Source organism: Rubrilithobacter danxiaensis (assembly GCF_047272945.1).
Classification (GTDB): domain Bacteria; phylum Bacteroidota; class Bacteroidia; order Sphingobacteriales; family Sphingobacteriaceae; genus Rubrolithibacter; species Rubrolithibacter danxiaensis.
In genome coordinates this window covers 115,344-173,014 of record NZ_JBKOPS010000003.1, presented here as the reverse complement: position 1 = coordinate 173,014, position 57,671 = coordinate 115,344, and the positions used below count along the sequence as shown (strand labels likewise).

The 57,671-nt window shown below is 38.4% G+C and carries 41 protein-coding genes and 1 other RNA gene (2 of these 42 cut by a window edge); 24 read left to right on the top strand and 18 right to left on the bottom strand.

Annotated elements, in window-relative coordinates:
• The 6 genes from sufB to ACLCDL_RS04790 all read left to right on the top strand — a co-directional run.
• Nucleotides 1-1,041, top strand: the 3' portion of a protein-coding gene (sufB, locus tag ACLCDL_RS04815) for a Fe-S cluster assembly protein SufB (protein WP_423147140.1). The gene continues 402 nt to the left of window position 1, outside the view; only the last 1,041 of its 1,443 coding nucleotides appear in the window; its start codon lies off the left edge, out of view; it ends in the stop codon at nt 1,039-1,041.
• Nucleotides 1,042-1,066: 25 nt separating this feature from the next.
• Nucleotides 1,067-1,822 (top strand): Fe-S cluster assembly ATPase SufC, encoded by a 756-nt coding sequence (gene sufC / locus ACLCDL_RS04810; RefSeq protein ID WP_423147139.1) that lies wholly within the window; start codon nt 1,067-1,069, stop codon nt 1,820-1,822.
• A 69-nt stretch (nt 1,823-1,891) separates the two neighbouring features.
• Entirely contained in the window at nt 1,892-3,214 is a 1,323-nt protein-coding gene (gene sufD / locus ACLCDL_RS04805; protein WP_423147138.1) for a Fe-S cluster assembly protein SufD, read from the top strand.
• 25 nt (nt 3,215-3,239) lie between these two features.
• Nucleotides 3,240-4,493, top strand: a complete 1,254-nt coding sequence (locus ACLCDL_RS04800; RefSeq protein WP_423147137.1) for an aminotransferase class V-fold PLP-dependent enzyme — start codon at nt 3,240-3,242, stop codon at nt 4,491-4,493.
• A 10-nt stretch (nt 4,494-4,503) separates the two neighbouring features.
• A complete protein-coding gene (locus ACLCDL_RS04795) occupies nt 4,504-4,935 on the top strand; it encodes a SufE family protein (protein WP_423147136.1) in 432 nt (143 codons plus the stop codon).
• The gene (locus ACLCDL_RS04790) at nt 4,932-5,252 is read left to right on the top strand and encodes a metal-sulfur cluster assembly factor (RefSeq protein ID WP_423147135.1); all 321 of its coding nucleotides are present in this window, start codon (nt 4,932-4,934) and stop codon (nt 5,250-5,252) included. Before ACLCDL_RS04795 ends, ACLCDL_RS04790 begins: the two co-directional genes overlap by 4 nt.
• A gap of 99 nt (nt 5,253-5,351) precedes the next feature.
• Here the strand turns inward: ACLCDL_RS04790 and ACLCDL_RS04785 are convergent, their stop codons facing one another.
• The 6 genes from ACLCDL_RS04785 to ACLCDL_RS04760 form a co-directional block, all read right to left on the bottom strand.
• On the bottom strand, nt 5,352-10,544 hold the full coding sequence (locus ACLCDL_RS04785; protein WP_423147134.1) for a PAS domain S-box protein: 5,193 nt from the start codon (nt 10,542-10,544) through the stop codon (nt 5,352-5,354).
• A 5-nt stretch (nt 10,545-10,549) separates the two neighbouring features.
• Entirely contained in the window at nt 10,550-12,076 is a 1,527-nt protein-coding gene (locus ACLCDL_RS04780; RefSeq protein ID WP_423147133.1) for a GAF domain-containing protein, read from the bottom strand.
• Nucleotides 12,054-12,632, bottom strand: a complete 579-nt coding sequence (locus tag ACLCDL_RS04775; protein ID WP_423147132.1) for a biliverdin-producing heme oxygenase — start codon at nt 12,630-12,632, stop codon at nt 12,054-12,056. The genes ACLCDL_RS04780 and ACLCDL_RS04775 overlap by 23 nt, the downstream gene beginning before the upstream one ends.
• A 261-nt stretch (nt 12,633-12,893) precedes the next feature.
• Nucleotides 12,894-13,260, bottom strand: a transfer-messenger RNA (tmRNA) gene (gene ssrA / locus ACLCDL_RS04770).
• Between the two features lie 24 nt (nt 13,261-13,284).
• The gene (locus tag ACLCDL_RS04765; RefSeq protein ID WP_423147131.1) at nt 13,285-14,511 is read right to left on the bottom strand and encodes a pyridoxal phosphate-dependent aminotransferase; all 1,227 of its coding nucleotides are present in this window, start codon (nt 14,509-14,511) and stop codon (nt 13,285-13,287) included.
• A gap of 68 nt (nt 14,512-14,579) precedes the next feature.
• Nucleotides 14,580-14,972 carry a DUF1573 domain-containing protein gene (locus tag ACLCDL_RS04760; protein WP_423147130.1) on the bottom strand — a complete coding sequence of 131 codons (393 nt, stop codon included), beginning with the start codon at nt 14,970-14,972 and terminating at the stop codon, nt 14,580-14,582.
• Nucleotides 14,973-15,101: 129 nt separating this feature from the next.
• Here ACLCDL_RS04760 and ACLCDL_RS04755 point away from each other — a divergent pair, with 129 nt between their 5' ends.
• Together ACLCDL_RS04755 and ACLCDL_RS04750 are read left to right on the top strand one after the other, a co-directional pair.
• Nucleotides 15,102-17,510 carry an alpha-ketoacid dehydrogenase subunit alpha/beta gene (locus tag ACLCDL_RS04755; protein WP_423147129.1) on the top strand — a complete coding sequence of 803 codons (2,409 nt, stop codon included), beginning with the start codon at nt 15,102-15,104 and terminating at the stop codon, nt 17,508-17,510.
• A 97-nt stretch (nt 17,511-17,607) separates the two neighbouring features.
• Nucleotides 17,608-20,286 (top strand): valine--tRNA ligase, encoded by a 2,679-nt coding sequence (locus ACLCDL_RS04750; RefSeq protein WP_423147128.1) that lies wholly within the window; start codon nt 17,608-17,610, stop codon nt 20,284-20,286.
• A gap of 6 nt (nt 20,287-20,292) precedes the next feature.
• Here ACLCDL_RS04750 and ACLCDL_RS04745 read toward each other — a convergent pair whose 3' ends face one another.
• Nucleotides 20,293-20,547 (bottom strand): hypothetical protein, encoded by a 255-nt coding sequence (locus ACLCDL_RS04745; protein WP_423147127.1) that lies wholly within the window; start codon nt 20,545-20,547, stop codon nt 20,293-20,295.
• Between the two features lie 275 nt (nt 20,548-20,822).
• The gene (locus tag ACLCDL_RS04740; protein WP_423147126.1) at nt 20,823-21,281 is read right to left on the bottom strand and encodes a type I restriction enzyme HsdR N-terminal domain-containing protein; all 459 of its coding nucleotides are present in this window, start codon (nt 21,279-21,281) and stop codon (nt 20,823-20,825) included.
• Nucleotides 21,282-21,347: 66 nt separating this feature from the next.
• Between ACLCDL_RS04740 and holA the strand changes: the two genes are divergently transcribed.
• A complete protein-coding gene (holA, locus tag ACLCDL_RS04735; RefSeq protein ID WP_423147125.1) occupies nt 21,348-22,379 on the top strand; it encodes a DNA polymerase III subunit delta in 1,032 nt (343 codons plus the stop codon).
• 64 nt (nt 22,380-22,443) lie between these two features.
• Here the strand turns inward: holA and ACLCDL_RS04730 are convergent, their stop codons facing one another.
• The 6 genes from ACLCDL_RS04730 to ACLCDL_RS04705 form a co-directional block, all read right to left on the bottom strand.
• A complete protein-coding gene (locus ACLCDL_RS04730; protein WP_423147124.1) occupies nt 22,444-24,513 on the bottom strand; it encodes an LruC domain-containing protein in 2,070 nt (689 codons plus the stop codon).
• Between the two features lie 126 nt (nt 24,514-24,639).
• The gene (locus ACLCDL_RS04725; protein WP_423147123.1) at nt 24,640-25,296 is read right to left on the bottom strand and encodes a J domain-containing protein; all 657 of its coding nucleotides are present in this window, start codon (nt 25,294-25,296) and stop codon (nt 24,640-24,642) included.
• A gap of 82 nt (nt 25,297-25,378) precedes the next feature.
• The gene (locus ACLCDL_RS04720) at nt 25,379-25,930 is read right to left on the bottom strand and encodes a J domain-containing protein (RefSeq protein WP_423147122.1); all 552 of its coding nucleotides are present in this window, start codon (nt 25,928-25,930) and stop codon (nt 25,379-25,381) included.
• A gap of 628 nt (nt 25,931-26,558) precedes the next feature.
• Entirely contained in the window at nt 26,559-27,218 is a 660-nt protein-coding gene (locus ACLCDL_RS04715) for a 3-oxoacid CoA-transferase subunit B (protein ID WP_423147121.1), read from the bottom strand.
• A 2-nt stretch (nt 27,219-27,220) separates the two neighbouring features.
• Nucleotides 27,221-27,916 carry a CoA transferase subunit A gene (locus tag ACLCDL_RS04710; protein WP_423147120.1) on the bottom strand — a complete coding sequence of 232 codons (696 nt, stop codon included), beginning with the start codon at nt 27,914-27,916 and terminating at the stop codon, nt 27,221-27,223.
• Nucleotides 27,917-27,933: 17 nt separating this feature from the next.
• A complete protein-coding gene (locus ACLCDL_RS04705; protein ID WP_423147119.1) occupies nt 27,934-29,538 on the bottom strand; it encodes an acyl-CoA carboxylase subunit beta in 1,605 nt (534 codons plus the stop codon).
• 120 nt (nt 29,539-29,658) lie between these two features.
• Here ACLCDL_RS04705 and ACLCDL_RS04700 point away from each other — a divergent pair, with 120 nt between their 5' ends.
• The 3 genes from ACLCDL_RS04700 to ACLCDL_RS04690 are packed head-to-tail and all read left to right on the top strand — an operon-like array spanning nt 29,659 to nt 32,485.
• Nucleotides 29,659-30,807, top strand: a complete 1,149-nt coding sequence (locus ACLCDL_RS04700; RefSeq protein ID WP_423147118.1) for an acyl-CoA dehydrogenase family protein — start codon at nt 29,659-29,661, stop codon at nt 30,805-30,807.
• Entirely contained in the window at nt 30,808-31,653 is an 846-nt protein-coding gene (locus tag ACLCDL_RS04695; RefSeq protein ID WP_423147117.1) for a hydroxymethylglutaryl-CoA lyase, read from the top strand.
• Nucleotides 31,654-31,660: 7 nt separating this feature from the next.
• Nucleotides 31,661-32,485 (top strand): enoyl-CoA hydratase/isomerase family protein, encoded by an 825-nt coding sequence (locus tag ACLCDL_RS04690; RefSeq protein WP_423147116.1) that lies wholly within the window; start codon nt 31,661-31,663, stop codon nt 32,483-32,485.
• Nucleotides 32,486-32,489: 4 nt separating this feature from the next.
• Here the strand turns inward: ACLCDL_RS04690 and ACLCDL_RS04685 are convergent, their stop codons facing one another.
• From ACLCDL_RS04685 to ACLCDL_RS04675, 3 genes are read right to left on the bottom strand one after another with little or no spacing between them, the layout of a single operon-like run.
• Nucleotides 32,490-33,464: a 2-dehydro-3-deoxygalactonokinase gene (locus ACLCDL_RS04685; RefSeq protein WP_423147115.1), complete on the bottom strand. Its 975-nt coding sequence runs from the start codon at nt 33,462-33,464 to the stop codon at nt 32,490-32,492.
• A gap of 12 nt (nt 33,465-33,476) precedes the next feature.
• A complete protein-coding gene (dgoD, locus tag ACLCDL_RS04680) occupies nt 33,477-34,625 on the bottom strand; it encodes a galactonate dehydratase (RefSeq protein ID WP_423147114.1) in 1,149 nt (382 codons plus the stop codon).
• 9 nt (nt 34,626-34,634) lie between these two features.
• Complete coding sequence (locus tag ACLCDL_RS04675; RefSeq protein WP_423147113.1) at nt 34,635-35,267, bottom strand: bifunctional 4-hydroxy-2-oxoglutarate aldolase/2-dehydro-3-deoxy-phosphogluconate aldolase; 633 nt, start codon at nt 35,265-35,267, stop codon at nt 34,635-34,637.
• 548 nt (nt 35,268-35,815) lie between these two features.
• On the opposite strand from ACLCDL_RS04675, the gene ACLCDL_RS04670 reads away from it, so the two are divergent.
• The 5 genes from ACLCDL_RS04670 to ACLCDL_RS04650 all read left to right on the top strand — a co-directional run bounded on the left by ACLCDL_RS04670 (nt 35,816) and on the right by ACLCDL_RS04650 (nt 42,807).
• Complete coding sequence (locus ACLCDL_RS04670) at nt 35,816-36,625, top strand: hypothetical protein (protein ID WP_423147112.1); 810 nt, start codon at nt 35,816-35,818, stop codon at nt 36,623-36,625.
• Between the two features lie 25 nt (nt 36,626-36,650).
• Nucleotides 36,651-38,948 carry an Rv1355c family protein gene (locus tag ACLCDL_RS04665; RefSeq protein WP_423147111.1) on the top strand — a complete coding sequence of 766 codons (2,298 nt, stop codon included), beginning with the start codon at nt 36,651-36,653 and terminating at the stop codon, nt 38,946-38,948.
• A gap of 29 nt (nt 38,949-38,977) precedes the next feature.
• A complete protein-coding gene (locus ACLCDL_RS04660) occupies nt 38,978-41,140 on the top strand; it encodes a sensor histidine kinase (protein ID WP_423147110.1) in 2,163 nt (720 codons plus the stop codon).
• A gap of 123 nt (nt 41,141-41,263) precedes the next feature.
• Nucleotides 41,264-42,349 carry a hybrid sensor histidine kinase/response regulator gene (locus tag ACLCDL_RS04655; RefSeq protein WP_423147109.1) on the top strand — a complete coding sequence of 362 codons (1,086 nt, stop codon included), beginning with the start codon at nt 41,264-41,266 and terminating at the stop codon, nt 42,347-42,349.
• Between the two features lie 29 nt (nt 42,350-42,378).
• Entirely contained in the window at nt 42,379-42,807 is a 429-nt protein-coding gene (locus ACLCDL_RS04650; protein WP_423147108.1) for a response regulator, read from the top strand.
• Nucleotides 42,808-42,830: 23 nt separating this feature from the next.
• Here ACLCDL_RS04650 and ACLCDL_RS04645 read toward each other — a convergent pair whose 3' ends face one another.
• A complete protein-coding gene (locus ACLCDL_RS04645; protein WP_423147107.1) occupies nt 42,831-43,295 on the bottom strand; it encodes a response regulator in 465 nt (154 codons plus the stop codon).
• Between the two features lie 411 nt (nt 43,296-43,706).
• Between ACLCDL_RS04645 and ACLCDL_RS04640 the strand changes: the two genes are divergently transcribed.
• The 7 genes from ACLCDL_RS04640 to ACLCDL_RS04610 all read left to right on the top strand — a co-directional run.
• Nucleotides 43,707-47,849, top strand: coding sequence for a hybrid sensor histidine kinase/response regulator transcription factor (locus ACLCDL_RS04640; RefSeq protein WP_423147106.1), 4,143 nt, complete (start codon nt 43,707-43,709; stop codon nt 47,847-47,849).
• Between the two features lie 148 nt (nt 47,850-47,997).
• On the top strand, nt 47,998-49,791 hold the full coding sequence (locus ACLCDL_RS04635; RefSeq protein ID WP_423147105.1) for a glycoside hydrolase family 9 protein: 1,794 nt from the start codon (nt 47,998-48,000) through the stop codon (nt 49,789-49,791).
• Nucleotides 49,792-49,934: 143 nt separating this feature from the next.
• Nucleotides 49,935-53,081: a SusC/RagA family TonB-linked outer membrane protein gene (locus ACLCDL_RS04630; RefSeq protein WP_423147104.1), complete on the top strand. Its 3,147-nt coding sequence runs from the start codon at nt 49,935-49,937 to the stop codon at nt 53,079-53,081.
• 20 nt (nt 53,082-53,101) lie between these two features.
• A complete protein-coding gene (locus ACLCDL_RS04625; RefSeq protein WP_423147103.1) occupies nt 53,102-54,700 on the top strand; it encodes a RagB/SusD family nutrient uptake outer membrane protein in 1,599 nt (532 codons plus the stop codon).
• A gap of 35 nt (nt 54,701-54,735) precedes the next feature.
• Entirely contained in the window at nt 54,736-55,800 is a 1,065-nt protein-coding gene (locus tag ACLCDL_RS04620; RefSeq protein WP_423147102.1) for an IPT/TIG domain-containing protein, read from the top strand.
• A 119-nt stretch (nt 55,801-55,919) separates the two neighbouring features.
• A complete protein-coding gene (locus tag ACLCDL_RS04615) occupies nt 55,920-57,164 on the top strand; it encodes a glycoside hydrolase family 26 protein (RefSeq protein ID WP_423147101.1) in 1,245 nt (414 codons plus the stop codon).
• Nucleotides 57,165-57,292: 128 nt separating this feature from the next.
• Nucleotides 57,293-57,671 carry the start of a type I phosphomannose isomerase catalytic subunit gene (locus tag ACLCDL_RS04610; protein ID WP_423147100.1) on the top strand. It continues 602 nt past the right edge of the window, so the window shows 379 of its 981 coding nt (coding positions 1-379); its start codon is at nt 57,293-57,295; its stop codon lies beyond the right edge, outside the window.

The window sequence follows — 57,671 nt, the reverse complement described above, 5'->3', positions numbered from 1 at the left end:
GTGGCTACCACTTTTAAAGAGAAGCTTGCAGAAGTTGGAATAATCTTTGGTTCTTTCGGTGAAGCTGTTCAAAATCATCCGGATCTGGTAAGAAAGTACCTGGGTTCGGTTGTGCCTTCGAGCGATAATGTTTTTGCAGCCTTAAATGCCGCTGTTTTTTCCGATGGATCGTTTGCCTACATTCCGCCAGGTGTAAAATGTCCTATGGAACTTTCTACTTACTTTCGTATCAATGCTAAAAACAGCGGCCAATTTGAGCGTACTTTGATTGTTGCGGATAAGGGAAGTTATGTAAGCTACCTGGAAGGCTGTACCGCTCCCATGCGAGACGAAAATCAGTTGCACGCAGCAGTAGTAGAGCTTGTGGCCCTGGATGATGCGGAAATAAAATATTCGACTGTTCAGAACTGGTACCCCGGTGATAAGGAAGGCAAAGGCGGAGTTTATAATTTTGTAACCAAACGCGGAATCTGTAAAGGAGATAATTCTAAAATTTCCTGGACACAAGTAGAAACAGGGTCAGCAATTACCTGGAAATATCCGAGTGTAATACTTAAAGGTGATAATTCCACCGGCGAGTTTTATTCCGTTGCATTAACCCGCAATAAACAACTTGCAGACACCGGTACTAAAATGCACCATATCGGTAAGAATACCAAAAGCAGGATTATTTCAAAAGGTATTTCGGCCGGGCAAAGTCAGAACAGCTACCGCGGTTTGGTTGAGATCCACGGAAATGCGGCTAATTCTCGCAATTTTACCCAGTGTGATTCACTCCTTATCGGCGACAAATGCGGCGCTCATACATTTCCTTATATTGAAGGGAAAAACAGCACTTCAATTATTGAACACGAAGCAACTACTTCAAAAATAGCCGAAGACCAGATCTTTTACCTGAATCAACGGGGGATAGATTCTGAAAAAGCAGTTGCCTTAATTGTAAACGGTTATGCACGGGAAGTTTTAAATAAACTTCCGATGGAGTTTGCAGTTGAAGCACAAAAATTGCTGGCAATTTCATTGGATGGCAGCGTAGGCTAATTTTAACAACAAGAAAGAAATACACATGCTGAATATACATAATCTTCAAACTGCTATAGAGGGCAAAGAGATACTGAAGGGGATTAACCTGGAAATAAAGGCTGGCGAGATACATGCTATTATGGGACCAAATGGTTCTGGAAAAAGTACATTGGCATCGGTTCTGGCCGGAAACGAAGCGTACGAAGTTACAGGCGGAAAAGTTGAATTTGATGGAAAAGACCTGCTTGAAATGTCGCCCGAAGATCGTGCAAGGGAAGGCCTTTTTCTTGCTTTTCAATATCCGGTAGAAATTCCGGGAGTTTCAAATATTACTTTTTTAAAAACAGCGCTCGAAGAGATCCATGCTTACCGCGGCCTGCCTCCTTTGTCTTCTAAAGACTTTTTGAAGTTGCTGAAGGAAAAGCAGGCGCTGGTAGAATTAAACGCGTCGCTTGTAAACCGCTCTGTGAACGAGGGTTTTTCTGGCGGCGAAAAGAAACGAAATGAAATTTTGCAGCTCGCTATGCTTGAACCTAAGTTAGCGATCCTGGATGAAACCGATTCCGGCCTGGATATTGATGCGCTAAGGATAGTGGCGTCAGGTGTAAACAAGCTCCGGTCGGAAAATAACGCGTTTCTTGTTATCACGCACTATCAACGATTGCTGGATTATATCGTGCCGGATTTTGTTCATATTCTGTACAATGGACGGATTATAAAATCAGGAACTAAAGAGCTTGCTTTAGAGCTTGAAGAAAAAGGCTATGACTGGCTGAAAGAAGAGCTTAGCGGCGTGTAAAGGGGGTGAAAATAAAAAATAAAAGTCAGGATTTGATTTCAAGTGTTGACTTTTTAATGGATTAATTGAATGCGAAAAGGAATTTTTAATAATTTTTATCAATACCTGTCAGAAAACTTTGAGAAGGAACACTTACCTGAAAGGCAGTTTGAATCAGCAGAATTACTCAGCAAAAGAGTTTCCGCTTTTCAGCAATTCAGTTTAAACGGATTTCCTTCAATAAATACCGAGGACTGGAAATTTACAAACCTGAACAGGCTTTTAAAAGAAGATTTTAAGTTTCAGGCTGGCGATAAAATTTTTGAGAAATGTACAACTGCGATAACAGGTCTAGATGCCTGCAAGGTTGTATTTATCAATGGAAAACTTGCTCCCGAACTTTCCGATACCTTACCTGAAGGTGTTACTTTTCTGGATGGCGGCGCTGCCTTATCCAAACCTCAATATACAGAGAAGATCGGCACGATTGCTTTTGACGAAGAAAATTCGATGCTGGCATTGAACACTGCGTTTTTTAAAGAGTTCAGCGTGCTTCACGTTGCTGCAAAAAAGCTTATTGAAAAGCCCATACATATCTCCCATATTTTTACAGGAAACAGTTCAGCAGCTTTTATTCCTTACCGCATGCTGGTTTTAGCAGAAGAATTGAGTGAGGCGACACTGATAGAAACATTCCGTTCTTCTACCACTGAGCCGGTGTTTATCAGTTATGTAAATGAGCAGAAACTGAACCAATCCGCCGTATTGCATTCTCATACCATCAACTCGCTGGGCGAGAATATGTATTTGGTTCATCATCGTGAAGTGCAGCAATGCAGAAACAGTATTTTTAATAACACCAATATTTCACTGGGTAAAGCTTCGCTGGTTAGAAACGATTTGAATTTCAGGCTTAAAGAAACAGGTACGGAAACCAATTTGCTCGGAACCTACATCACGTCCGATCGACAGCACGTAGATAATCACACTCTGGTAGACCATCAGTCACCTAACTGCAACAGTTCAGAGCTCTATAAGGGAATCATGATGGACAGGTCGCACGCGGTATTTAACGGAAAAATATTTGTTCGTCCTGATGCCCAGAAAACAAATGCGTTTCAGCAAAATAATAATGTATTGTTAAGTGACCAGGCTACGATTGATAGTAAACCGCAGCTCGAAATATTTGCCGACGATGTGAAATGTTCGCACGGTTCTACTGTGGGGCAAATGAATGAAGAAGCACTTTTCTATCTTAAAACTCGCGGAATTGGTGAAGAAACTGCAAAACGGATATTGGTAGAAGCCTTTGTATCTGATGTTCATTCAAAGATCACTATCCCTGCCTTAAAGGAATACGTGCTTGATTTATTAAAGCTGAAACTGCAGAACGAAAGCTTAATAACTGCTTAGTAAGGCTGTTAAGAAAGAAGGATTGATGGAAATTAAAACAGAAAGCATACAAAAATACCTCGAATACCAGGGAGAGCCGGTAAATGCACAATTTCCTGCCCTCCACCAAACTGTATTTGGAAAACCGCTTATCTATTTTGACAACGCTGCTACAACACAGAAGCCCTGGGCTGTTATTAACGCCATAAGCGATTATTATACAAGTATTAACAGCAATATCCATCGTGGTGTGCATTATCTTAGTCAGAAAGCAACAGATGCATATGAAATAAGCCGTAATACAATTGCTGAATTTATAAATGCCCGAAGTTCCAGAGAAGTTATTTTTACCAAAGGGACAACAGACGGCATTAACTTAATAGCAGATACTTATGGAAGATATGCTGTTAATAAAGGAGATTCTGTAATTATCTCGGCCCTCGAACATCATTCTAATATTGTTCCCTGGCAGATGCTGTGTGAAAAGAGAGGAGCAGTTCTTAAGGTCATCCCGATAGATGAAAATGGCGGACTTATTATGGATGAGTACCGGAATTTGCTGGATGAAACAGTAAAAATAGTTGCTGTCAGTTATGTGTCCAATACGTTGGGAACTATCAACCCGGTAAAGGAAATTATTGAACTTGCGCATCAGAATGGTACACCTGTTTTAATTGACGCAGCCCAGGCAATTCAGCATATTCCCATAGATGTTCAGCAGCTTGACTGCGATTTTATTGCATTCTCCGGCCACAAAATGTACGGCCCTACAGGTATTGGTGTACTGTATGGTAAGGAAGAATGGCTGGATAAGCTGCCTCCGTACCAGGGTGGGGGAGACATGATAAAAACCGTTACTTTCCCTAAAACAGAATATAACGAGCTGCCATTTAAATTTGAAGCGGGTACGCCTCATATAGAAGGTGCCATTAACCTGAAAGCGGCTGTCGATTTTATTAAAGAAATTGGTATTAAAGAAATTGCAGAGTTTGAAACGGGTTTGCTGCAGTATGCAACATCGGCGGTAGCAGACTTGCCGAACGTTAGCATTATAGGCAGGACAAAAGAGAAAACCGGTTCTTTGTCGCTTTCTGTTACCGGTGCACATCCGTATGATGTAGGCGTTTTGCTCGATAAAATGGGAATAGCTGTACGTACTGGCCATCATTGTACACAACCGGTTATGGACTTCTTCTGCATTCCCGGAACTGTGAGGGCATCTTTTGCACTTTACAATACAACAGACGAAATTGACCGTTTTGTTGAAAGCCTTAAAAAGGTTATTAACATGCTGGTATAAAAAGAAAAGAATGACCATTAATGAGAAACAGGACGAATTAATCGGGGAATTTGAATTCCTTACCGACTGGATGGATAAGTACGAATACATCATCCAGGAGGCGAAGGAACTTCCTGTAATAGATCCTGCTTACAAACAGGATCAGTACCTGATTAAAGGCTGCCAGTCTAAAGTATGGCTATATCCTGAGTATAAAGATGGAAAGCTCTATTTTACGGCTGATAGTGATGCCATTATCTCAAAGGGGCTGGTGAGCCTGATAGTGCGGGTTTTGTCAGGATATACTCCAAGGGAAATCCGCGAAGCTGAACTTTACTTTATTGACCGCATAGGACTAAAGGAACATCTTTCGCCCACCCGTTCCAACGGATTACTGTCAATGGTAAAGCAGATAAAATTATACGCAGTTGCACTCGACTCCGTTAAAAAATCACAGGTATGATTATTAATGATCCGGTAGGAATAAAAGACCAGGTAATTGAAAAACTGAAAGAGGTTTTCGATCCCGAAATACCTGTAGATATTTATGAGCTCGGCCTGGTATACGAGCTGATAACCAATACAAATGGCATTGTAAAAGTTATTATGACCCTGACCGCTCCGGCATGTCCGGCTGCAGATATAATCCTCAGAGATGTGCAGGAAAAGCTTTCACAAATAGAAGGAGTTAAAGAAGCCCGGGTAGAAATCACTTTTGATCCCCCCTGGGATCGGGAAATGATGAGTGAAGAAGCGAAACTGGAACTCGGGTTTATGTAAAAGATCTCCGAAACCAGCGGAATTACCTGAGATTAAATAAGACCGCCGAATTAAATACATCTGCAACTTCTACGCTGGCTCAATCTACTACACGTATTTTTAGTTAAGAGGGAGTGTAAACCAAAATTCTGAACCATTACCATCCTTGCTGACTACACCTACTTCTCCTCCGTGCCTTCTGATAATTTCGGCAGAGATGTATAATCCCAACCCAAGGCCCGAGAATTTTTGGGAAGACTCCTGTACACGAAAGAAACGGTCAAAGACATAATTTACTTTATCTTCAGGTATTCCAATTCCAAAATCTTTTACCTCAACCCGTACATGGTCTGCTCCTGGTTTTATGGTTAAAATTACTTTATCACTTTGTGGAGAATACTTGATAGCATTAGAGAGGAAATTAATTATTACTTGCTCAATACGATGTTTGTCTGCAAAAATAACAGTGTCGGTTTTCCCTTTTATTTCTATACGATGCGAATCCTCGGTTATCTGTATTTGGTCAGCACAATCTTGTATAGCCTGTCCAATTGTAAAGCTTGTCTTATTTAGTAGCATTTTTCCTGCCTGTATTTTAGTAACATTAAGCAGGTCGTTTACAAGGTCGCTGAGTTTGTTTATCTGGCGTGTAGCTCTTTCCAGAAATGGTTGAACAGGTTTTATTTCCTCGTTTTGATCAGCAATTCGTTCCACAAACTGTAAGGATGCCTTCATACTGGTTATAGGCGTTTTCAATTCATGGCTGGCAATGCTCATAAATTCATCTTTCTTCTGCATTAAAAGCTTCAGGGTTTGTTGAGCCATTTCCTGATCATGAATGTCAGTCAAACTACCTATATATCCTTCAAAATAATCATTAATTACAGGATTACTTTGTCCTAATACCCAGCGGTATTCGCCGTCTTTTCTTTTTAACCTGAATTTAGACTGGTAACTTTCCCGTTTATGGAAGCAATCCATAAATTTAGTATATTCCCGTTCCTTGTCTTCAGGATGAAATGCTTTGTTCCAGCCCAATTTCATACTATTCTCAAAAGAAAGTCCGGTAAAGGTTATCCAGGGGATGTTTACATAATTACATTGCCCGTTTTCATCCACTTTCCATATCATGAAAGGAGTTTTGTCTGCCAGTTGCCGGAAATAAATCTCACTCGATTTTATTTCCTCTGTAAGGGTTTTTTGCTCATGAATGTCGGTACTCGAACCTATCCATATCGTAATATTTCCAGCAGAGTCGTGTTGGGCAATACTTCGGGTTAAATGCCATCGGTATTCTCCCTCTGCATTTAACAGGCGTCGCTCTATTTCAAAATCATGTCCTGATACAATTGCTTTTGACCATTCTGTGATATAACGTTCCCAATCCTCAGGATGCACAATGTCTTTCCAGCCTTTGGTGCGGAATTCCTCCAAACTCTTACCTGTATAATCCAGCATTACTTTATTGAAATAATCAATATTGCCATCTGGTAATGCTGTCCAGATTTTTTGAGGAACAGCGTCTGCAAGGAAACGTAATTTATCCTCATTCTTTTTAACGGCACTTTGCAACTCTTTTTCTTTTGCTTCTGCTTCCTTTTTCTCAGTAAGGTCAATTACATAGGTTACAGCATCAATCGCGTCATCTTCTTCTATAGCGGCCGAACCAACAAGGGCAGGCACTCTGCTGCCGTCTTTTCTGTAATATTCATTCTCAAAAGCGGGGCATAAACCTTCATGTTTTAACTGGTCAATTGCCTTGTTGTTTAATTTGGCGTATTCGGGAGGAGTAAGGTTATCCCATCGTAATTTGCCTTCTTCAATATCCTTCCTGCTAAAGCCAAGCATATTTAATACATAATCATTGGCACTGATAATTTCGCCTTTGTAATTGGAGAAAAACATCCCGATCATGTTTGATTCAAAGATCCTTCTAAATTTTCCTTCAGAAGCAAGCGCTTTTCTTTCCGCTTCTCGAAGTTTGGTTACATCCAGCTTAGAACCCAACATCCGGTAAGGGGTATTAAATTCATCATGTAAAACATAGCCACGGTCAAAAATATAGGCATAAGAACCGTCAGCCTTCATAAACCGATATTCCTCAAACCAGATCTTTTTACCGGAATTTATCACTTCGTAAACATTACTTTCTACTCTCTGGCGGTCAGCAGGATGAATATGTTCTAACCAGAATACACCCGATTGACTGGCTTCAACCTGCTCGTAGCCAAACTGAGCATAAAAACTTTCATTCCACCAGATGTGATTATTAACTAGATTCCAATCCCAAATTGCATCATTGGTGGCTTTAGCTACCAGCCGGAAACGTTCTTCACTCTCAGATAATTCTTTGGTGCGTTTGTTTACTGTATCTTCGAGTTGTGAATTAAGGCTCTTTAGATTCTCCCGTGCAACAATAAGTTCATTGTAATTCTTTTTGAGCTTAATGTCTGAAGCTTTTTTATCAGTTATATTAGTAAATGTTATTACAAGTCCATCGAGCATTTTTACTGCAACAACATGGTACCACTCATCCTTTTCCTCCTGCTTATTATGAAATTCGGCCTGTAGTGGTTTTCCTGTTTTAACTACCTGGCTGTACTTTTCTAAAAAGCCATCTTTTAAAAGAACAGGCGCATTTTTGCGCAGCGACTTAACATTAGGGCCAGTTAATTGTAAAGATGCATAGTTGGCGGTTATGCACTCAAAATCAATAATTTGATTCTCTGGGTTTCTTATCGCTTTTAGGGCCATAATGGCACTTAAGCTGGAGTTAAAAACACCTTTTATAATGTTATTTAAATGGGTAATGGCAGAGATGTCAACGAAAGTAATAACGACACCGTCGTATTGTTTATCCTGCCTTATATAAGGATAAAGCCGAACCAAACTGTTATGGCCATTTGCCAGAACAACTTCTTGCTCAATAATCTGACCGTGTTCTTTTACATATTTTACATCTGATAGCAGATTGTCATATTTGAAGTTTGTTGAGATATGATTCAGAGGCCTTCCAATGTCTGTTTCTATTAGGTTAATGAGGCTGGTGGCTGCCGGATTAAATTTCCGGATATTCAGGTCGGAATCTAGAAATATCTGCCCTATATTGGTGCTGCTAAAATAATTGTTTAAGTCGTCATTTAATTCTACCAGCTCTTTGATTTTGATTTGATGCTCCGTATTCAGGGTGTGGAGTTCCTCGTTTAAAGATTGAAGTTCTTCATTGCTTGATTGTAACTCTTCATTGGCTGATAATAATTCTTCGTTGCTTGATTGCAGTTCCTCATTTGTTGTTTCCATCCCTTCTACAGCCATCTGCAGATTTGTCCTGGTTTCACTTAGTTCAGCTTCCAATTCAAGTACATATTCATTCGGTTCAGCTGCTGAATAAGCTGTAAATGCAGGCTCTGGAGAAACTTCTTTCTGTATATTTTCTCCAATAACAATCAGAGTATTTGCAGCTCCGATACCAATATTTGCCGGTTTAACCAAAATATTAACAAAGACATCCCTGTCGTTTTCTTTATATCTTACACTTTTTAGTAATACTTTTTTTAAATCTTTTGATGATTTTCTTACTGCCGTGTTTATCGCTACAGATAGTTCTTTCGGAACCATTTTTAACAGATTAAGGGCAAGCTGTTTTTCGGGAAGAGACAAGTATTTTCTGTAATTTCCTATCGTTTCTTTTATTGCATAGTTGTGGTCAATATAAAATCCTACATAGCCCAGGTCTTCACAAATCAATTCACTGAAATCTAAGAGAATATCTCTCTGAGTATCTCCTCTTTTTCGGATACCCGGAACGGTTCTTTCGCGGGGTTTTACAGAATCATCAATTCCAAAAAGGTTCGTGGTGTTAATTTTCACGTTTCCGTTTTTTTTATAAATCTTCCATTTCGAGTCTACTTCTTTTAAACCATCTTTTATCGAAGATGCCGTTTCGCTGGAACCCAAAAACAGGTATCCCGAGGAATTTAATGAAAAGTGAAGCTTCGTCTGGACTTTCTGCTGCAGAACAGGATCCATGTAAATGAGCATATTCCTACAGGATATCAAGTCATTATTAATAAAAGTAGGATCCTTAATAATATTATGCTTCGCAAATACTATCTGTTTTCTTATTCGTGGAACTACGGAATAAGATTTAGCCGTTTGAATAAAGTATTTTTTTAAAACCGTAGGTTCAATATCTTTTGAAATCGAAAGCGGGTAAGCATTTTTAGATGCAAAATGGACACTGCTCTCATTAATATCAGTAGCAAAAATTTTTACATCCAGGTTTCGCTTCTTTTTCTGCAAATACTGGTCAATTGAAATCGCTATAGAATAAGCTTCTTCACCTGTACTGCAAGCTGTAACCCATACTTTTAGTACATCTCCATCCTGTTTTGAATCTACTATTGCTGGTATAATATAAGCGTCTAAAAGCTGAAAAGCAGGCTTATCCCTGAAAAACTTAGTTACCCCGATCAGGAATTCCTTACCTAGCTGTCTGGCTTCTTCCGGATGTTTGTCAAGATGAGCCAGATAATCTTCAAGCTTATCAAAATCGGCTTGTAACATCCTTTTGCTTAATCGGCGAGTAATAGTGGGAGCCTTATAGTTATTAAAATCATAACCTGTATGATTAAGAACATGCTCCAGGATTTTTTCCAGCAGGTTGTCATCAACTTTGCCTTTATTAAGCACTCTTGCTGGATTTTCCTGGATAAAATTATAAATCTCTTCAGGCATCATTTCTGGAGGAAGAATAAAATCCGCGTGACCGGAGTTTATCGCACTATGTGGCATCCCATCAAATTTAGCAGTCAGAGGATCTTGTACGATCACCATCCCTCCGCATTCTTTTATGGCAGCGATACCACGTGTTCCGTCTGTTCCTGTACCAGAAAGAATAGCTGCAATAGCCTTTCCTTTTCGCTCTTCAGCAAGTGTATATAAAAAGGTATCTATTGCTGTGTTGGGGCCTTTTCCAACTGACTTTTCTGCAAGAACTAATTTCCCGTTCCTGATCGTCATCAGTTTGTTATTGGGGATTACATATACGCATTTTTTTTGCACTGGCATGTTGTTTTGTGCCTCAAAAACCTGCATATGAGTATGTTTGGAAATCAACTCGACCAGTAAACTTTTATAGTCGGGAGAGAGGTGCTGTATAATAATGAAAGACAGCTGGGTGCTTTCCGGTACATTATCAAAAAAATCATGAATAGCCTCAAGTCCACCTGCAGATGCGCCGATAGCGACGATGTAATGTTCGGACTTTTTAAGCATATTATTTTTCTGCGTATTTACAGCACTCGTCTCCATGTTAATCAATTCGCCAGATATCTTGTTGAAAACTCATAAATAAAGCTTCTAAGCCTTTCTGCAATATCAAGTTCCTCCCTCGTCCATGAAACTGAGGTTTTTTGTACAACTTGTTTCCAGATATTGAATGAGTTTCGAGGATGGTAATTCTTTTTATCGCTATCAAAATTAATAGCTTCATTCGGATTACCGCCCCAGCTTACCGTTTGTATCACTTCTGGCCGGAAAAGAACAATATAATAACCTTTTTGTGTGTTTATAGGAATTGCTAAAATGCTACTGGCAATTTTATAGTAATTATCCGCGTCATCATAAACCTTCGGCAATTTCGACTCGTTATATACGGTATCAGTGTTTCTGGTTTGAAGCCATAGTAATAAATTTTCAATTTCTTCAACAGATGGAGTACTCCCTATTGTAGTAATATTATCCATAAAGTTTATTGCTGCACCTGTGGATTCAATAAGGTCCATTATATTCACTTGTTCGTCAAATAATCCCTCGACCAGATTCTTTTTTGAATAGACCTGCTCAATTATTCTGGCCTGTTTTTCCTGCAGGCTCCGTGAACGTTCAGCGTGTTCTTTATGAATAATAGAAGATATTTTAGCGGATATAAAATTTGAAAGCAGTTCAAAAGCAGAACACATTTCATAGCTTAAATGCTTCTCCTGCCGGTGGTGGCATGATATCAGTCCCCATAATAGCTCATTAATCAGTACCCGCGTAGACATAGAAGCCATTACATTCATATTGCCGAGATATTCCAGATGCACTGCAGCTACACTTCTTAAATTACAGTCAGAAAGATCAATAAATGCATGAGTAAGCGGGTTAATTACCGGGTATAACCTTACAGGAGTATATTCCCTGTTGGGTATAAGTCTGTATGGATTTGTAAGATATAATTGCCTAGCCTGTTTTGGAATGTCAGAGGCAGGAAATTTAAGTCCATAATACGCATCCATTCCTTCTTCCATTGCTTCGGCAATTACGGTACCATTCCACTCCTCATCAAAGGTGTACATCATTACTTTATCAAATCCTGAAAGTTTTTTTAACTCCCGGATGGCGATACTACAAGCCTCCCGTACGGTTGTGGCAAGGTCAATTTCTGCCATTATGTATTTTAGTCGCTGAAATACGTCAATAAAAGAGTTCTTTTCGTTCGGATAGACCTCCTCCAATTCGATAATTATATAATCTGCTTTAGCATGAAGCAAAGCGAGAAATTCTTTTTTTTCAGTAGATTCAGAAAAAGAAAAAGTTAGTGGAATTTTATCTTTTATATCATTCTGAAATTTTTCGGTAATGCTGTGGATTTCAGAAGGGTGCAGATATTCATTTAAAAAGGTATTAACAACCTGATTTGCCGGTTTTGCCAATAGCTGAACAATATTTTCACTTGCCTGAATAATTTTAAGATCTTTTTTATCGATAACTATCAGGTATCCGTAGGGTTGAATCATATTTACCTGATGCAGGGGGAGGCTGCCGCAGAATTCCGAGTCATAATTTTTTTCTTGAGTCATTCTTTTCTATCCAGTTTTCAAATTTGATAAATGTATCTTTTGCTGATATTAATACCTCTTTACGTTGAGGTTCAGTTAAATCAAGGTTGTTTAAAACAGACTTGAATATGTTCCACATGCTCATTGTATCATTTCCATAACTCTTGAAAAATGTAAGAGAATTACTAATACCTATAGTACTTTCAATCATCTTTGCAATTGTTTTACCTCCTAGAGTAGATCCTTCAAGAACATATAACGCCCCCAATGCCTGAAAGCTATTATCAATCTGAGGAAGTTCTTCATTTATAGCTGCATCATTTGAAATATCAATGTTCAGGGTTTTAAGATCGTATAGAATAGCTGCTGATTTTCGCCTTAATAAATAATCAGGTAAAATTTCTTTATCTAAATATTCATCAATCTTTTTTTCCAGAGGACCGAAATAACCATAAAAGATTTGCAGAATGTTTGAATAATCTTTAGCAGAACGAATTAATTTTATTTTTGAAATAAGTTTTTTTTCAAGATTTAAATGTACTTCTGTGGTAAATTGTTTTAATAATGAAGAAACCATTTATATCAATATTAGCTTTGGCTTTAGGAAGATCAAATATAAAAGGACTAATATAAATTGAACCATTTATATATAAATATTGACAGCATAATTGTAAAGGATTATTTACTCGGATATTCCCAATTGTTAAGTTGAGAAATTATGATTGTATGCAGCTGAAGTTTTTAAATAATTATCGGAACTGCAAGTATCGATTTGTTTTTTAAAAAGATGTATGAAAAAGCCATCCAATAATATTATGATGGCTTTTTCATATTTGCTTGGTGGAGTCGGAGGGATTCGAACCCTCGTCCAAACATGGGATGAATTACGCTTTCTACATGCTTAGCAACTATTTAATTGTCGGGAAGGGGAAGGCCAGTTGCTTGCCTGTACCGTCTTCCGTAGGTGCTTGTTCTCGCCCGGTTATCGCACCTTAACCAGGCCAGTTCTGTAAATCGATGCCCCGTATGCCAAGCTAACAGAACAACTGCTTAGCGGGACAAAAGCTTACTTAATTCTAAATTAAGCAGCTAAGGCGTAGTTATTTTCGCCAATTATAGTTTGAGAGTTGAGATTAAAGCGCTTTACTCACAATGCGCTGCATGCTTACATAGTCATCTCCATCCTGTCAATTCCGGTCGACCCCTATGTTATACTGTCAGATTGTTTTTTAGCTGTTCATCAAAACCTGTTCTTTTTTAGCTGTTCTGCCCGGATATTCCTGCAGGGCTTTTTCTAAACAGATCATCGCTTCAGCCAGATCTTTCTTGTTCAAAACGTATGCCAATCTTACTTCATCCCTGCCTTTCCCTGGCGTGCTGTAAAATCCTGAAGCGGGAGCCAGCATAACCGTTTGATTATTATAAGTAAATTTTTCCAGTATCCATTGGCAAAACTTCTCCGCATCATCTACCGGAAAACGGGCTACTACATAAAAAGCGCCTCCGGGATTTGGACAGAATACACCTTCCATTTTATTCAGGGAATCCACTAATATTTTTCTTCTTTCTGAATATTCTTTTCTAACATTTTCAAAATAGGAAGGAGGAGTGTCAATAGCAGCTTCCCCTGCAATCTGCTCAACCATTCCGGCGCTTAAGCGGGCCTGTGCGAATTTTAACGCTGTAGCAAGCACTTTTTTGTTTTTAGTAATCAGAAATCCCAGTCTTGCTCCGCAGGCGCTGTATCTTTTTGATAAGGTATCTATCACAATTACATTATCATCAATTCCGCTAAGGTGCATGGGCGATACAAAACTTTGTCCGTCATAGCAAAAATCGCTGTATGCCTCATCGGCAAACAAATACAGGTCATATTTCAGGCAAAGGATCTTGATGTTTTCCAGCTCTTCCCTTGAATACAAGTACCCGGTTGGATTATTCGGACTGCAAATAAAGATAGCCTTTGTCTTATCTGTAATAAGCTTTTCAAACTCACTGATGGGTGGCAAAGCGAAACCGTTATCAATACTGGATAGTACCGGTTTTATAACAGCATCGCTCATGCAGGCAAATCCGCTGTAATTGGCATAAAAAGGCTCTGGTACTATAATTTCATCACCGGGATCCAGACAAGACTGTGTTGCAATAATAAAACCTTCCGATCCTCCATTTGTAACGATAATATTATCAGGACTGATATTATAGCCTCGTTTGTTGTAATATTCCGCTAATTTCTGACGATAAGAAAAAAAACCTTCAGACGGGGTATAAGCCCAAACCTTGAAGTCAATATTTTTTATTGCATCCAGCATGATCTGAGGCGTTTCTATATCAGGCTGGCCTATATTTAAATGATAAACCTTTTTCCCCTCCTGTTTTGCTTTATCAGCATACGGTGTAAGTTTTCTGATAGGAGAAGCCGGCATCCGGACTCCCTTGTTTGAAATTTTAGGCATATAATGACAAAAATAAAAAAACCCCTCCGTTTAAGGAGAGGTTTCTGAGAATATTTACTAAATCTGTTTTACTTAGAATTACTACTTACTACCTCTCCTTTTATATACAGGACTTTTACCGGTGTTTTGGCGTTTGATTTTACAGTTACCGCCTTAGTGAAAGAGGAGGCTACTGCCGCATTAAATGTTAATTTAATATTTCCAGCTTCGCCTTTTTTAACAGGAGTTTTAGTATAATCTGCAACAGTACAACCGCATGTTGGTTCAACAGCGCTGATTATAAGAGGCTGATCTCCAACGTTAGTAAACTTAAATTCGTAACTTACAGGTTTTCCCTGAGGGATTTTACCAAAGTCGTGAGTTTCAGTTTCAAACTTAAATTCAGGTTGGTTATCGGCTTTTAAAGCAGTCATCAGGGTAAAAGACAAGATAACTGAGAATAACATTAAAATCTTTTTCATTTTCGAACTGTTTAATACAAATATAATAATTTACTTTGATTCAAAAAATTTCCCCTTTGTACGTGAGGGATTGAGCGTAAGTTTCAGGACGACTAATAAATTATTATTTTTGGCCTTGTTTGTATAGATATGTCAGCAACCGAAACCAACCGATTTGATATTACCGAACTTACGTTTGACGATTTTAAAAGGATTGTTATCAATGATTATAAGATAGCGTTTGAAAGCAGACAGGTAAGTTTAATAGGACGGAAGGAAGTGCTTACCGGCAAGGCAAAGTTTGGCATTTTTGGTGATGGAAAGGAAGTAGCTCAGATTGCGATGGCCAAGGCTTTTCGTGAGGGCGATTGGCGTTCCGGTTACTACCGTGATCAAACATTCATGTTTGCCGCCGGCATGGTTACCATAAAGGAATTTTTTGCGCAATTATATGCCAATCCGGATGTGAATGCTGAACCGGCTTCCGCAGGGAGACAGATGAATGCACATTTTGCAAGCAGAAGCATTAATGAAGATGGCAGCTGGAAAGATCATACAGCGATAAAAAACTCTTCTTCAGATATTTCAACAACAGGCGGACAAATGGCAAGGCTCGTAGGTCTTGCACAGGCTTCCAAATTATATCGTGATAATCCTGAACTTTCCTATCTGCGCAATTTTTCTGTTAACGGAAACGAAGTAGCTTTCGGTACTATCGGCAATGCCTCAACATCTGAAGGCGTTTTTTTCGAAGCGATCAATGCAGCGGGCGTATTACAAATACCACTGGCAATATCAATATGGGACGATGATTATGGTATTTCTGTTCCAAACCGTTATCAAACAACCAAGGAGGATATCTCGGAGGTTTTAAAAGGCTTTCAGCGGGATGCAAACGGAGAGGGCTTTGAAATTTTTAAGGTAAAAGGCTGGGATTATCCCGGGCTTTGTGAAACGTATGAAAAAGCAATTCAAATATGCCGTGAACAGCATGTTCCGGTAATGATTCATGTTACGGAAGTTACACAGCCGCAGGGCCACTCAACTTCCGGATCGCACGAAAGATATAAATCAAAAGAACGGTTGCAATGGGAGGCTGAATACGATTGTCTTGTTCAAATGCGAAAATGGGTGCTCGAATCAGCAATTGCTACAGAAGAGGAGCTTAGTCAGTTGGAGCAGGATGCCCGTCAATACGTGCGCCAATGCCAGAAGGAAGCCTGGAATGAATGCAATGCTCCAATTACAGAAGAACTGAACGAGTTGCAGCAGATACTGAAGGAAAGCAACGACGAGCGCTTAACCGGACTTTCTCAACAGCTTAAAGCAGTTGCCATGCCTACCCGGAGAGATTTGCTTGAAACTGTAAGGAAGGCAATAAGATTATTGCGTTTTGAAAGCTCCGAAAGCAGAACTCAATTGCTTGCATGGCACAAAAAACATATGGAACTGAATGCCGAGCGCTATAATTCCAAATTGTTTACAGAAACTATTGATTCTCCGGCAAACGTTCCGATAATTCCGGCTGCATATTCCTCTGATTCTAAAATGATAGATGGCAGAGAGGTTCTCAATGCGTGTTTTGATGAAAATTTCGCCCGTGATGCCCGTTTAATTGCTTTTGGTGAAGATGTGGGGAGTATCGGGGATGTAAACCAGGGGTTTTCGGGCCTGCAAAATAAATATGGGTTGATGCGTGTTTCTGATACAGGAATCAGAGAAAGTACAATAATAGGACAGGGAATTGGCCTTTCCATGCGGGGATTAAAGCCCATTGCGGAAATTCAGTATCTGGATTACCTGCTTTATGCTCTTTATGTAATTTCTGATGATCTTGCCTCGTTGAGTTACCGTACCAAGGCTGGGCAAAAAGCTCCGCTAGTAATCAGGACGCGTGGCCACCGATTGGAAGGCATCTGGCATTCAGGATCTCCTATATCTATGATCCTTGGTTCTATGAGAGGAATACATATTTGTGTTCCAAGAAATATGACACAGGCGGCAGGCATGTATAATACTTTGTTGCGTGCAGATGAACCAGCATTAGTAATCGAATGTCTTAACGGATATCGTTTAAAAGAAAAACTTCCCGTAAACGTGGGAGAATTTACAGTGCCACTCGGGAAAGCCGAAATTGTGCGTGAAGGAGCAGATATTACCGTAATTTCTTACGGATCAACGCTTCGGGTGGTTGAGGAAGCAGCAGAAGAACTGGAAAAATTAGGAATTTCTATTGAAATAGTAGATCCTCAGACTTTGCATCCCTTTGATTACGATCGCTTGTGTGCCCGTTCGCTGAAAAAAACAAACAAACTTTTGGTGGTAGATGAAGATGTTCCGGGAGGTGCATCTGCCTTTATTCTGCAACAGGTTCTGGAAGAGCAAAAAGGATATTATTATTTAGATGGGGCTCCACGAACGCTCACAGCTAAATCTCACAGAACCCCTTACGGTACAGACGGCGATTATTTCTCGAAACCTTCCGCAGATGACGTAATAGAAATTGCCTATTCAATAATGAATGAAAGCAATCCTGAAAAGTATCCTTCATTATTTTAACCGGTCTGCATTTAAACCATATTAAAATATTTTAGCTTTTGATTATTCTCACAAGTTTAGTCAAAAGCTTATTTTTGCCCATTCTTTCGCTTTATAAATGAATATTTCAAAAACATATAATCCACAGGAAACTGAAAATAAATGGTACAAGTACTGGCTTGATAAGAAATTCTTTCGTTCTGTGCCGGATGAACGCGAACCTTACACGATTGTAATTCCTCCTCCTAACGTTACAGGCGTGCTGCACATGGGGCATATGCTTAATAATACCATTCAGGATGTGCTTATCCGGAGGGCACGTATGCAGGGAAAGAATGCCTGTTGGGTACCCGGAACCGACCATGCATCCATTGCAACAGAAGCAAAAGTTGTGGCAATGTTAAAAGAAAGAGGGATTGAAAAGAAGAATATCACCCGGGACGAGTTTTTGCAATATGCTTATGAATGGAAAGACAAGTATGGTGGGATAATATTAAAGCAACTCGAACGCCTGGGAGCTTCCTGCGACTGGGACAGAACACGTTTCACAATGGAAGAAGATCTTTCCAATGCGGTAATTGATACGTTTATTCATTTATATAAAAAAGGACTGATTTATCGTGGTGTAAGGATGGTGAACTGGGATCCGCAGGGCAAAACCGCCCTTTCGGACGAGGAAGTTATCAGAAAGGAAGTAAATCAGAAGTTATACTATATCCGTTATACTATTTCCGGTACTTCAGAATACCTGGTAATTGCTACCACACGGCCTGAAACGATTATGGCTGATACGGCTGTTTGTATCAACCCTAATGATACAAGATATAGCCATTTAAAAGGTAAAACGGTACTTGTTCCACTTATTAACCGTGGAATTCCGCTCATTGAAGATGAGTATGTGGAAATGGATTTTGGAACAGGATGTTTAAAGGTTACACCTGCACATGATCTGAATGATTATGAATTGGGTATTAAGCACCATCTTCCGGTAATTGATATTTTAAATGATGATGGAACATTAAATGAACAGGCTGAGATTCTGGTAGGAGAGGACCGGTTTGCAGCCCGCAAAAAAATTGCAGTTCTGCTGGGAGAAGCAGGCCACCTTGAAAAAGTAGAAGATTATAAATCACAGATAGGTTTTTCAGAACGTACGGATGCGGTTATTGAGCCTAAGCTATCCATGCAATGGTTTTGCAAAATGCCCGAAATGGCAAAACCAGCCTTGCAATATGTATTAGATGGTGAGATCCGTCTGATTCCTGACAAATTTACGAATACATACCGGTATTGGATGGAAAATGTACGCGATTGGTGTATAAGCCGCCAGTTGTGGTGGGGGCAGCAAATTCCGGCATGGTATTATAAAAATGAAGCACCTGTTGTAGCCAAAACAAAGGAAGAAGCAATTGAGCAACTGATTACAGGCTCTGAAGAAAGAAGCGGAATGTCTGAAGAGGAAAAATCAGCATTCAGATCGCTGGCAGAAGAAATAATCAGGCAGGATGATGACGTAGTTGACACCTGGTTCTCTTCCTGGCTCTGGCCGATGTCTGTTTTTGATCCCTCTGTGTGCGGACATCCTGAGGAAAAAGGAAATGCCGATATAAACTATTACTATCCCACAAACGACCTGGTAACAGCACCGGAAATTCTATTTTTCTGGGTTGCCAGGATGATGATGGCAGGGCAGGAGTTCAGGGGAGAAGCTCCTTTTCGTAATGTATATCTTACCGGTATTGTCCGCGATAAGATAGGAAGGAAGATGAGCAAGTCACTTGGAAATTCTCCCGATCCGATTGGTTTGATAGAAAAGTATGGTGCGGATGGCGTAAGAGTTGGTATGCTGCTTTGTTCGCCCGCTGGTAATGACCTCATGTTCGATGAGTCCTATTGCGAACAGGGAAGGAATTTTGCTAATAAAATCTGGAATGCGTTTCGTTTGGTTAAAGGCTGGGAAGTTGATATTAAGCTGGAGAACATGAATACCAAAGCTATTAACTGGTTTGAAAGCCGGTTTAATGCAGCTTTGGCAGAGATAGAAGAAAACTTTACTCAATACCGCCTATCAGAAGCCCTAATGGGTATTTATAAACTGGTGTGGGATGATTTCTGCTCCTGGTATCTGGAAATGGTAAAACCTGCATATCAGCAACCGCTTGATAAGGTTACTTTTGAAGCTACCCTCACTTTTTTTGATACAATTTTAAAGCTTGTTCATCCTTTTATGCCCTTTATTACAGAGGAGCTTTATCATGATGAATTATTTGGAGAGCGGGCACAACTTGATTGTTGTATTGTAGCTCCTTATCCCGCAGCCGGTGAAGTGAATAAACCTTTATTGCAGGAAATTGAGATTGTTAAACAAGTGGTTTCAGAAATACGTAACATTCGTAATTCTAAACAAATTTCTCCGAAAGAAGCTTTGCCACTTGCCATAAAGGTAAACTCCGGTGTTCAGTATCAGGAATACTTACCTGTTATTTCGAAGCTTGCCAACGTGTCTGATGTAGAGTTCACAGAAAATAAAATTACAGGCGCTGCCACTTTTCTTGCCGGTCGTGATGAATTTTTTGTAAGCATTTCAGGTAATATAGATGCTGAAGCAGAACGTGAACGCATTCAAAAGGAGATTGAATACCTGCATGGATTTCTTAAATCGGTTAGTGCAAAGCTTTCTAATGAACGTTTTGTTCAAAATGCAAAACCGGAAATAGTTGAGAACGAACGAAAGAAAAAAGCCGATGCAGAAGCTAAGATCAGCCTGCTTGAGGAAAGCTTAAAAAGTCTAAGCTAATAAAGTTCAGCTTGCAACAGAAAAAGATTGTCTGGCAAGCTGTTTTACCATTTCTTTAACTTCCCAGCGGGTTTGCTCTTTTTTTATCGGCGCCATATTGATCTTGTGGATCAAATTATCACGGGTATGGACTTTCAGTTCGCAAAATCCTGTAGTTATTTTGCTTATTTCTTCTGCCTGAATACGAATGACTTTGTCTTCCTCGAAAGAAAAATAGTCAAATCCTTCATTGTCAATTTTAAGCAGCAGTTCCTCGTTCACAGAATTTTTTAGTTTTACACAGGTTCCAATTAAAAAAATGCAAAAAAAAGTGTTAAGAATACTGAATCCGGTAGGGAGGAACTGAAGGATTATAGCTGCAGTGCTTATACTTATGAACGCTAATAGAAGGCGCAGAGCTATGAATAGGTTTTTCTCATAACTTCTTAAATATCCTTCGCGATAAATCTGGTAATGCATAAGGGCTGTATTTAGAATTATGTATAATTCTATTTACTACGTTTTGACTATGAGAAAGTTACAATTAATGAGTAGTATTATGTTTTAGTGTAGGGAGGAATGTCCGGAAGAAATTCATAAGAGCCTTGTTCAAAATTTATCGTACAGGTATAATGATGGATACCGTTACTCACCAGCAACAGCGGAATTTTATGTACTATATTGTAGCGGGCAATCTGATCAAAGGTTTTCTGGGAAATTTTAACAGAAGGAGCCTTGCATTCAACCAGTAAAATTTTTTCCCCTATCGAATTGTAAATAACTAGGTCGGTTCTTTTTTGCAGCGAATTTAGTTTCAGGCCACCTTCTATATTAAATAAGGAAGTAGGATATTTTTTATGTATGATTAGAAATTGAGCCAGGTGTTGCCTAACCCATTCCTCCGGAGTGAGAATAATGTATTTTTTTCGTATAGGGTCAAAAATATAGGTGTTACCGGAATCTTCCTTTATTTTAAAAGGGAAGGGTGGAAGATTCAGGGGAACGGGTTTAAACATGAAGCAATATTAGCCATAGTTTTGCACATGCACTATGCAGGAAAAATAATTTTGTAATTTGGCATTATGAATGCTCCGGCCCTTTTTAGCGATTTGAAGAAACGGAATTTTAAACCGGTTTATTTGTTGCATGGTGAAGAATCATATTATATAGATCTTTTTGCTGAGTACCTTGAAAAAAATGTTCTTTCTGAAGCCGAGCGGGGATTTAATCAAAGCGTTTTTTACGGCCGCGATGTCGATTTTACTACCATACTCAATGCGGCAAAACGATTCCCGATGATGAGCGATTACCAGGTTGTACTGGTTAAAGAGGCGCAGGATCTTAAATGGAGCAAGGATAGCGAAGACGATAAAAAAGCGGCCGACCCACTATTAAGTTACCTCGAAAAGCCCCTTAATAGTACCATACTGATTTTTTGCTATAAAAACGGAAAGTTTGATAAGAGGAAGAAAACATATAAAGCCATTGAAAAGAACGGGATTGTTTTTGAGTCTGTAGTGGTTTATGACAATAAAATACCTGTCTGGATAGAGGACTTTGTAAAAGAAAAGGGATATAAGATACATGCAAAAGCTGCAGCATTAATCGCTGAATATTTAGGTAATGATCTTTCTAAAGTTGCTAATGAGTTGGAGAAACTCATGCTCAACGTGCCTAAAGATAAAGAAATAACTGCAGAAGATGTGCATAACAATATCGGCATCAGTAAAGAGTTTAATGTATTTGAACTACAGTCTGCCCTTGCCCGAAAGGACGCTTATAAGGCTAACCAGATCATAAATTATTTTGCTGCAAATCCCAAAACAAATCCTATCCAGTTAACCCTCGGAACTTTAAATACCTATTTTGTTAAGGTTCTTAAGTACCATTATCTTTCAGATCATTCAGCGCCAAGCGTTGCACGCGAACTTGGAGTTAACCCCTTTTTTGTTAAAGATTACGAACAGGCGGCAAAAAGTTACCCGATGCCTAAAATATTTAACATTATCAGTTATTTACGGGACTGCGATTTAAAGTCGAAAGGAGTTGAGGCTACAGGTAATACGGAGGACAGTGAACTCATTAAAGAACTTGTCTTTAAGATTATTCATTAAATTATTTTTCAAATAGTGAAATAATGATCTCGAATCATAAGTTGCCCTGATTCCAGGTACTATGCTATTTGTTAAAAATATTTTCAGAATTCCTGTATCCGCTTCCCAAATTCATATACCAGTCGGTAAATAATGTTCCTCCTGATTTTGTCCAATCCAAAAAGTGCAGGAATGTTTTGTCTATAGCACTTTCTTCCGTCGGATAAGAAAAAGATTCAAGAAAATTTATAGCATAGGGCCAGTTTTCTTTAGTAAGATAATAACGGCCTGTTGCCGGATTTGAATTGTCGTTTAAAGTATTGAATAGCGATTTATCTACTTTATCTGTAGGTGGATGGCCGGGAAGATGAATTTCGTAACCTCTTCTCATATTGCTTATAAGAAACGGATTGAACGGAGCACTCCCAATAGTTTCCTGAGAAACCGGAGAATAAAATTTTATATTAATATGAGCTGTATCTCCCTCAACTTTTGGCATAGAGGGTTTAGTGTTCACAAAATATGCACCGGCATAATTTGATATCAGGGCATCGGTGTTGTCGAATGGTATTACCACTACCTTGCTTTGTCCTTCTTCTATCCCTTTAGCGTTTAACTGGATATAAGAATTTACAAGTTTTTGCCCTGTTACTTTACTCACGAGTGAAGGATCAAATGGAAATTGCACACCGAATCCATTTCTATAAGATGCGCCCACTGCCTTTACAGTATAATTCGCATTTATTTCAACAACTTTATTGGCTGAGTTCGTTATAAATGCATAACGGTAATTCACAACCAGGTCGTTCAGGTCATAATCTCCGGTAGCGGGCCAGTTATCTTCAAATGACAATGTTGCAAAAGCATTTTTAGACGGATAGTAATTAGTATAGGCACGGGAAGCATCGTTGGGAAATTCGTCATCTTCATCATTAATTCCATCTCCATCAGCATCTGCCGCTTGCTCAAGTGGTTGAACTCCCAATGTGGATATAGAAGTGCTTGGATTAGCGCTTGCGAAAAGCATTACATCGTTAAAATCATGATCGCATTCTTCCTGGTCCCGTGGTGAATCTTCAAAACCTATTATAAAGCGGTTTTCTTTTGCATAGTTTAACAATACACTATGTTTCTTCAATGAAGAACTGCTTTCTGGATTCAGCGCAGAATTTGAATAGTATTTTACAGCATTGCTGTTTACTTTTTTAGTGCTATTGTTCCAGCCATTTGAAAACAGAACAAAACCTATGGATACACCGGCAGGAAACGTTCCCAATTTAATTTTATCACCTGATCTCATACTGCCGCCGCGGCCGTATAAGGAAGCATTTGGAAGAACATAGTAAACTTTTTCAATATCAGAAGGATCTGTCGGCGGATCGAGAGTAGGATAGGTATAATAACCTATCGAATTGGAATAAGTAGCTCCTTCAGAAATAAAGGTAACATATACATCCGATTCCTTTGTCAGGTTAATTGAGGAAGCTGCATTTGCTGATACAATATTAGGGTGTAATGTTCGCTGGTCTTTTTGTTCAGGAAGTGTTGAATTTATTAAACTCAGCATTTCAGCATTTATATTATCCGGGAAAAGTTCTCTGTATAATGGCCTGCCCTGTAAATCATACAAACCCATATAAATATAACTTGCGGGCTTTGTGGCACTTACTGTGTTTAAAGATGCTTTTTTTGCTAAAGAAAGCTTGTTAGACGGATTAATTGCAGATTCCGAAATATCTCCACTAAATCCTTCTTTTCCGCCAATCGTACATTTAATTTTATTATTAACAATTACAGCTTTCGCATTTCTAAGAAGCCCTACATAATTCGGGTCTATAATTAAGGTGTCAAGATAGGAAGCAACACTGATTGTTGACTTAATATTTCCGTTTTCATCTGTAATTGCTTTGAATATGGCATCTTCTTGTGATGGCTTATCAGGCAGGTTAACAGTTAAAGGTATTCCTTTTAACGGTTCACCTGTATTTGTCAATAAGGTTATATCAAGATCTACCTTTTGAGATGTAGTATATGAAAAACCATCAGGAGCAATTTTATTAATTCCTTCTTCTCCTTTTCCTCCCGGATCTTTTTTACATGAAACTGCCATTGCAATTAGGGTAGTAAAAAAGATGTAGCGTAAAAACTGCTTCATTTTATTCTTTTAAACGAGAATAATACAGGGGTATCCCGTAAATTATTCAGTGTTAGTTTTTACGACTATGAAACTGTGGAAGTTTCAGAAAAAAATAAAAAAGGGTTAACTTAAAGAATATGCAAACTATTTGCTTTTGAGTATAATAGCAGAATCTTTTAGAGCAGAAGATTTTGAAATTCTTTTTATTTCAACTGCGTTGATGATTAATTCTTCATCAAGTTTCGTTTCAGTCTTTTCAGATTTTATTGTCTTTATAGGATTTGGGAAGCCCTGTTTTGTCGATTCAATTACTTTTTTGGGTTTAACCGCGGTTTCTTCCTCTGATGTGGAGATAAGATTTAAGACCGGAGTAGTATCTGTGCGGTTGTAATACTCCATATTGAACGAGTTGGAGCTTTGTTCGTAATTTTTTTCAATATCTAAAATTATAAAACCTATTAAAACCAAAATAAAACCCGAACATAGCAATGCATAGAGTGGATGGTAAGACCTGTAAAATGAGGGTTTGAAAGGATTGCCCTGCAGCCTTTTGGTAATTTTATATTTTATTGAATTTCTTTTTCTTTTAGCGTTTTCAAACGCCTTGTTATATTCTTCCCTTTTTGCTTTGTTTTTTAATGTAAAATAAGCTTCCTGGATTTCCTGGAAACGTTGCTCTGAATATTTACTGCCATTATTTAAATCCGGATGATGTTCTTTTGAGAGCTTTCTGAACGCTTCTTTGATCTCCTGAAAGGTAGCAGAATGATTAATGGCCAGTATTTTGTAATAATCTTTCATAAGCAAAGCAAGAGTGAGAATTAACTATTAAATAAAAAATTTACCAGCCATTTTGTTTTATCAAATTTAATCAATCATACGGTTATTTTGTGGCATCTTCTCCTTTTTGTAAAGGATTCAAAAAAATTGAATCGCCTTTATACCCTTCAATTAAATCTAACGTGTCTATTACAGTTTCTTTTTCGTAGTTGAAATCAGAATGATCTTCTACAGGAGCCATGCTGTTTTCCAGGCGGCTTATTATAATGGCTGTCACAATGAATAGGAAAACTCCAGCGGCTATAATATACCGATTGATAAGATTGTCTTTTGATTTTCTTGATTTTTTTGATCCTTTTCTGTGCGTCTGCGAATGTGTATGTATTTTCTGATAGGGAACAGTAAAATTTCCCGCGGTTTTATAGCTTGTTTTTTGTTGATTATGACGCCCTAACCGGTCATCAAACTCTCTTCTTTTTAGAGGGCTTTTTAAGGTGTAATAAGCTTCCTGTATATTTTTGAAATGCTCTTCAGCCTGCAGGTTGTCCTGGTTTAGGTCAGGATGGTATTTTTTTGATAATTTTCTAAATGCGGCTTTTATTTCTTCTGCTGTTGCCGAAGAATCAATCCCTAATATCGAATAATAGTTCCTCATTTAGTAAGCTAAATTTTACAATTCAATTTCTTCCCCTGCCATTGAATTGGCTTGTTTTTTGTTTTATCAGAGATAAATCCCATTATCTATGATTATTAAATTACCACATCCCATCACTGTTTCCAGTAAGCGGAGAGACCATAGCGTTTTCTTCAGAAGAAGCCCCGCAATGCCTTATGATGAAAGAATCAAAAGCGACAGATGGGCTACTGTATTGTTTGCTTTTATTAGTTTTATTGCAATTATGCTTGTATATTTTTTAGTATATATGAATTGAAATTTACTACAGCACCTATTTATACTTCTTGTTTATCAGGTAAATATAAGGCATCTTAACTAATTAATGTTACAACTTGTTTTTGTTTAGGTTAAAAAAATGTATTGTTTTAAATGCAGATGCTTTCGCATTTTATCGTAAATCCTTACTTCGCAGTTCCCGGGGAATAAAAAAGAAGAACGGCTGAAAGCCGTCCTCCCAAAAAAAAATTATGAAGTTAATACTTCATGGAGACGCTGCTCCACAACCATAAACGAATATTCTTCAATACAGTTTGTTTTGAGCGTAAAAAAAATTAATTGAGAATGATTAGTTTTTTAACAGAAATAGAGGAATTTAAAAAAAGCGTTGTTAATCTATTTTCATTACAGGGATAGCTCCTTCTATAATAAGGGTTCCTTCAGTTGCTTTCTTTACATCTTCAATTGTTACATCGGGCGCTAATTCAAGTAATTTGAATCCTCCCTGTGGAAGAACATCGAGTACAGCCAATTCAGTAACTATTTTTTTTACACACCTTAATCCCGTAATTGGCAGTGAACATTTTTTAAGGAGCTTTGACTGACCTTCTTTATTTACATGCTGCATTGCTACAATAATATATTTTGCCGAAGAAACAAGATCCATAGCGCCACCCATTCCTTTTACCATTTTACCCGGAATTTTCCAGTTAGCTATGTCGCCGTTTTCTGAAACTTCCATTGCGCCTAAAACAGTTAAATCTATATGTCCGCCCCGGATCATTCCAAAACTCTCTGCTGAATTGAACAGGGAAGAGCCGGGCAGCATGGTAACTGTTTGTTTTCCGGCGTTAATCAAATCCGCATTCACTTCTTCCTCTGTAGGAAAAGGGCCAATGCCTAAAAGTCCGTTTTCCGATTGTAGCACTACGTTTATAGTATCGGGAATATAATTGGCGACCAGCGTGGGTATTCCAATTCCAAGGTTTACATAATAACCATCCAGTAATTCCTGCGCAATCCTTTTGGCAATTTGGTTCTTATTTAACATGGTTAGGTTTTTAAAGTGATATGCTCAATGCGTTTTTCATATTTTTCTCCCTGAAAAATCCTGTTTACAAATATCCCCGGAGTGTGTATTTCATTCGGATCAAGGCTCCCGGCCGGTACAAGTTCTTCTACTTCGGCAATTGTTATTTTCCCTGCTGCAGCCATTATCGGGTTAAAATTGCGGGCGGTTCCTTTGAAAATTAAATTACCCGCAGTATCACCTTTCCAGGCTTTGATAAGCGAATAATCCGCTTTAAGCCATGATTCAAGCAGGTATTGTTTTCCGTTAAATTCTCTCATCTCTTTGCCTTCCGCTATTTCTGTACCTACACCTGCAGGAGTGAAAAATGCCGGAATGCCCGCACCACCGGCACGGATACGTTCTGCCAGCGTTCCCTGAGGATTTAGCTCTACCTCCAATTCGCCGGAAAGCAGTTGCCGTTCAAATTCAGCATTCTCACCCACATAAGAAGAAATCATCTTTTTTACCTGCCTTGCTTTCAGCAAAAGCCCTATTCCGAAATCATCAATACCTGCATTATTTGAAATACAGGTAAGGTTTTTTATGCCTTTTTTGAGTATGGCAGAAATGCAGTTTTCAGGAATGCCGCATAATCCAAATCCTCCCAGCATTAATACGGCCCCGTCAGGAATATCAAATGTAGCTGCTTCTGCATTTTTAACAACTTTGTTTATCATAACTTATGATTCAATTATCAGGTCTGAATTACGCCCACATTGTACCGACTTGTAATTGGGGCATGATTGGCCGCTTCAATACCCATAGAGATAATGTGTCGTGTTTCCAGCGGATCAATCACTCCATCTACCCAGAGGCGTGCAGACGCGTAATACGGGCTGAGTTGCGAGTCGTATTTCTCACTGATCTTGTCTAATAAAATCTTCTCTTCATCTTCCGTTATTTCTACGCCACGAGCCTTTAATGCTGCTTCCTGTATCTGTAATAATGTTTTTCCCGCAGAAGCTCCGCTCATTACTGCAATCTGACCGGTAACCCATGAAAATATCAGCCGGGGGTCGTAAGCTTTACCGCACATGGCATAGTTTCCGGCGCCATACGAGTTGCCGATGATGAATGTAAACTTGGGAACTACTGAATTCGCCATTGCCGAAACCATTTTTGCCCCATCTTTAATAATTCCTCCATGTTCAGACCGGCTTCCAACCATAAAGCCTGAAACATCCTGGAAGAAAATCAGGGGAATTTTTTGCTGATTACAGTTCATTATAAAGCGAGCTGCTTTATCTGCAGAATCGGAGTAAATTACGCCGCCCATTTGCATCTCGCCTTTTTTTGATTTTACCACTTTCCGCTGGTTGGCTATAATACCTACCGCCCAGCCGTCAACACGTGCAAAACCACAGAGAAGGGTTTGGCCATACAGTTCTTTGTACTGTTCAAACTCGGAATTATCTACAAGCCGTTCTATGATATCGAGCATATCGTATGGTTTTGTACGGTCAGCCGGTAAGATGTGGTAAATCTCTTCCGGTTGTTTTTTAGGTTTAACCGAATCTATCCGGTCGAAGCCGGCTTTAGTACTATGACCTGTTTTGTCGAGAATCCTTTTTATAGCATCCAGACAGGATTCGTCGGTTGGATATTTATTATCGGTTACTCCGGATATTTCGCAATGAGTAGCAGCACCTCCCAGGGTTTCATTATCGATATCTTCGCCAATGGATGATTTTACAAGGTACGATCCTGCCAGGAAAACAGAGCCGGTTCCTTCTACAATTAATGCGTGATCCGACATAATGGGTAAATAGGCCCCACCGGCAACACAACTTCCCATGATGGCAGAAATTTGTATAATTCCCATTGAAGACATTTTTGCATTGTTCCTGAAAATCCTTCCAAAATGTTCTTTATCCGGGAAAACTTCATCCTGCATAGGCAGATAAACTCCTGCACTGTCTACCAGGTAAACAACAGGAAGATTATTTTCCATTGCAATTTCCTGTGCACGAAGAATTTTCTTTGCGGTAATCGGAAACCAGGCGCCGGCTTTAACAGTTGCATCATTCGATACAATTACGCACATTCTTTGTGAAACATAGCCCATAACCACAACCACTCCGCCAGAGGGGCAACCTCCTTCATCTTCATACATTCCTTCCCCGCAAAATCCGCCGATTTCTAAAACTTCGGTTCCTGTATCCAGTAAGTAATCTATTCTTTCACGAGCGGTAAGCTTTCCTTTTTTTTTATGAGCCTCCATTTTTTTTACCCCTCCCCCAAGCTTCACTTTTTCAAACCGCCTGTTTAATTCATTAAGTAATTCATGGATTTCCGGCATAGCAGGTTATAGGTTAATTGCTTTTCTGAATAATTTCTCAACAGATAATTACTACTACTAAAACCAACTAAACAGAAAATTGATTGTTTTTACATCAACCAATTATAAAGGATAGCTTGTATGGGATTTTTTGAAGATGAGATTGATGAACAATCAGAGTTGATTAAACAAAGTGCAAAGGAATTCGCAGACGCTTACATCAAGCCTTATGTGATGGAGTGGGATGAAGCGCAGGTATTTCCAGAAGATGTTTTCCATAAAATGGGCGAGCAGGGTTTTATGGGAGCAATTGTGCCGGAAGCATATGGCGGATCAGGACTCGATTATCAGGCTTATATTACTATTATAGATGAGATTTCGCAGGTGTGCGGTTCTGTTGGCTTGTCGCTTGCTGCTCATAATTCGCTTTGTACCAATCATATTCTTCAATTTGGGAATGAAGAACAAAAAAATAAATATCTGCCGCTGCTTGCCAGTGGGAAATGGATAGGCGCCTGGGGTTTAACAGAAACAGGTACCGGCTCGGACGCGGCAAATATGAAAACAGTTGCAAAGCCGGATGGAGACGGATGGGTAATAAATGGTTCAAAAAATTTCATTACCAATGCTATCCACGGAGATGTAGCGGTAGTGATTGCCCGTACAGGCGAAAAAGGCGATTCACATGGTATGACCGCTTTTATTGTGGAAAAAGGTATACCGGGCTTTACTGCAGGGAAAAAAGAAAATAAACTTGGGATGAGAGCTTCTGAAACTGCCTGCTTGTTTTTTGATAATTGCCGGATTTCCAATGAAAACATACTTGGACAAGTGGGCGAGGGCTTTCTGCAATCTTTAAAAATACTGGATGGAGGGCGAATTTCTATAGCAGCATTATCTCTAGGGATAGCCAAAGGAGCATATAACGCAGCTATAAGCTACTCAAAACAGCGGGAACAGTTTGGACAGCCTATCTCTCACTTTCAGGCCATTTCGTTTAAACTTGCGGATATGGCTACAAAAATAGAGGCAGCGGAATTATTGATTCGTAAAGCCGGAAGTTTAAAAGACAGGGGAGAGAAAGTAACCAAATTATCAGCCATGGCAAAATATTATGCCTCAGAAGTGGCAGTGGAAGTAGCAAATGAAAGTGTGCAGATTCATGGAGGTTATGGTTTTACGAAAGATTACCCGGCCGAGAAGTACTACCGTGATGCAAAGCTTTGTACAATTGGTGAAGGAACTTCTGAGATACAAAAGATTGTAATCTCCAGAGAAATTTTAAAATAAATGAAGCTGGTTGAATGTCCGAGAGATGCTATTCAGGGTATAACGTCTTTTATCCCGACAGAAAAAAAGGTGTTGTACCTGAATGAATTACTCCAGGTTGGATTTGATACAATTGATTTCGGAAGTTTTGTTTCACCAAAAGCTGTTCCGCAAATGGCAGATACCGGAGAAGTACTGAAACAACTTGACCTTAGTTCAGCAAAAGCGAAACTGCTGGCTATTACAGCCAATAAAAGAGGAGCAGAAGAAGCAGTTAAATTTCCCGAAATAAGTTATCTGGGGTATCCTTTTTCCATTTCAGAAACATTTCAGTTAAGGAATACTGGGAAAACAATTAGCCAATCAGTAGAGGAAGTAAAGAGCATTGCAGAACTTTGCGAAAAATATGAGAAAGAGCTGGTAATTTATATTTCTATGGGATTCGGAAATCCTTATGGTGAAGAGTGGGAGCCGGAAATTGCAGAGAAATGGGTTGAGCAGTTAAGCAGACTGAATATCAGCATTTTTTCTCTTTCAGATACGGTTGGAATTGCGGAACCGGCACTTATTGGTAATTTGTTTGGCAAACTTACTTTAGCTTTTCCCAATTTGGAATTTGGGGCTCATTTTCATACAAATCCCGGCACCTGGGTTGAAAAGATTGAAGCTGCATGGACAGCAGGATGCCGCCGGTTTGACGGAGCAATAGCGGGTTACGGCGGTTGTCCAATGGCAGCTGACAAGCTTGTCGGGAATATGCCTACAGAGAATCTTGTAGAATTTTTGCGGGGCAAGGGTGTAGAAAATTTGCCCTCTGAAACAGAAATAAGTCAATTGAAATTAAGTTTTCATGATCTGATAAATTAGAACTGCCATGTTTTACGCAAAAGAAGCTATTCTGCATTTTTCTGCTGTTAATTTCCGGTTTATTCAAACCCTTGTGGCTGACAGAGTTTTTACTATAAAACTGAACCGGCCTGAAAAGAGAAATGCCTTTACCCCCTTAATGGTTAAGGAAATAGCTTATGCACTGGAGTATGCACAAAGCAACCCGTATATCTGGTGCGTACTTATTGAAGCAGCCGGACCAGTTTTTTGTTCAGGAATGGATTTGAATGTTTTCCAAAATGAAGAACTTGATGAGAAGAATGAAACGCTGCCCGCTGCTCAAAAGGAAGTAAATTTTGGCGATGCTTTTAAAAATTTGACCAAGCCATCTGTTTGCCTTGTTAACGGCCCGGTTTTAGGTGGCGGTTTTCTGATTATTGGTGGTTGTACCTTTGTTATAGCAACTGAAAATTCCCGCTTCGAACTGCCTGAGGTTAAGCGTGGGATTTTCCCGATGCAGGTGATGGCTACGTTGCTGAAAATCATTCCGCCCAGAAAAGTCTTGGAGATGTGTATTCTGGCAAAAAGTTACTCCTGTAATGAAGCCCTGGAATTGGGATTGGTTACCCATTTTGCTACTGCCGAAACGCTCATCCAAAAGAAAAACGACCTGATTCAGTCGATTATTGAAAATTCGCCGTTTGCTATTCAAAAAGGGATAGAAGCATTTTATTCGCTTTCGGATGTTGTTGAAAATGAACGATACGCTTTCCTGCTTGAGAAATTGAAACTTATAAAAGATTCGGAAGATGCACGGGAAGGCTTGGCTGCTTTTAAAGATAAGCGTGAGCCGCTATGGAAGAACCGATGAGGTATTAAACGGCATTCTTTAAAACCTCGAATTGTCCTTTTATGGTTACTTCATCGGCATTTTTTACCGTAACAGAAGTTTTATCTGTTATTCCTAATATAGTAAGCGCTGCAAGATAGTTGTCTAAGAGTACCTCTTCGCCAGCCAAAGTAATGGTTTCAATAGGGGAATTCACTAGATCCTTTAATTCAGATCCTGTTAATAAACCGCTTAAATAATAGTAGTTTTCACGGTTACTGCATTTCTGAAAAAGCATATTTGTACGAACCATGAAACTGGTATGCAAAAGGTTTAGACGGAGACTTTCTTTTACGCCTTTTTCAAAAAAACGCATTGTATCGGGTTCTTTAAGATTTCCCCCTTTTTCAACAGAGGATGATAAAATACTTTTACCGGATAGTAAAGAAAAGAACTCGCCGGTCATATATGTTTTAAATTTTAACACTTTCCCATTCTTTATATAAATGTGTTTGGTATGTGTGCCAGGGTGAATAAACAACTGTCCTTTTGGAGAATTATCGAAGCAACAGCCTACCAGTTGAGTTTCCTCACCTCTCATTACATCATCTTCACTTTTTACTCCCGATATAAGGATTATTTTATGCCTGAAATTATCTTGTGGCCGAATTATTTGGGTTGCTAAATCAGAACCATCCGTTAAAAAGGGTATATTTTTATAAGGAAGTTCGAGCATGCCAATGGTGGAAGATGCCATACCGGAGATTACCAGGGGCACATCATTTAAATTAATCCGCTGCTGTTGCTCTAGTTGATGAATATGATTTTGAATGATTGAAAGATAAAAGGCAAAACGTTTCTCTTCGGGCTGTTTCGTTTCGGTCCATAAATTGAAAGTATTCGTATTTCCTTCATCAGAGCTTTCTTCAGCAAGTATGGCAAGCGTCTCCGTTTCCACCAGACGTAGCCTGAAAGAAGAGGTTCCCCAATCGCAGCTTAAAAATTTTTCAGGTATCTGCATGTTTTAAATAATTTACCACTCAGCTACACTTCCGTCTGTATTTCTCCAAACCGGGTTTCTCCAGTTATGGCCTATTTTTTCGCGTTCAATTACAAGTTCTTCATTTATTTCAATTCCCAGTCCGGGTCCTTCAGGTATTTTTACAAATCCCTTATCGTATTCAAAAACTGTACGGTCGGTAATGTAATCGAGCAGGTCATTATCTACATTGTAATGTATGCCTAAGCTTTGTTCCTGTATAAAGGCGTTATGGCAAGTGGCGTCTACCTGCAAACATGCTGCCAGTGCAATGGGCCCCAGCGGACAATGAGGTGCTGCGGCAACATCAAAAGCTTCGGCCATGGAAATGATCTTTTTACATTCCGTTATTCCGCCCGCGTGAGATAAGTCCGGCTGGATAATATCTGCGTAGCCGTCAATAAGGAGATTTTTAAACTGCCACCTTGAAAACATTCTTTCGCCTGTAGCTATTGGAATTGAAACATGTTTTGCAATTTCACGCAATGCTTCATTGTTTTCGGGCAGAACAGGCTCTTCTATAAACATGGGATTATAAGGTTCCAGTGCTTTGGCCAGGATTTTAGCCATTGGCTTGTGTACCCGTCCATGAAAGTCAACGCCAATTCCTGTATCTGGTCCGGCTGCTTCTCTAACCGCTGCAATACGTGCTACCGCTTCATCAATTTTTTTATATGAATCAACATACGACATTTCTTCCGTTGCATTCATTTTTACAGCGGTAAAACCTTTTTCTATCATGCTTTTGGCAGCCTGCCCGACATGTGCAGGACGATCTCCCCCAATCCAGGAATACACTCGCATGCTGTCTTTTGCCTTGCCACCCAATAACTGATGAACAGGAGCATTGAAGTACTTTCCTTTAATATCCCACAAAGCCTGGTCGATACCGGCAATCGCACTCATCAGAATTGGACCTCCGCGGTAAAATCCACCCCGGTACATTACGTTCCAATGGTCTTCAATATTTAATGGATTTTTCCCGGTGAGATTTTCCATTAATTCTTCGACTGCAGTTTTAACTGTTGCTGCCCTGCCTTCTATAACCGGTTCGCCCCAGCCCGAAATACCCTCATCGGTTTCAATTTTTAAAAACAGCCAGCGTGGCGGTACCTGGAATAATCTGAAGTTGGTAATTTTCATAATTGTCTGTTAAGCAATATCAGAAACCGCTTCTTTAAATTTTCTTGCTCTTTCTGTAAGATTTTGCAGGTAAAGTTCATTCACTTCTTCTTTTGTATTAACAAGTGCGCTCCCCAGTCCGAAAGCTACGGCACCTGCTTTTTTAAATTCTGCAATGTTATTTATATTGACCCCTCCTGTTGGCATCAAAGGAATATGAGGAAGAGGGCCGCTTAGGTCACTGAAATAAGCAGCTCCAACTGAGGCCGGAAAAACTTTAATAATATCGCCGCCATTTGTATAGGCTTTTAATATTTCTGTAGGAGTAAAAGCGCCTGGAATGCTTATTGCACCGTAACGTTTAGTCATTTTTATCGTTTTTGTATTCAACGTAGGTGAAATAATGAATTTTGCTCCCGCTAAAAGTGCAGTTCTTGCAGTTTCCGGATCAAGTACTGTGCCGGCGCCAATAAGCATTTCGTTGCTCATTTCATTTGCAAGGGTTTCAATAACATGCATTGCTTTGGGAGAGTTTATAGTTATCTCCATTGTTTTTATCCCTGCCATGTTAAGGGCATTTGCAATTTGAAGGATATCTTTTGGCTTGGCTCCCCGAATAATTGCTATGATTTTGTGCTGCAGGATGTGTGATAGAGTTTCCATTTAAATCATTAGAAAAAGAAAAAAGGAAATAATAAAGATAACTGAAATTAATAATCAAAGTTTTGTATAAAAGAGGTAAGTAAACAAATAACCTGAGCGGGGGAGCGTCGGATTACACGCATTTATTAAAGAAAAAAAAAGATTTCTGGTAGTTTTTTCGTCGCGAAAGGGACGTTGAAAAATGTCAGGTGAAGAAGGTTAATATAACCAGGTGATAACACGTCAACTAAAATTAAAGCAAATCAGGCATTTTCTGGTTTTAATTAAATTTAATCTTCATAATAAATAGTGTTCATTTTAAAACATTTAACTATGCCCCTGTGAAAAAAAGAATAATTTTAGAAACTCTCATAAGCTTTTATCGTATAAAGGAATCGTTTGTTATCGTCTACTTTATTTAGCTATGCCCGAAATTTGTATGCTGACGGTTCTGTTTTTTCCGACTATCTTATTTTTATATCAGCAAACAGCAATGAAGATATTCTTTTTACGGGTTTTAAAAAACAGCTCATTTACCTCCGGTACCTTAATCTATTATCAAAAAATCCATGGAAACTAGTCTGAATAAAGAAAATCCCGAAGTTCGATTAAGAGCTTTCCGGGCTATAGATGATCCTGCGGCCTGTGAATTATTTATAAAAGGGCATGAGCATGTTTTAACAAGTATAGGTGTAACCAAGGTAACATCATCAAAAGAAGAGTGGACAACAAATCCAGGCGCATTTGTTTTAATTGTTGAATCTCTGGACGGGGAAAAAGTATATGGTGGAGCTCGTGTACATGTTGCCGGTGGTTCACAACCTTTACCGATTGAAGAAGCAACCGGAGCATTAGATCCAAAGATTTTTGATCTTGTTTGGGATTATGCACAGGAAGGTACAGGCGAGTTGTGCGGCTTATGGAATTCAAGGGAAATAGCAGGATACGGAGTAGGAAGTATCTTTTTATCTCGTGCTTGTCTTGCTATTTCGACACAAATAGGCCTTAAATCACTTTTTTCCTTATGCGCTCCCTATACAGTAAAGATGGGCGAAAATGCAGGGTATGAAATTGAAACACATATCGGGAATAACGGAACTTTTTTTTATCCTAAGCGGGATCTTCTTGCAACTGTTATGATTTTACAAGATGTGGAAACGATGAGCAAGGCAAACGATGAAGAACGGAATGCCGTATTCGCGTTAAGAGAAAAATTAAATGCAACCAGAGTTGAAGAACTGAGGAAAAAGGAAATTACTATTCATTATCAAATTGAAATTCCAAATCTTAGTCAATGGGATTTAAAGCAGATGATCGCTAATGCCAAAAAGAATTTTATTAAAGGCCACATAGACGAAGATAATTTGAATATTTTCTAAAGTTATTGGTAATAAAAAAGATATTATGGAAGCAACTGTAAACGGATTAACTGACTTAGAAGATATAAATCTTTATAAACCGCTAATACTAAAAATTGATAACCCCTTAGATAAGAGTACATATGATACATTAATAAGGGAGGGGAAAGTTTTTATACATGATGAAATATACGGGCAGTTAGTGGAGCTGATTAAAAGTAAAAAACCTTCTTTGCGAATAGCTTCTGAAGATTATCCCCATCTTGTTGAAACTCATTTAGGAGGGAAAAATATAAAGGAATATGGCGTTTGGGTATATTATCCCTGGAATCGACGTTTAGTGCACTTATTGGATGAAGATGAGTTTTTGGAAGTAAGAACAAACAGGAACCAGTATAAGATTACCCGGGCTGAACGGGATATTTTAAGCAGGAAAAAAATAGGGATTGTCGGGCTGTCTGTAGGTCAGTCTATTGCGCTTACATTGGCGATGGAGCGGGGATTTGGGGAGCTTCGGTTGGCTGATTTTGATACGCTTGAATTAAGTAACCTTAACCGGATACGCACTGCTGTGTATAACCTTGGTGTTCCCAAAGTTGTAATAGCAGCAAGAGAGATTGCAGAAATAGACCCATTTCTAAAAGTTACCTGTTTTTTTGAGGGACTTATGGAACACAATATCGACACATTTTTTACTGGAGACGGAAAACTCGATTTGCTTGTTGACGAGTGCGATGGCCTGGATATGAAAATTATTTGCAGGTATAAGGCACGTGAATTAAGAATACCAGTGCTGATGGATACAAGTGACCGTGGAATGCTGGATGTGGAACGGTTCGATTTAGATCCCAAACGTCCGATTCTTCATGGAACAGTCGAAGACGTAAATGCCGACAATATCAAAGGTCTTTCTAATGAGGATAAAATTCCGATCATGTTACAAATGCTGGGAGTGGAAAATATTTCAATTCGTGGAAAGGTTTCTATGGTCGAAGTGCAACAAACTATAAACACCTGGCCCCAGCTTGCCAGTTCGGTTGCATTAGGTGGGGCGGTAGGTGCAGATGTATGCAGACGCGTTTTATTGGATCAGTTTCATGAATCGGGCAGGTATTATATAGATCTGGAAGAGCTTATTTCAGATAAGAAGGATGTTGCGGCTCCGGTGCATAAAGCAAATCCGTTTTCTCCCCTCGGTGTAGAAGAAATGAAGAGTCTTGTAAAAGATATTAAAAGCAGGGAGGGATATATCACTCCGGATCCGGCTACAATTAAAGAACTGGTTGAGGCCGCTTGCGCTGCTCCTTCTACAGGAAATGACCAACCATGGAAATGGTTGTATCAGGAAGGAACACTTCATTTGTTCCACGATCAGTTCAGGTCATTTTCTTTCGGCGATTTTCAAAAAATAGCCTCTTATATTACTCTTGGAGCCGCTTATGAGAACCTTTCTATCCATGCTTTAAAAAAAGGAATAGAAGTTACACATGAATTTCAGCCGAATAATTCACGCCAGGAACTGGTAGCATCTATTCGTTTTAAACCTGTTTCAGATCAAAATCTTTCGCAATTTCTTATCCCTTTGGATAATGCAATATATAAACGGCATACAAATCGGAATTTAGCGCCTAAATCTGATATATCACCTGCTTCTTTAGATGTTTTATTGAAGTATGCAGAGTCTATTTCAGGAGCTAAATTAAAGTATTTTACGTCAGAGGAGGATTTAAAATTATTAGCTGAAATTATTGGAGCATGCGATAGAATTAGAATTTTAAATCCTGATGGTCATTTTGATTTTGTACATCGGGAAATGAGGTGGACACAGGAAGAAACAGAGCGTACAAAAGACGGTATATATGTAAAAACGCTGGGTTTAACTAATTCGCAATTAGCCGCATTGGATGTCATTAAGAATGAAAAAGTAATTTCTGCACTTAATGATTTGGATGGAGGATATGCCCTGGATATGCTTGCAAAAAGAACAGTTTCTTCTGCATCTGCTTTATGTATGATTATCTTACCAGAATATAATCTTAAAAATTTTTTTGAAGGAGGTCGTTCCATGGAACGTTTCTGGCTCGCTGCAACAAATCTTGATATTGCGGTTCACCCTCTTATTTCACCCTTGTACCTTTTTCCTCGTGCACTGCATGGAAATGGGGAAGGATTAGGCTCTAAAAGTATAAAGGAGTTAAATAGGCTAAGGAAGAAATTTGTAGATCTTATAAATGTGAAGGATAATTTCGCTGAAGTATTTCTTGCTAAAATAGCGATAAGTGATGAACCAGAGTTAAAAAGCTATCGCTTGCCTTTAAACCAAGTGCTGATTATAGACAAATAAAAAGATAGCAAGTTTAATAGTAACCGCCTATGAGATATAATTTAAACAAAGTATTTTTGGTTCTTATACTGCTGCAAATAGTATTTATAGCCACTACTTTTGCTCAAGAACCTGTAATCTTTAAGGGAAAAAATATAATTATAGGTAAAAACATTTCTATTCTTGAAGATACTACTAATAAGCTAGATTTTCAATCAGTTCGTTTCTCATCAAACTTTAAAGAATCAGAAATTGCAATTCCTAATTTTAGTTTAAGTAAATCTGATTTTTGGCTAAAGTTTCGTGTGAATAATAAAACAGATGAAAATGATCTTCTTGTGGCATTGGAATATCCAACATTGGATATTTGTGAGTTTTATTATCCTGTTGAGGGTGAATATAAGGTAGAAAAGCTTAGTGATAATAATTCTTTTAATGAAAGGAAATATCAACATCCTAATTTTCTTTTTGATATTAACGTACCCAAAGATAGTACCGTTACTTTTTATTTAAGAGTTCGAAGTAGTGAACAGATGATTCTGCCGCTGATTATAGGTACTAAACAAAAAATTGCCGACTCGCTTCTTACGCGAGATCTTCTTTGGGGAATACTTCTTGGGGCTTTAGTAGTTATGATTCTATATAATTTTTTTGTTTTTATTTCCACAGGAGACAAAAGTTATCTTTTCTATGTATTATACACTTTTTTTATTGGATTAACACAAGCTTCTTTATCAGGATATACTTATCACTATGTTTTTCCAAATTCTCCAGAAATATTTAATAAAGGTCTTGTTGTTTTTCCCGGACTAGCTGGAATATTTGGAGTCTTATTTGTTAAATCGTTTTTACAAACGAAAGAGAGGGCACCACGCCTTAATAACCTTTTTTTAATATCAATTTTCTTATATAGTACAGCAATTGTTTTAAGACTTATTGGTTTTGATCATCCAAGTTATAGAATGATTGATATTTCTGCTTTGTCAACTATTGCTATCATATATCTTGTAGCAATTATTATAGCATTACAGGGTTATCGACCAGCTAAATATTATCTGTTAGCATGGAGCATGTTTTTTACTGGTTTAATTTTATATGTATTAAGAAATCTCGGCATCTTACCTTATAATAGTTTTACAAATTATACTATGCAGGTAGGTATTGTTTTTGAAGTTATTTTACTTTCTCTTGCATTAGCTGATAAAATAAATATTCTTAAAAAAGAAAAAGAAAAATCACAAGCCCAGGCGTTACGAGCCGCACAAGAGAACGAGCGGATTATTAAAGAGCAGAATGTGTTTTTGGAGCAAAAAGTAAATGAGCGTACGGCGGAATTGAAAAAGTCAAATACAGATCTTCATCAAACTTTAGAAGAATTAAAACAAACCCAGACACAACTGGTAGAGTCAGAAAAAATGGCGTCTTTAGGTCAGTTGACAGCGGGAATTGCCCATGAAATTAATAATCCCATCAATTTTGTAACCTCTAATGTAAATCCTTTAAAGCGTGATGTTGAAATTTTACTGGATGCGGTAACAAAAATTGAAGATGTGGGTCTGTCAGCTTCTTCGGTAAACGAAAAGCAGCAGCAAATAGAAGAATATAAAGAAGAGATTGATTTTGATTACCTGAAGATTGAAATCAGCCACTTATTAAAAGGAATTCATGAAGGAGCATCCAGAACTGCCGAAATTGTAAAAGGATTGCGTATTTTTTCGAGAGTGGATGAAGACGACCTGAAAAAGGCGAACATAAACGAAGGAATGGATTCGACGCTTGTAATTGTGAACCACCTTTTAAATAATAATATTACGGTAGAGAAAAATTATGGTGATATTCCTCTTATCGAATGCTATCCTGGTAAATTGAATCAGGTTTTTCTTAATATTATTTCAAATGCCATACATGCCATAAATAAGCATCACGACGATAATCCGGGTGGTAAGTTATCAATAAGTACCTGGTTCGATCAGAAACATGTTTTTGTGAAAATTGAAGACAATGGTACCGGTATGGATGAGAATACGCAGAAGAAAATATTTGAGCCTTTCTTTACCACAAAGGAAGTAGGAGAGGGAACTGGTTTAGGCATGTCTATAACCTACAATACCATCAAAAAGCATAACGGGCAAATACATCTTCAATCTGCACCTGGAAAGGGGACCTCTTTTACATTAGAGTTGCCCGTGATTCACGAAATTGTAACAACGTAACTAAAGTGTGTATTTTTTCGGATAAAATGAGCAATATAAAAATGTGACTATTTGTGTGAGTTATCATTCACAATAGTAAATTTACGCTGATTTTTAAAACGCACATTTCCCCAGAGATTTTTTATGGCAGAAAAAATAAAAATATTATATATCGATGATGAAGTAAATAACCTTGTTGGCTTTAAAGCGTCTTTCAGAGTTGATTATAATATTTACGTAGCCGCCAATACTACCGAGGCAATTGAGATTTTAAGAAAACATGCCGATATCCGGATCATATTCTGCGACCAGCGGATGCCGGATAAAACTGGTGTACAGTTTTTTGAAGAAATAAGAAACGAATTTCCTCATCCCATACGAATACTATTAACAGGTTACACTGATATAGAATCGGTAATTAATGCGATAAACCGGGGGAATATTTTCAGGTATGTAAAAAAGCCCTGGACAGATACGGATATTAGATCTGCCATTAATGAGGGGGATAAATATTACATGACGAATTCGATGCTTTCTATAAAAAATAAGGAATTACAGAAAGCATACGATGAACTTGATAAGTTTGCCTACAGTGTTACTCACGATATACGACGCCCTCTGGTAAGTATTTTGGGTGCAATCGAACTTGCGCAGCATATTAATGAAATGACCGAGATAAGGGAAATGCTGAGTCTGATGGAAGAATCGGTAAAAAACCTGGACAGTTTTATTCAAAGCATTCACGATTACTATAACATTAACCGTGGTGAACTTCAGATCGCTCTGATAGATTTTAACGAATTAATTAAGGAACTTCAGGAAACTTATCGAATAACAGCTAAAATGAGTAATATAGCTTATAATACTCATTTCTCTCAACAGGAGCCTTTTCGCAGTGATAAAATGTCGTTAAAAATAATAATGAATAACTTATTATCGAACGCATTTAAATATCAACGGAAGAATAACCCCGACAAAATGGTGGAGCTGAATATTAAGATCGCAAATGGTTTTGCCACTATTTCGGTAAGAGATAATGGAATAGGAATTCACGAAAGTCATATTGGTGAAATATTTAATCTGTTTTTCAGGGCAACATCAGAAGAAGTAGGTTCCGGATTTGGACTTTATACTGTAAAAGACGCATTATTGAAACTAAATGGAGAAGTGAAAGTTCAGTCAGTTCTGGGCGAGGGATCAATATTCACAGTAACTATTCCTAATAAATAACGTAAAATGGGGCATAAATTGGTTAATTGATGGAACTACCTGCCCTGCATTTTATAGTGATAGATGACAATAAACTCGATAGCTTTATTACAGAAAGAATAATTCAAAAAACTTGCATAAATGCCAGTGTGCGTTCATTTATTAATGCAAAGGAAGTTTTGGAGTTAATAAAAAGCGAAGATGATAAAGGAGGGTTGAAAATAGTATTAGTGGTTGATATCCAGATGCCTATAATGAATGGATTTCAATTTATAGAAGCTTTTGAAGAATTTACCGATGAAATAAAATCACGTTATTTTGTTACTGTGCTTACTTCTTCCACTAATGAATCTGATTTAAACAGGATCAGAAATTACCCTTCTGTAAAGCATCTTTTTAATAAACCGCTTTCCAGCGCAATTTTTTCTGGAGTTATCGGAAATCTTTCTCCGGAGAAGGATTTGTCAAGAGCCTCTTAATTTAATCTCATTAAGAGATTAAATTAGGAGAGCAGGCTTTGTCTTACCAGAAATTCTAACTGATCGTTAGAAGTGGCAAGCTTTTCATTCATTTCTTTAATTTCCTGGTTTTTCTGGTAAATTTCATAGGCCCGGTTAATTGTCATGTCGAGCTCTTCTTCGTTCCAAGGCTTTGCCAGGTAATGGAAAATCTTTCCCTTATTTACAGCATCAATTACAGCGTTCATGTCTGCATAACCGGTTAGCAAAATTCTCATCGGATCGGGAGAAATTTCCAGTACTTTTTCAAGAAATTCAACCCCCGTCATGTTGGGCATCCGCTGGTCTGTAATTATAATTTCTACAGGCTTCGTTTTTATTATTTTAATTGCTTCATCGGCGCTTAAAGCAGTTGTTATATTGTACTTTAAACGAAAAGTAGCTTTAAAGGAAATAAGATTATTTTCCTCATCATCTACATAAATTATATTAATCTTTTTATCTGCCATTTTATTCTAATCTTTATAATCTGCCATTTTTCCCTGTTTTACGTTTGTTTGCAGAAATAGTTGTAAAAAGAAAGAAGAAAGACATTGAAACGATAATTGAAATATAGTATAAAAATACTTCTTTTTTATCTATTTTTTAACACGCAATAAATCTTTCAATAACTATAGATTAGAAAATAGTATGCCAATATTTCATTCTATTTATAAATTAGTGGTTACACTTGATTTTATCTGCAACTTCTCTGCAGTTTTAGCTGCTTTAAAAAGCAGATTCTATGCATGTTGTCGTATTTAACATAGCAATAAGCCTTTGCTCAAACTAGTAATATCTTAATAAACAATTTTCTTTTTCTTGGATATTGTTTTAATGCTTCTTATCTTTCCCCGGAGAAGGTTATAGTAGAAAGGGAAATGAAAAGAAGGCTGTCATTACTTGTTTTTTTTGTATTTATATTAATTTCTGCATCAGCACAACAGGTTCAATATCCCTTTTCCAGAATCAATATCAACGCTGGTTTATCCCACTATCAGGTTAGCAGTATTTTAAAGGATGCCAAAGGATTTATGTGGTTTGGCACCGCTACGGGGTTAAACCGGTATGACGGTTATAAGTTTAAGGTATTTAAACATATACAGGGAGATTCTACCAGTATAGACGATAATTATATTGTAAGTATTGAAGAAGGTCCGGGAAATAAGTTATGGGTACAAACTCATATTGGATTTAATATATATGATCCGCTTAAAGAATCTTTTGATTCAAATCCGGAAACATTTCTTAAATCCATCGGTGTTAAGGGAATTCTGACTGTTATTAAAAGGGGGAGAAACGGAAATTTCTGGATCGTTACGGATACAGGGATTTACAGTTACAGTGCAAAATCTAAAAAGGCAATCCTCCTTCGTTCAGGTGCAGCAGACAGGAATCTTATTTCACCCGGGCAAATCACATCTGTAGCCGAAAATGAAAGCGGAAATTTATGGATAGTTCACGCTAATGGCCTGCTCGAACAGCTGCACCCGGTAACTAAACGCGTTATTTACCGAACAAAAATTACAGCTAAATCTTCCGGTATTTCAGGTTTCCGCATCTTTGTTGATAAGGAAAATAAAGTATGGGCTTATCTCAGCGAGAATGCACAAGGAATCTATTATGTTGATCCTGAAAAAAAATCAGTGGAGCATTTTTCAACAGCGGGAGGTAAGATACGTTTAAACGCAAATCTTGTCAGAAGCGTGGTACAGGACGATAAGGGGACTATATGGGTAGGCACAGATCATGGAGGAATAAACCTGATAGATAAAACCAACTGGACTATTCGTTACCTTACCAATAGCCCCGACGATGACAAGAGTTTATCTCAAAACAGTGTCAATGTAATTTATAAGGATATTGCCGGGGTAATCTGGATAGGTACTTTTAAGCAGGGAATAAGTTATTATCATCCCGATATTAGTAAATTCCCGGTTTTCAGACACCTGGTATCCAAACTCTCCAGCCTTCCTTTTGAAGATATTAATGCCTTTGCTGAAGATAAGAAAGGCAACCTGTGGATTGGTACAAATGGCGGCGGGCTTATTTATTTTGACCGGGTCTCTAATTCGTATAAACAGTATAAACACAACAACAACGATCCTAACAGTCTTGCTAATAATGTAATTGTAAGTATGTTTCTGGATCATGAGCAGAAACTATGGATTGGAACATACTTAGGTGGGCTTGATTGTTTTGACGGGCAGAGATTCATTCACTTTAAACACAATAGTTCTGACCCTTCCAGTATCTCCGACGACAGTATCTGGGAAATTATGGAAGATTCCAATAATAATTTATGGATCGGCACTTTCAGTAACGGGCTTGATTTGTTTGATCGTTCAGAAAAAATATTCAGGCACTTTCCAGCTTATGCACCTAACTCGGTGCAGGCGTATTATATATCGGCGATGATTGAGGACAAAGCCGGAAATATCTGGGTAGGAACCGCCAACGGCATTGACGTGCTTGAAAAACCATCCAATATTTTTGCTCATTACCAGCATTCCGAAACAAATCCGAAATCCCTTACCAATAACAATGTACTGTCTCTTTTGCAGGATTCAAGAGGCTTAATATGGGTTGGAACCTGGGAAGGAATCACTATTTTTAATCAAAAGCGGGAAATAGTAAAACTACTGGGTACTAAAGACGGGCTTACTGATAACACGGCGATTGCAATTCTGGAAGATCAGGATGGTGATATTTGGGTAAGTACTCCTAACGGACTTTCAAATATTACCCTCAAAAAAGCTGAAAAAGGAGATTATAAGTTTTATTTCCGGAATTATAACGAGGCAGATGGTTTGCAGGGCAGGGCATTTAATGAAAATGCTGCCTTAAAAACCCGGAAGGGAGAACTTGTATTTGGAGGTATAAGTGGTTTTAATTTGTTCAACCCGGCAGAAATCAAAATAAATAATACTCCTCCAAAATTGGTTTTTACTGATTTTGAATTATTTAACAACAGCTTATCTATTGGCCAGAAAGTAGACGGTAAAACAGTTTTGCATCACTCCATTACCGCTACAAATGAAATAGAACTTAATTATGACCAAAACATATTTTCAATAGAATTTGCTGCACTTAATTTTATTAATCCCGAAAAGAACGGATATGCTTATTTCCTGGAAGGCTTTAGCGATAAATGGCTTACAACCGATGGGAAAGTACGTAAAGCTACCTTTACCAATCTCGATCCCGGAGAATATACTTTTAAGGTTAAGGCTTCAAACGGTGCAGGAAGTTGGAATAAAGAAGCAATTGCACTTAAAATAACTATTCTTCCGCCGTTCTGGCAAACTCCGTTGGCATACGTTTTATACGCGTTATCAATACTGGGAATTCTGTTATATATAAGAAACAGGGGAATAAGAAAATTAAGGGATGAGTTTGCTATTGAGCAGGAACGCCAGGATGCACGGAGGACACATGAACTCGATTTAATGAAAATCAAGTTCTTTACCAATGTAAGCCACGAGTTCAGAACACCTTTGTCGTTAATACTTAGTCCGCTCGAACGTATTATTTATCAAACCAAAGATGTTGGGCAGAAAAGCCAGCTGCAATTGGTACAACGCAATGCAAAACGATTACTGAACCTGGTTAATCAGCTGCTTGATTTCAGAAAAATGGAAGTTCAGGAACTGAAACTGCAGCCGGTAAAGGCAGATATCATTCAGTTTGTTAAAGAATGTTTTTATTCCTTTACAGATCTTGCTGAAAAGAAAAATATCAAATTTGAATATTCATCCAATATTCACTCATTCCATGCTTTATTCGATCACGATAAGATTGATCGTATTCTTTTTAATCTTTTATCGAATGCCTTTAAATTCACGCCCGAAGGTGGGATGATCAGTCTGGACCTGATATTAAAAATATCAGATAACCAGACAGCAATACTCCGGTTTAAAATATGCGATACCGGTATCGGAATAGAAAAAGATAAGCAGGATAAGATATTCGACCGGTTTTTCCAAAATGAAATGCCCGGATCAATAGTTAACCAGGGCAGCGGTATAGGTCTGGCAATTACTAAAGAATTTATATCGCTTCATGGTGGAAACATCCAGGTTGAAAGCGAGCCGGGACAGGGGAGCTGTTTTGTGATTGAAATTCCATTGCAAAATGCCGACCATTTAACCGAGTTATCTTTCAATGGAACATCTCTCCACGAAGCAGGCAGCATGAACGGATTTGAAAAAAATGATTGGAATCCGAAAAAACAAACTTTGCTGCTCATAGAGGATAACGAAGATTTTCGATTTTATTTAAAAGATAACCTGAAACAGTATTACAATATTTCGGAAGCTCAAAATGGTAAGGCAGGCTGGAGTAAGTTACTGTCAACACATCCTGACCTGGTGATTTCGGATATAAGTATGCCCGAAATGGATGGGATAGAGCTTTGTAACAAGATCCGCAGCGATGCCCGCACCAATCATATTCCGGTAATACTGCTTACTGCTTTAGCGGGGGAAGATCAACAGTTGAAAGGGCTTGAAACCGGGGCGAATGATTACATAAGTAAGCCCTTTAATTTTGAGATTCTTTTATCCAAGATACGCAATTTGCTCGATCAGCATCGTTCAATGAAAAAAACATATCAAAAGCGTGTTGAAGCAAAGCCGGTAGATCTGCAAATAGCATCTATTGATGAAAAATTTATTCAGAACGCACTTCAGATATTAGAGAAAAATATATCCAATTCAGAATTTACAGTGGAAGATTTAAGCAGGGATCTTAACATGAGCAGGGTTGCCTTGTATAAGAAGATGATGGGTTTGACGGGAAAATCGCCCATAGAGTTTATCAGGTCATTTCGTTTAAAACGAGCAGCGCAATTGCTGGAAGAATCACAACTGACCGTTTCTGAAATTGCCTTCAAAATAGGAATTAATAACCCTAAATATTTTGCTAAATATTTTAAAGCGGAGTTTGGTCTTCTGCCTTCTGCTTATGCTTCCCAAAAGCGTATGGAGAAAAAAACAACTGAGAAAGATTCTGTTGAAATTTAGCTTTATTGCGTTTAATGTATTTCATAAAAAAGGCCTCTGCTTAACAGAAAGCTTGAAAAGTTAACATTTTATTACCTAAACATAAACATTCTGATACCACTGCTCATAGTGTGACATCTTAATTTTAGACATCCAATTATAAAACCTGATGGGTATTTCTTGTATTCGAAAATTTTTAAAGCTTGCCTGTATTGTTCCCTTTTTGGGAGCTGCAAACTCTGACGTGTTTGCTCAGTCGGAAGAAATAAAAATTAACCAGCTGGGATATTACCCCAATGCTTTAAAAATTGCAGTAATTACCAAAGATATTTCCGGTAAACCTTTTTATGTTATAAACGAGGCTTCCGGCGATACTGTTTATACAAATGTAACAAGTGCGGCAAGTCAATCTCAAAATTCTTCGTTAAAAACTACCGTTGCAGATTTTTCTGTTCTGGAGAAACAGGGGCATTATACACTGGCCATTCCCGGTGTTGGTAAATCGTATCCTTTTAGTATAGATAAAAATGTACTTCAGCCTGCGGGAGAAGCATTGTTAAAAGGTTTTTATTTTATCCGGTCTTCTGTTGCTCTTGATCTGAAGTTTGCAGGAAAATGGAGCCGTCCTTCCGGTCATCCAGATACAGCAGTATTGATTCATCCTTCAGCAGCAAGTTCATCCCGTCCTGCCGGTTTTGTCGTTTCTTCTCCGGGAGGCTGGTATGATGCGGGCGATTATAACAAGTACATAGTTAACAGCGGTATTACAACCGGAACCATTTTATCTGCTTACGAAGATTTTCCAGCGTATTTTAATGATCTCTATACAAATATCCCTGAAAGCGGTAATGCGATTCCGGATATACTGGATGAAGCCTTGTATAACATTCACTGGATGCTTACCATGCAAGACCCGACCGATGGAGGAGTTTATCATAAATGTACCAATGCCGCTTTTGACGGAATGGTAATGCCGGGCGTGACCAAAAAGCCCCGATATTTAGTTCAAAAAAGTACAGCAGCTACTCTTGATTTTGCTGCAGTCACTGCTCAGGCAGCCCGCATTTTTAAACAGTTCGAAAAGCAACTGCCCGGATTATCTGATTCGTGTTTGAAAGCTTCACAAAAGGCATGGAACTGGGCTCGCAAGAATCCTGCTCTTCTGTACAATCAGGATGAGCTGAATGAACAATTTGAGCCTAAAATTACCACCGGTGCTTACGGAGACCATCATTTGAACGATGAATGGTTTTGGGCCGCATCCGAGCTTTTCGCAACAACAGGTAATAAAGAGTTTTATAAGTCAGCGGTAAATAATTTAAGTAAAAGTCCCTCCCTTCCATCCTGGAGCAATGTAGAAATGCTGGGTTATTATACACTGAACAGGTTTAAGGAAAAACTTCCTGAGTATGCAAAAGGTACGATTCAGGTACTGAATAAAAGAATAATCACCCTTGCGGATGCACTGATGTCAAAAGTTCCTTCAAATGCTTTTCAAACAGTAATGGGCGGAAGGGTGAAGGACTTTATCTGGGGAAGCAGTGCTGTTGCCGCAAACCAGGGTATTGTATTAATTAACGCCTACCTGCTAACGGAAAATAGTAAATATTTAAATAACGCCTTAACCAATGTGGATTATTTACTTGGCAGAAATGCAACGGGTTATTGCTTTGTAACAGGTATTGGCAGTAAGCCGAGTATGAATCCGCATCACCGCCCTTCGGTAGCGGATGGAATTGCAGAACCGGTTCCTGGTTTATTAGTGGGTGGGCCAAATGCAGGGATGCAGGACGTGAGAAATAAAGTATCCTATGCATTTAAAGAACCAGAAACCGCTTATGCAGATGTTGCAGCATCGTTTGCGTCTAATGAAATAGCTATTAACTGGAACGCCCCGGCCGTATACCTGGCAAATGCGATAGAGGCCTTGCAATCGAAACTAACCAATTCAAATAAAAATTAATTAACAAAAAAATAGCACCATTAACTTTTTTAATAAGTCAGAGAAAGGGAAAAGGAGACAGATTATGAGTCAAAAGAAAACAAGTAACAATGATTTAAACTAACAAAACCTCAATTCAGTAAAATCTAATCTAAACAAAAATTATGCGACAAATTTTACAAAAAGTAGTCTTACTGGCTCTTTTTACTGGCGTAGCTTCGGTTCTTTTTGCTCAGGACCGGGTAGTAAAAGGAACAGTTTCTGACGAACAGGGAATCACACTTCCCGGAGCTTCGGTATCGGTAAAGGATACTAAAATTCAGACGTCAACAGATGCTAACGGAGCATTCTCAATCAATGTTCCTGCCGGTAAAAATGTAATTACGGTATCTTACATTGGTATGCAGCAGGAAAATGTTACTGTAGCTGGCAAAAGTGTAGTTCAGGTGGTGTTAAAAGAATCTGCTACAACTTTGAACGAAGCTGTAGTAATTGGTTACGGTACAATACGCCGTTCAGATGTAACGTCTTCTATCTCTTCTGTTTCTCAGAAAGATATTAAAAATCTTCCCGTTGCGGGTATCGACCAGGCAATACAAGGAAAAGTTGCGGGTGTAAGCGTTACAAACAATAGCGGGCAGCCCGGCGGCGGTGTTTCTGTTCGCGTACGTGGTATTACATCGGTAAATGGAAATGAACCTTTGTACGTTATTGACGGAGTTCCATTAATGGGAACAAGCTCCAGCCTTGAACAAAACTTTTTGGGAGGTGGATCCGGGCAGACAGGGCAAAGTGTTATGGCAACATTAAACCCTGCCGATATCGAATCTATCGACATATTAAAAGATGCTTCGGCACAGGCTATCTACGGATCCAGGGGTGCTAACGGCGTAGTTTTAATCAATACGAAAAAAGGTAAAACAGGCCAGGGGAGAATAACTTACGATACCTACTACGGAGTACAGGAAGTTCCCAAAAAATTATCTGTAATGAACCTTAGTCAATATGCTGAATATATGAATTCTCTTGTGGGGGAAATAAGAGCAGCAGGAAGCGGATTAGACAGTGTGGGTGAATTTAAAAATCCTGGTCTACTGGGTCATGGAACTGACTGGCAGGATGAAATTTATCAGAGAGGGGCTACTATGAGCCATCAACTATCTTTTTCCGGAGGTTCTGATAAAACGACCTATTATTTTTCGGGAGGATATTTTGATCAGACCGGAACACTTATAGAAACCGGCTTTAAAAGATATACATTAAGAGCTAATATTGACCAACAGGTAACAAAGTGGTTGAAAGCAGGTTTCAGCACTAATTTATCAAGAAGTAATCAAAAGATTGGGCTTTCTGATGGATTTGATGCCGTAACAAGTACCGTGTTATATAACAGTCCTGCAACACCTGTACGAGACATAAATGGAAATTTCATTTCACAGAACGTTATTGGTGGAAGCACTTTTGGTAATCCGAATAACCCGGTTGCTTTAGCAAGTTCAAGGGATGTTAGAACTGTCGGTACAAAAGCATTTGGTGCATTATATGCTGAAATTAATATTTTAAAAGGGCTAACCTTAAGAAATGAAGGAAACTATGATTTTAGTTTAACCAGTGATAAAGCTTACCAGCCGTATATTCAAAACCCGGAAACAAAGGCTGTTATATTAAGCCCGAGCCGTTTAAGGGAGCAAAGAAGCAATAGTCTTTACTGGCTTTTAAAGAATTACCTGAACTACAACACAGATTTCGGTAAACATTCGATCAGTGCAACTGCAGGTCATGAAGTTCAAAAGTCTACTTATGATTATATCAATGCAAACAGAAATAACCTGGTTCTGAATCTTCCTTCTTTAAACGCAGGGGATGCTGACCTTTCACAGGGCATTGGTGCCGGTGCAGGAGTTTGGAGTATGGAATCTTTCTTTGCTCGCGGAAGTTATACTTATGATAATAAATACTCTGTAAGCGGTACTATCCGTCGTGACGGTTCTTCCAGTTTTGGCCCTGGTAAAAGATGGGGAACGTTTCCGGCAGGTTCTGTTTCATGGACAGCATCAAATGAGCCATTTTTAAAGGACTCAAAATATTTGAATTATCTTAAATTAAGATTGGGATACGGTCTTGTAGGAGAGCAGGGAGTAAGCGGAAATAATCCTTATACTTCTAATATTACCTTATTTGGTGTTGCTCCTTTTGGTGCGGGTGGTCTTCCTTCTAATGTTGAAAATCCATTTTTATCATGGGAATCAGTTAAGACTTACAATGCGGGGGTCGATTTAACCACTTTGAACAATAAGTTGGAATTAACCGTAGATCTGTATAAGAAAATAACTTCCGACATGTTACTTCCAACTCAGTTAGGTGCGTTTTCAGGTTTAGGAACAGCATGGAATGATATTCAAACTCCTATTACAAATGATGGAGAAATGACAAATACCGGGTTTGATATCAGTTTGACATCTTATAATATTCAAAGTAAGAATACCAAGTGGAAAACCAACTTTACATTTAGCCACTATAAAAACATCTTAAACAGATTGAATACAGAAAGCGCTACTATCGTTGGGCAGTTTGATGAATACGGAACGAAGTCATTAATTACACTTTCTCAACAAAGTAAACCGGTAGGGTCTTATTATGGATATGTAACTGATGGTTTATTCAGATCAGAAGCAGAACTAAATAATGGAATTGACTATGGATTAGCAGTTGCCCCTGATAAATTATGGTTAGGAGATATCCGTTATAAAGATCTGAACGGAGACGGAAAAATCGATGATAAAGATGTTACAACTATCGGAAATCCTAATCCTAAATTCACTTTTGGTATGACTAATACTGTTAATTGGAAAAACTTTGATCTTTCTGTATTCCTTTACGGAAGTTATGGTGCTGATATCTTCAATTACACCCGTCGTCAAACAGAATCCTTAAGTTCTCCATATAATAATCAATTAACAACAGTTTTAGGCAGATATACAGAAAGTAATCCTAACGGAACATTACCAAGATACAATCAGTGGTCTAACAATAACCTTCGTATTTCTGACCGTTTTATTGAAGATGGTTCTTATTTAAGAATTCAGAACGTAGCATTAGGATATAATTTACCTAAAAGCTTAATCAATAAAGCTAAAGTTTCTACTGCGAGAATATATGCATCAGTGCAGAATCTGTACACATTTACAAACTATTCTGGCTACGATCCGGAGTTAGGAGCTTTAAACAACTCGGTAACTTTTATGAATGTTGATAACGGGCATTATCCAATTCCCCGTACGTTCACTATTGGTGCCAACATAGAATTTTAATAACCAGAAAAATTAAAAAAATGAAAATCAAAAATATATTTCTGTTAAGTGTTCTGGCTTGTCTGGGAGTTTCGTGTAAAAAAGATTTTCTCAATAATCCTTCCACAACCGGGCCCACAACCGATACTTATTATACCAATGCAGAACAGGTAAACGGTGCTACAGGTCTTTTATATAATTCTGTTTGGAATGATTGGTCAGATAAGGCGTTTATTTCAGTCGGCGATGTATTAGGCGGAACTGTAACGGGTGTACAAGGTAATGCGCAATACAACTCTTTCTACAATTTTAATATTCAGAGTACAGACGGTTTGATAGCAGACACCTGGAAATCATGTTATAAAGCTGCTGGTCAGGCTTCTGTATTAATTCAAACGTTTGAAGCTAAAAAAGCAAAAGTGAGCGATCCTTCTTACCTTGATGTAGGTATAGCTGAAGCAAGATTCATTCGTGGATTTGCTTACTTCTACATTGCCAGAACATTTGGTGATGCTCCTATTGTAGATAATCCGATTGCTCTGACGGAGCCAGGTAAATATCTTGTTCCACGTTATCTTCAGAAAGACGTGCTTCGCTTTGCACTTGAAGATTTGAAATACGCCGAAGCAAACCTGCCTGAAGTATCTTACCAGGATGGTCGCGTAACCAAATATTCTGCCAAAGGAATGATGGCTAAACTTTATTTATACAGTAAAGATTATGAAAATGCTAAAATAAAGGCGAAAGAGGTTATTGACTATGCGAATGCAACAGGACGTATAGCTCTGAACGATTATAATGCCATGTTCACTTCTTCATCTGTAGCAAATAACAATAATAAAGAATCTTTATTTTCTTTAAGATGGTTGGCAACAATGGGTTGGAATGGTGGAAATCGTTACCAGTTATATGTTGGTCCGCAGCCTTTATTAAAACCAAAACCAACTGGCGGTAACGGTTATTCTGCTGTAATCCCTTCGTTTGATATGTTAAATCCTGCTACAGGATATGCTCAAAACGATAAAAGACGCGGCTGGTCAGTTATGGAACAGGGTTTTCACCGGGCTGATTGGGTAAATGATAATTTCCCTGACGGTTTTACCTACGATACAACAGGTAAAACAACTGATGATCATTTTATTTTCACAGGAACCCGTTCTAATATTCAAAAATATGTGGTGGGGCCTAACAGAACTAATGAATTTGTTACTCCCGATAGCCATACAAGTATGTGTACATACATCCTTCGTTATGCTGATGTATTACTTATTTATGCTGAAGCAACACTGGGAGGAGCAGCCTCTACCAGCGATGCAAGTGCTTTAAGTGCCTTTAATCAAGTGCATAACAGAGCAGGTTTACCAAGTGTATCCAGCATAACATTAGACGATATTCTTCATGAGCGGAAAGTAGAATTTGCATTTGAAGGTGATTATTGGTTTGATATTCAACGTCAGGGATTTGCAAAAGCTAAAGAAATGATCGCGAAACAGGAAAGAGGAACACTGGGAGGAAATGGCCAGCTTACCAGCTTTAAAGCTACTCTAACTTCCGAATCACAACTCTTTCTTCCTGTACCACAGGCAGAAACTGTAATCGATCCTTTACTGTTAGAACCTGCTGTGCCCTATTATCAATAATTAAAGGAAATTTTAATCATTAAGGAATTACTGAAATGAAAAAAGTAAAATTATTAATTCTCCTTTTCGCTCTTTTCTCAGGTGTCGTAACAATAACATCCTGCCAGAAAGAAGCTGAAACAGGCAGCGAAGCTTCATCAAATCCACAAGCAGATAAACTTGTACCTGAGAAAGCAAAAGGAAATGAAGTATTAACATTAACAGGTAGCGGACTTGGTGATATCACCAGTATCGTTTTTGAAAAAGACAGCGTTCCTGCATCTTTTAATCCGGTTTTCAATACCGACAATGCAATTGTTTTCAGAGTTCCTGATACAGCAAGCGGCGGTGCTCAAAACATCATTATTACCAATAGGCTTGGTAAACAAATAATGGTACCATTTAATGTAGTTGCTCTTCCAACTGTTAGCGCTGTATCTAATTACAATTTTACAGCAGGTACAGAAATTAAGCTTACAGGTAATAATCTTGGAGATGTAACTTCTGTAGCTTTAAAAGGAACAGCTGACAAGGCAACCATCGTGTCACAATCAAAAAAAGAGTTGGTAATAACAATGCCTGCAACTACTGCTAATACAGTACAATTGGATATTACAAATTCAACGGGGCCTGCTACAACTGCACAGGTTTTTGTAAACATGGATAAAACCTTTAAAATTTTTACCGAAGATTATGGTGAAGGCTTCTCAAATGGTTCATGGGGACCTGCAGAAGTTTCTTCTACCGTTGCAAAATCGGGTACCAAGTCTTTCAAAGCTACTTATGTAAAAGGAAATTGGAGTGCTGATGGATTTGCAAACTGGTGGCCTGGAGTTAGTTACTCTGCCGATTATAAGTATTTATCATTCTGGGTAAAAGGTGCTTCAAAAGAGTATACTCTTTATATTACCGGAGATCAGCGCAAAGGTGGTTATGGAAATTCAGACCAAACAGCACCTATTGTAATTCCTGCAAATGAATGGACATATTTTAAAATTCCGCTTTCTCAGCTAGAGCTTTGGAGTCAGGGAGGACCTTTTAAACAATTAGGATTTTGGATTAAGGGACCTGACGACCAGGATGAGACATTCTATTTTGACGACGTTATTTTAGTAAAGTAACCGAGTTGTAATAGTGGTTAGTTAGTAGTTTAAGGGCCATCGGGGGATGGCCCTTTTTTCTGGAATCAACTTTTATTTATCTGATAACCAGGAAGAATTTGCCAATAAAATCTTGTAAAATGTATTTAAAAACAACCTTTATAACTATATCCGCAGTGGTTTTATCTGCAGGAACTTTATTTTCCTGTAAAAAGTCGGAGGTTTCTCCTCAAAAGCCGGTACAAAAACCGGATACAAGCATAACCAATCCTGCAGATACATTTCCCGCTTTTAGCACTGTGAAATTATGGCTTACGGATAAGAATGCCACTTATGAAACAGCAGCTTTGTTTTATAATCTTAAAAAATTATCTAAAACCAACGTTTTGTTCGGGCACCAGGATGATACCAAACGTGGGGTGATCAATGCGGGATCCCAATGGGCGAATGAGCAGCATTTACCGCCAGTACCGCGGGAGAAATCGGATGTTAAAGAAGTAACCGGAGCTTATCCGGCAGTGTATGGCTGGGATTTTCTTCATATTGCCGGCTTTGAGAATGGTAATTGGTTTGATTACGAGAAACAAATAGCGCATGATTTAACAGTTGATGCCTATAACAGGGGAGGAGTAAATACTTATTGCTGGCATTATGCCAATCCCGTTTCGCAAGAAAGTTTTTACTGGAACGATTCTCCGGTAGAAGCGGTAAGTAAAATTTTACCTGGCGGCAGTCATCACGACGTTTATAAAAAGTCGTTAAAAGAGGTTGCTGAATATGCAAAATCTCTAATGGGGGCAGATGGTAAATTAATCCCTGTTATTTTTCGCCCTTTTCACGAATTTGATGGCGACTGGTTCTGGTGGGGAAAATCACATTGCACTGCAGATCAATATAAAAACCTGTACCAGTTTACAGTAACTTATTTGCGGGATAGCTTAGGGGTTATTAACTTCCTATACGCGTGGTCGCCGGATAGAAACTTTAATTCCGAAAGTGAATACCTGGAGCGATATCCGGGTGATGAATATGTTGACCTGGTAGGGATGGATAATTACGAAGACATGAAACAAAGCACTCCTGCAATAGCAGCAAATAAATTGAAAATTGTATCTGATTATGCAAAAAAGAAAAATAAGCTGGCCGCATTAACCGAAACAGGCTTGCAAAATTTAACCCGTAATGACTGGTATACTTCGATGTTGGCTAAAGCGCTGCAGACTAATAAAATTGAAATTGCGTACGCGCTGGTATGGGCCAATACCAAAGATGCTTACTGGACACCTTACAAAGGTCATGCAGCAGAAACTGATTTTAAGGCATTTAAAAATAATGCCTACATTCTTTTTGGTGATGAGATGCCTTCGATGTACACAGTTAAGTAAGATGTTCTAATTTAGTTCATCTTCTGATTGAATCCATTTATACTGTTAATGGGATAGGATAATGTCTAAAATTTGAATTACAATATATACTGACAAAATCAAAACCTATCTTTGCGAAAAAAATCAAAATGAACAAATTATATCCCTTAAAATTCAAAACAATATTCAAGGATAAAATCTGGGGCGGAAACAAAATAAAAACGTATCTGCATAAAGATTTTTCTCCGCTACCAAATTGCGGCGAAACGTGGGAGATTTCAGGAGTTCAGGGCAATGTATCAATTGTTGATAACGGGGATTTGGAAGGGAAGAGCCTTACTTCGCTTCTTGATCAGTATAAAGGAGAGTTAGCAGGTGAAAAGGTTTATCAGCAATTTGGTAATACTTTTCCTTTACTGGTTAAGTTTATTGATGCCAATGATGATCTTTCCATACAGGTTCACCCCGACGATAAGCTGGCACAGGAACGCCATAACTCCTTTGGTAAAACTGAAATGTGGTACGTTA

What these genes read in the sequence shown, in the direction of transcription:
- sufC (WP_423147139.1), top strand. Translation starts at nt 1,067, where the DNA reads ATGCTGAATATACATAATCTTCAAACTGCTATAGAGGGCAAAGAGATA.
- sufD (WP_423147138.1), top strand. Translation starts at nt 1,892, where the DNA reads ATGCGAAAAGGAATTTTTAATAATTTTTATCAATACCTGTCAGAAAAC.
- ACLCDL_RS04800 (WP_423147137.1), top strand. Translation starts at nt 3,240, where the DNA reads ATGGAAATTAAAACAGAAAGCATACAAAAATACCTCGAATACCAGGGA.
- ACLCDL_RS04795 (WP_423147136.1), top strand. Translation starts at nt 4,504, where the DNA reads ATGACCATTAATGAGAAACAGGACGAATTAATCGGGGAATTTGAATTC.
- ACLCDL_RS04790 (WP_423147135.1), top strand. Translation starts at nt 4,932, where the DNA reads ATGATTATTAATGATCCGGTAGGAATAAAAGACCAGGTAATTGAAAAA.
- ACLCDL_RS04785 (WP_423147134.1), bottom strand. Translation starts at nt 10,544, where the DNA reads ATGGAGACGAGTGCTGTAAATACGCAGAAAAATAATATGCTTAAAAAG.
- ACLCDL_RS04780 (WP_423147133.1), bottom strand. Translation starts at nt 12,076, where the DNA reads ATGACTCAAGAAAAAAATTATGACTCGGAATTCTGCGGCAGCCTCCCC.
- ACLCDL_RS04775 (WP_423147132.1), bottom strand. Translation starts at nt 12,632, where the DNA reads ATGGTTTCTTCATTATTAAAACAATTTACCACAGAAGTACATTTAAAT.
- ACLCDL_RS04765 (WP_423147131.1), bottom strand. Translation starts at nt 14,511, where the DNA reads ATGCCTAAAATTTCAAACAAGGGAGTCCGGATGCCGGCTTCTCCTATC.
- ACLCDL_RS04760 (WP_423147130.1), bottom strand. Translation starts at nt 14,972, where the DNA reads ATGAAAAAGATTTTAATGTTATTCTCAGTTATCTTGTCTTTTACCCTG.
- ACLCDL_RS04755 (WP_423147129.1), top strand. Translation starts at nt 15,102, where the DNA reads ATGTCAGCAACCGAAACCAACCGATTTGATATTACCGAACTTACGTTT.
- ACLCDL_RS04750 (WP_423147128.1), top strand. Translation starts at nt 17,608, where the DNA reads ATGAATATTTCAAAAACATATAATCCACAGGAAACTGAAAATAAATGG.
- ACLCDL_RS04740 (WP_423147126.1), bottom strand. Translation starts at nt 21,281, where the DNA reads ATGTTTAAACCCGTTCCCCTGAATCTTCCACCCTTCCCTTTTAAAATA.
- holA (WP_423147125.1), top strand. Translation starts at nt 21,348, where the DNA reads ATGAATGCTCCGGCCCTTTTTAGCGATTTGAAGAAACGGAATTTTAAA.
- ACLCDL_RS04730 (WP_423147124.1), bottom strand. Translation starts at nt 24,513, where the DNA reads ATGAAGCAGTTTTTACGCTACATCTTTTTTACTACCCTAATTGCAATG.
- ACLCDL_RS04725 (WP_423147123.1), bottom strand. Translation starts at nt 25,296, where the DNA reads ATGAAAGATTATTACAAAATACTGGCCATTAATCATTCTGCTACCTTT.
- ACLCDL_RS04720 (WP_423147122.1), bottom strand. Translation starts at nt 25,930, where the DNA reads ATGAGGAACTATTATTCGATATTAGGGATTGATTCTTCGGCAACAGCA.
- ACLCDL_RS04715 (WP_423147121.1), bottom strand. Translation starts at nt 27,218, where the DNA reads ATGTTAAATAAGAACCAAATTGCCAAAAGGATTGCGCAGGAATTACTG.
- ACLCDL_RS04710 (WP_423147120.1), bottom strand. Translation starts at nt 27,916, where the DNA reads ATGATAAACAAAGTTGTTAAAAATGCAGAAGCAGCTACATTTGATATT.
- ACLCDL_RS04705 (WP_423147119.1), bottom strand. Translation starts at nt 29,538, where the DNA reads ATGCCGGAAATCCATGAATTACTTAATGAATTAAACAGGCGGTTTGAA.
- ACLCDL_RS04700 (WP_423147118.1), top strand. Translation starts at nt 29,659, where the DNA reads ATGGGATTTTTTGAAGATGAGATTGATGAACAATCAGAGTTGATTAAA.
- ACLCDL_RS04695 (WP_423147117.1), top strand. Translation starts at nt 30,808, where the DNA reads ATGAAGCTGGTTGAATGTCCGAGAGATGCTATTCAGGGTATAACGTCT.
- ACLCDL_RS04690 (WP_423147116.1), top strand. Translation starts at nt 31,661, where the DNA reads ATGTTTTACGCAAAAGAAGCTATTCTGCATTTTTCTGCTGTTAATTTC.
- ACLCDL_RS04685 (WP_423147115.1), bottom strand. Translation starts at nt 33,464, where the DNA reads ATGCAGATACCTGAAAAATTTTTAAGCTGCGATTGGGGAACCTCTTCT.
- dgoD (WP_423147114.1), bottom strand. Translation starts at nt 34,625, where the DNA reads ATGAAAATTACCAACTTCAGATTATTCCAGGTACCGCCACGCTGGCTG.
- ACLCDL_RS04675 (WP_423147113.1), bottom strand. Translation starts at nt 35,267, where the DNA reads ATGGAAACTCTATCACACATCCTGCAGCACAAAATCATAGCAATTATT.
- ACLCDL_RS04670 (WP_423147112.1), top strand. Translation starts at nt 35,816, where the DNA reads ATGGAAACTAGTCTGAATAAAGAAAATCCCGAAGTTCGATTAAGAGCT.
- ACLCDL_RS04665 (WP_423147111.1), top strand. Translation starts at nt 36,651, where the DNA reads ATGGAAGCAACTGTAAACGGATTAACTGACTTAGAAGATATAAATCTT.
- ACLCDL_RS04660 (WP_423147110.1), top strand. Translation starts at nt 38,978, where the DNA reads ATGAGATATAATTTAAACAAAGTATTTTTGGTTCTTATACTGCTGCAA.
- ACLCDL_RS04655 (WP_423147109.1), top strand. Translation starts at nt 41,264, where the DNA reads ATGGCAGAAAAAATAAAAATATTATATATCGATGATGAAGTAAATAAC.
- ACLCDL_RS04650 (WP_423147108.1), top strand. Translation starts at nt 42,379, where the DNA reads ATGGAACTACCTGCCCTGCATTTTATAGTGATAGATGACAATAAACTC.
- ACLCDL_RS04645 (WP_423147107.1), bottom strand. Translation starts at nt 43,295, where the DNA reads ATGGCAGATAAAAAGATTAATATAATTTATGTAGATGATGAGGAAAAT.
- ACLCDL_RS04640 (WP_423147106.1), top strand. Translation starts at nt 43,707, where the DNA reads ATGAAAAGAAGGCTGTCATTACTTGTTTTTTTTGTATTTATATTAATT.
- ACLCDL_RS04635 (WP_423147105.1), top strand. Translation starts at nt 47,998, where the DNA reads ATGGGTATTTCTTGTATTCGAAAATTTTTAAAGCTTGCCTGTATTGTT.
- ACLCDL_RS04630 (WP_423147104.1), top strand. Translation starts at nt 49,935, where the DNA reads ATGCGACAAATTTTACAAAAAGTAGTCTTACTGGCTCTTTTTACTGGC.
- ACLCDL_RS04625 (WP_423147103.1), top strand. Translation starts at nt 53,102, where the DNA reads ATGAAAATCAAAAATATATTTCTGTTAAGTGTTCTGGCTTGTCTGGGA.
- ACLCDL_RS04620 (WP_423147102.1), top strand. Translation starts at nt 54,736, where the DNA reads ATGAAAAAAGTAAAATTATTAATTCTCCTTTTCGCTCTTTTCTCAGGT.
- ACLCDL_RS04615 (WP_423147101.1), top strand. Translation starts at nt 55,920, where the DNA reads ATGTATTTAAAAACAACCTTTATAACTATATCCGCAGTGGTTTTATCT.